Origin of the sequence: Rhizobium sp. 1399 (assembly GCF_031455475.1) — a bacterium.
In the GTDB taxonomy this organism is placed as follows: Bacteria; Pseudomonadota; Alphaproteobacteria; order Rhizobiales; family Rhizobiaceae; genus Rhizobium.
This window is the reverse complement of the sequence record NZ_JAVDSU010000004.1, coordinates 225306-281857: the sequence shown is the minus strand read 5'-3', so window position 1 is coordinate 281857 and position 56552 is coordinate 225306. Positions and strand designations below refer to the sequence as shown.

At 60.2% G+C, this 56552-nt stretch carries 56 protein-coding genes, 1 tRNA gene and 1 pseudogene (2 of these 58 cut by a window edge); 32 read left to right on the top strand and 26 right to left on the bottom strand.

What is annotated here, in order from left to right:
• From lon to clpP, 3 genes are all read right to left on the bottom strand, one after another.
• On the bottom strand, window positions 1-826 hold the beginning of the coding sequence (gene lon, locus J2X71_RS15725; RefSeq protein WP_310382955.1) for an endopeptidase La. It extends 1595 nt beyond the left edge of the window; 826 of the gene's 2421 nt are visible here — the first part of the coding sequence; the start codon lies at window positions 824-826; the stop codon falls past the left edge of the window.
• Window positions 827-1228: 402 nt separating this feature from the next.
• Window positions 1229-2506, bottom strand: a complete 1278-nt coding sequence (gene clpX / locus J2X71_RS15720; protein WP_007819824.1) for an ATP-dependent Clp protease ATP-binding subunit ClpX — start codon at window positions 2504-2506, stop codon at window positions 1229-1231.
• Between the two features lie 305 nt (window positions 2507-2811).
• A complete protein-coding gene (gene clpP / locus J2X71_RS15715; protein ID WP_007819825.1) occupies window positions 2812-3441 on the bottom strand; it encodes an ATP-dependent Clp endopeptidase proteolytic subunit ClpP in 630 nt (209 codons plus the stop codon).
• A gap of 382 nt (window positions 3442-3823) precedes the next feature.
• Between clpP and J2X71_RS15710 the strand changes: the two genes are divergently transcribed.
• Together J2X71_RS15710 and J2X71_RS15705 are read left to right on the top strand one after the other, a co-directional pair.
• Window positions 3824-5077, top strand: coding sequence for a GGDEF domain-containing protein (locus tag J2X71_RS15710; protein ID WP_113324452.1), 1254 nt, complete (start codon window positions 3824-3826; stop codon window positions 5075-5077).
• Window positions 5078-5122: 45 nt separating this feature from the next.
• On the top strand, window positions 5123-6367 hold the full coding sequence (locus J2X71_RS15705) for a cytochrome P450 (protein WP_310382953.1): 1245 nt from the start codon (window positions 5123-5125) through the stop codon (window positions 6365-6367).
• A gap of 85 nt (window positions 6368-6452) precedes the next feature.
• On the opposite strand, the gene pstB is transcribed toward J2X71_RS15705, so the two are convergent.
• From pstB to J2X71_RS15665, 8 genes are all read right to left on the bottom strand, one after another.
• Entirely contained in the window at window positions 6453-7211 is a 759-nt protein-coding gene (gene pstB, locus J2X71_RS15700; protein WP_310382952.1) for a phosphate ABC transporter ATP-binding protein PstB, read from the bottom strand.
• A 50-nt stretch (window positions 7212-7261) separates the two neighbouring features.
• Window positions 7262-8119, bottom strand: coding sequence for a phosphate ABC transporter permease PstA (pstA, locus tag J2X71_RS15695; RefSeq protein ID WP_113324454.1), 858 nt, complete (start codon window positions 8117-8119; stop codon window positions 7262-7264).
• A gap of 2 nt (window positions 8120-8121) precedes the next feature.
• The gene (gene pstC / locus J2X71_RS15690) at window positions 8122-9099 is read right to left on the bottom strand and encodes a phosphate ABC transporter permease subunit PstC (protein ID WP_310382951.1); all 978 of its coding nucleotides are present in this window, start codon (window positions 9097-9099) and stop codon (window positions 8122-8124) included.
• 88 nt (window positions 9100-9187) lie between these two features.
• Window positions 9188-10210 carry a phosphate ABC transporter substrate-binding protein PstS gene (gene pstS / locus J2X71_RS15685; RefSeq protein ID WP_310382950.1) on the bottom strand — a complete coding sequence of 341 codons (1023 nt, stop codon included), beginning with the start codon at window positions 10208-10210 and terminating at the stop codon, window positions 9188-9190.
• Between the two features lie 348 nt (window positions 10211-10558).
• Entirely contained in the window at window positions 10559-12685 is a 2127-nt protein-coding gene (locus tag J2X71_RS15680) for a bifunctional diguanylate cyclase/phosphodiesterase (RefSeq protein WP_310382949.1), read from the bottom strand.
• 149 nt (window positions 12686-12834) lie between these two features.
• Window positions 12835-13179 carry a cupin domain-containing protein gene (locus tag J2X71_RS15675; RefSeq protein ID WP_310382948.1) on the bottom strand — a complete coding sequence of 115 codons (345 nt, stop codon included), beginning with the start codon at window positions 13177-13179 and terminating at the stop codon, window positions 12835-12837.
• A 2-nt stretch (window positions 13180-13181) separates the two neighbouring features.
• Window positions 13182-13799, bottom strand: a complete 618-nt coding sequence (locus J2X71_RS15670) for a LysE family transporter (protein WP_310382947.1) — start codon at window positions 13797-13799, stop codon at window positions 13182-13184.
• A 188-nt stretch (window positions 13800-13987) separates the two neighbouring features.
• Window positions 13988-16837 carry a winged helix-turn-helix domain-containing protein gene (locus J2X71_RS15665; protein ID WP_310382946.1) on the bottom strand — a complete coding sequence of 950 codons (2850 nt, stop codon included), beginning with the start codon at window positions 16835-16837 and terminating at the stop codon, window positions 13988-13990.
• Between the two features lie 251 nt (window positions 16838-17088).
• On the opposite strand from J2X71_RS15665, the gene J2X71_RS15660 reads away from it, so the two are divergent.
• The 4 genes from J2X71_RS15660 to J2X71_RS15645 all read left to right on the top strand — a co-directional run bounded on the left by J2X71_RS15660 (window position 17089) and on the right by J2X71_RS15645 (window position 20280).
• Window positions 17089-18414, top strand: coding sequence for an epoxide hydrolase (locus tag J2X71_RS15660; RefSeq protein ID WP_310382945.1), 1326 nt, complete (start codon window positions 17089-17091; stop codon window positions 18412-18414).
• A gap of 70 nt (window positions 18415-18484) precedes the next feature.
• Window positions 18485-19030 (top strand): hypothetical protein, encoded by a 546-nt coding sequence (locus J2X71_RS15655; RefSeq protein WP_310382944.1) that lies wholly within the window; start codon window positions 18485-18487, stop codon window positions 19028-19030.
• Between the two features lie 18 nt (window positions 19031-19048).
• Window positions 19049-19696 carry an isochorismatase family cysteine hydrolase gene (locus tag J2X71_RS15650; RefSeq protein WP_113324460.1) on the top strand — a complete coding sequence of 216 codons (648 nt, stop codon included), beginning with the start codon at window positions 19049-19051 and terminating at the stop codon, window positions 19694-19696.
• A gap of 155 nt (window positions 19697-19851) precedes the next feature.
• Complete coding sequence (locus J2X71_RS15645) at window positions 19852-20280, top strand: organic hydroperoxide resistance protein (protein ID WP_310382943.1); 429 nt, start codon at window positions 19852-19854, stop codon at window positions 20278-20280.
• A 193-nt stretch (window positions 20281-20473) separates the two neighbouring features.
• On the opposite strand, the pseudogene J2X71_RS15640 reads toward J2X71_RS15645, so the two are convergent.
• Window positions 20474-20628, bottom strand: a pseudogene (locus tag J2X71_RS15640) (type 1 glutamine amidotransferase domain-containing protein); the annotation flags it as partial.
• A gap of 15 nt (window positions 20629-20643) precedes the next feature.
• Window positions 20644-21588 (bottom strand): NADPH:quinone reductase, encoded by a 945-nt coding sequence (locus J2X71_RS15635; protein ID WP_310382942.1) that lies wholly within the window; start codon window positions 21586-21588, stop codon window positions 20644-20646.
• Between the two features lie 152 nt (window positions 21589-21740).
• Here J2X71_RS15635 and J2X71_RS15630 point away from each other — a divergent pair, with 152 nt between their 5' ends.
• Entirely contained in the window at window positions 21741-22070 is a 330-nt protein-coding gene (locus tag J2X71_RS15630) for a helix-turn-helix domain-containing protein (protein WP_310382941.1), read from the top strand.
• 179 nt (window positions 22071-22249) lie between these two features.
• On the opposite strand, the gene J2X71_RS15625 is transcribed toward J2X71_RS15630, so the two are convergent.
• Window positions 22250-23533 (bottom strand): O-acetylhomoserine aminocarboxypropyltransferase, encoded by a 1284-nt coding sequence (locus J2X71_RS15625; RefSeq protein ID WP_310382940.1) that lies wholly within the window; start codon window positions 23531-23533, stop codon window positions 22250-22252.
• A 117-nt stretch (window positions 23534-23650) separates the two neighbouring features.
• Complete coding sequence (locus J2X71_RS15620) at window positions 23651-24079, bottom strand: CoA-binding protein (protein ID WP_310382939.1); 429 nt, start codon at window positions 24077-24079, stop codon at window positions 23651-23653.
• A 119-nt stretch (window positions 24080-24198) separates the two neighbouring features.
• On the opposite strand from J2X71_RS15620, the gene J2X71_RS15615 reads away from it, so the two are divergent.
• Both J2X71_RS15615 and J2X71_RS15610 read left to right on the top strand, forming a co-directional pair.
• Window positions 24199-24522: a hypothetical protein gene (locus J2X71_RS15615; protein WP_113324465.1), complete on the top strand. Its 324-nt coding sequence runs from the start codon at window positions 24199-24201 to the stop codon at window positions 24520-24522.
• A gap of 481 nt (window positions 24523-25003) precedes the next feature.
• Window positions 25004-25840: an EamA family transporter gene (locus J2X71_RS15610; protein ID WP_310382938.1), complete on the top strand. Its 837-nt coding sequence runs from the start codon at window positions 25004-25006 to the stop codon at window positions 25838-25840.
• On the opposite strand, the gene J2X71_RS15605 is transcribed toward J2X71_RS15610, so the two are convergent.
• Complete coding sequence (locus tag J2X71_RS15605) at window positions 25841-26674, bottom strand: enoyl-CoA hydratase (protein WP_310382937.1); 834 nt, start codon at window positions 26672-26674, stop codon at window positions 25841-25843.
• A gap of 350 nt (window positions 26675-27024) precedes the next feature.
• Between J2X71_RS15605 and rplM the strand changes: the two genes are divergently transcribed.
• Window positions 27025-27489, top strand: coding sequence for a 50S ribosomal protein L13 (gene rplM, locus J2X71_RS15600; RefSeq protein ID WP_007819858.1), 465 nt, complete (start codon window positions 27025-27027; stop codon window positions 27487-27489).
• Window positions 27490-27491: 2 nt separating this feature from the next.
• The gene (gene rpsI, locus J2X71_RS15595) at window positions 27492-27965 is read left to right on the top strand and encodes a 30S ribosomal protein S9 (protein WP_007819867.1); all 474 of its coding nucleotides are present in this window, start codon (window positions 27492-27494) and stop codon (window positions 27963-27965) included.
• A 54-nt stretch (window positions 27966-28019) separates the two neighbouring features.
• Here the strand turns inward: rpsI and J2X71_RS15590 are convergent, their stop codons facing one another.
• On the bottom strand, window positions 28020-28397 hold the full coding sequence (locus J2X71_RS15590) for a VOC family protein (RefSeq protein ID WP_037096185.1): 378 nt from the start codon (window positions 28395-28397) through the stop codon (window positions 28020-28022).
• Between the two features lie 280 nt (window positions 28398-28677).
• On the opposite strand from J2X71_RS15590, the gene cml reads away from it, so the two are divergent.
• From cml to ubiA, 9 genes are all read left to right on the top strand, one after another.
• The gene (cml, locus tag J2X71_RS15585) at window positions 28678-29865 is read left to right on the top strand and encodes a CmlA/FloR family chloramphenicol efflux MFS transporter (protein WP_310382936.1); all 1188 of its coding nucleotides are present in this window, start codon (window positions 28678-28680) and stop codon (window positions 29863-29865) included.
• A gap of 91 nt (window positions 29866-29956) precedes the next feature.
• Entirely contained in the window at window positions 29957-30325 is a 369-nt protein-coding gene (locus J2X71_RS15580) for an antibiotic biosynthesis monooxygenase (protein ID WP_310382935.1), read from the top strand.
• A complete protein-coding gene (speB, locus tag J2X71_RS15575; RefSeq protein WP_310382934.1) occupies window positions 30315-31268 on the top strand; it encodes an agmatinase in 954 nt (317 codons plus the stop codon). Before J2X71_RS15580 ends, speB begins: the two co-directional genes overlap by 11 nt.
• Window positions 31269-31348: 80 nt before the next feature.
• Entirely contained in the window at window positions 31349-32272 is a 924-nt protein-coding gene (argC, locus tag J2X71_RS15570) for an N-acetyl-gamma-glutamyl-phosphate reductase (protein WP_310382933.1), read from the top strand.
• A gap of 85 nt (window positions 32273-32357) precedes the next feature.
• Complete coding sequence (locus J2X71_RS15565; RefSeq protein WP_310382932.1) at window positions 32358-33149, top strand: sulfite exporter TauE/SafE family protein; 792 nt, start codon at window positions 32358-32360, stop codon at window positions 33147-33149.
• 62 nt (window positions 33150-33211) lie between these two features.
• Window positions 33212-33976, top strand: coding sequence for a hypothetical protein (locus J2X71_RS15560; protein ID WP_310382931.1), 765 nt, complete (start codon window positions 33212-33214; stop codon window positions 33974-33976).
• Between the two features lie 221 nt (window positions 33977-34197).
• Window positions 34198-36018, top strand: a complete 1821-nt coding sequence (locus J2X71_RS15555) for an ABC transporter ATP-binding protein (protein WP_310382930.1) — start codon at window positions 34198-34200, stop codon at window positions 36016-36018.
• A gap of 204 nt (window positions 36019-36222) precedes the next feature.
• The gene (locus J2X71_RS15550; RefSeq protein WP_310382929.1) at window positions 36223-36576 is read left to right on the top strand and encodes a VOC family protein; all 354 of its coding nucleotides are present in this window, start codon (window positions 36223-36225) and stop codon (window positions 36574-36576) included.
• A 124-nt stretch (window positions 36577-36700) separates the two neighbouring features.
• Window positions 36701-37615, top strand: a complete 915-nt coding sequence (gene ubiA / locus J2X71_RS15545) for a 4-hydroxybenzoate octaprenyltransferase (protein WP_113324476.1) — start codon at window positions 36701-36703, stop codon at window positions 37613-37615.
• Between the two features lie 316 nt (window positions 37616-37931).
• Here the strand turns inward: ubiA and J2X71_RS15540 are convergent, their stop codons facing one another.
• Window positions 37932-39035, bottom strand: a complete 1104-nt coding sequence (locus J2X71_RS15540) for a COX15/CtaA family protein (protein ID WP_310382928.1) — start codon at window positions 39033-39035, stop codon at window positions 37932-37934.
• A 115-nt stretch (window positions 39036-39150) separates the two neighbouring features.
• On the opposite strand from J2X71_RS15540, the gene J2X71_RS15535 reads away from it, so the two are divergent.
• Both J2X71_RS15535 and J2X71_RS15530 read left to right on the top strand, forming a co-directional pair.
• On the top strand, window positions 39151-39360 hold the full coding sequence (locus J2X71_RS15535) for a DUF2842 domain-containing protein (protein ID WP_037071678.1): 210 nt from the start codon (window positions 39151-39153) through the stop codon (window positions 39358-39360).
• 125 nt (window positions 39361-39485) lie between these two features.
• Complete coding sequence (locus tag J2X71_RS15530) at window positions 39486-40721, top strand: GNAT family N-acetyltransferase (protein WP_310382927.1); 1236 nt, start codon at window positions 39486-39488, stop codon at window positions 40719-40721.
• 2 nt (window positions 40722-40723) lie between these two features.
• On the opposite strand, the gene J2X71_RS15525 is transcribed toward J2X71_RS15530, so the two are convergent.
• Window positions 40724-42874 carry a Wzz/FepE/Etk N-terminal domain-containing protein gene (locus J2X71_RS15525; protein ID WP_310382926.1) on the bottom strand — a complete coding sequence of 717 codons (2151 nt, stop codon included), beginning with the start codon at window positions 42872-42874 and terminating at the stop codon, window positions 40724-40726.
• Between the two features lie 187 nt (window positions 42875-43061).
• Between J2X71_RS15525 and J2X71_RS15520 the strand changes: the two genes are divergently transcribed.
• The 6 genes from J2X71_RS15520 (at window position 43062) to J2X71_RS15495 (ending at window position 48201) form a co-directional block, all read left to right on the top strand.
• On the top strand, window positions 43062-43637 hold the full coding sequence (locus tag J2X71_RS15520) for a polysaccharide biosynthesis/export family protein (protein ID WP_007819909.1): 576 nt from the start codon (window positions 43062-43064) through the stop codon (window positions 43635-43637).
• A 3-nt stretch (window positions 43638-43640) separates the two neighbouring features.
• A complete protein-coding gene (locus J2X71_RS15515; RefSeq protein ID WP_007819912.1) occupies window positions 43641-44810 on the top strand; it encodes a glycosyltransferase family 4 protein in 1170 nt (389 codons plus the stop codon).
• A 55-nt stretch (window positions 44811-44865) separates the two neighbouring features.
• A complete protein-coding gene (locus tag J2X71_RS15510; protein ID WP_310382925.1) occupies window positions 44866-46428 on the top strand; it encodes an undecaprenyl-phosphate glucose phosphotransferase in 1563 nt (520 codons plus the stop codon).
• Complete coding sequence (locus J2X71_RS15505; RefSeq protein ID WP_310382924.1) at window positions 46425-47699, top strand: O-antigen ligase family protein; 1275 nt, start codon at window positions 46425-46427, stop codon at window positions 47697-47699. Before J2X71_RS15510 ends, J2X71_RS15505 begins: the two co-directional genes overlap by 4 nt.
• A complete protein-coding gene (locus J2X71_RS15500; protein WP_037096153.1) occupies window positions 47696-47989 on the top strand; it encodes a multiprotein-bridging factor 1 family protein in 294 nt (97 codons plus the stop codon). Before J2X71_RS15505 ends, J2X71_RS15500 begins: the two co-directional genes overlap by 4 nt.
• Window positions 47990-48051: 62 nt before the next feature.
• Window positions 48052-48201, top strand: a complete 150-nt coding sequence (locus J2X71_RS15495; protein WP_310382923.1) for a hypothetical protein — start codon at window positions 48052-48054, stop codon at window positions 48199-48201.
• 48 nt (window positions 48202-48249) lie between these two features.
• Here J2X71_RS15495 and J2X71_RS15490 read toward each other — a convergent pair whose 3' ends face one another.
• Entirely contained in the window at window positions 48250-48462 is a 213-nt protein-coding gene (locus tag J2X71_RS15490) for a hypothetical protein (protein ID WP_310382922.1), read from the bottom strand.
• 187 nt (window positions 48463-48649) lie between these two features.
• Between J2X71_RS15490 and J2X71_RS15485 the strand changes: the two genes are divergently transcribed.
• Window positions 48650-48883: a DUF982 domain-containing protein gene (locus tag J2X71_RS15485; RefSeq protein ID WP_310382921.1), complete on the top strand. Its 234-nt coding sequence runs from the start codon at window positions 48650-48652 to the stop codon at window positions 48881-48883.
• Window positions 48884-48910: 27 nt separating this feature from the next.
• Here J2X71_RS15485 and J2X71_RS15480 read toward each other — a convergent pair whose 3' ends face one another.
• Complete coding sequence (locus J2X71_RS15480; RefSeq protein WP_310382920.1) at window positions 48911-49132, bottom strand: hypothetical protein; 222 nt, start codon at window positions 49130-49132, stop codon at window positions 48911-48913.
• A gap of 519 nt (window positions 49133-49651) precedes the next feature.
• Between J2X71_RS15480 and J2X71_RS15475 the strand changes: the two genes are divergently transcribed.
• A tRNA-Pro gene (locus J2X71_RS15475) sits at window positions 49652-49728 on the top strand.
• 62 nt (window positions 49729-49790) lie between these two features.
• Here J2X71_RS15475 and J2X71_RS15470 read toward each other — a convergent pair.
• Window positions 49791-50033 (bottom strand): hypothetical protein, encoded by a 243-nt coding sequence (locus J2X71_RS15470; RefSeq protein ID WP_310382919.1) that lies wholly within the window; start codon window positions 50031-50033, stop codon window positions 49791-49793.
• 46 nt (window positions 50034-50079) lie between these two features.
• On the opposite strand from J2X71_RS15470, the gene J2X71_RS15465 reads away from it, so the two are divergent.
• Window positions 50080-50391: a hypothetical protein gene (locus J2X71_RS15465; protein ID WP_113325265.1), complete on the top strand. Its 312-nt coding sequence runs from the start codon at window positions 50080-50082 to the stop codon at window positions 50389-50391.
• Window positions 50392-50598: 207 nt separating this feature from the next.
• The gene (locus J2X71_RS15460) at window positions 50599-51231 is read left to right on the top strand and encodes a porin family protein (RefSeq protein ID WP_310382918.1); all 633 of its coding nucleotides are present in this window, start codon (window positions 50599-50601) and stop codon (window positions 51229-51231) included.
• A 137-nt stretch (window positions 51232-51368) separates the two neighbouring features.
• Here J2X71_RS15460 and J2X71_RS15455 read toward each other — a convergent pair whose 3' ends face one another.
• The 4 genes from J2X71_RS15455 to J2X71_RS15440 all read right to left on the bottom strand — a co-directional run.
• A complete protein-coding gene (locus J2X71_RS15455; RefSeq protein ID WP_405049716.1) occupies window positions 51369-52037 on the bottom strand; it encodes an HAD family hydrolase in 669 nt (222 codons plus the stop codon).
• A gap of 174 nt (window positions 52038-52211) precedes the next feature.
• The gene (locus J2X71_RS15450) at window positions 52212-54647 is read right to left on the bottom strand and encodes a cellulose synthase (RefSeq protein WP_310382917.1); all 2436 of its coding nucleotides are present in this window, start codon (window positions 54645-54647) and stop codon (window positions 52212-52214) included.
• Entirely contained in the window at window positions 54644-55690 is a 1047-nt protein-coding gene (locus tag J2X71_RS15445) for a glycosyl hydrolase family 8 (RefSeq protein ID WP_310382916.1), read from the bottom strand. The genes J2X71_RS15450 and J2X71_RS15445 overlap by 4 nt, the downstream gene beginning before the upstream one ends.
• Window positions 55687-56552, bottom strand: the 3' portion of a protein-coding gene (locus J2X71_RS15440; protein ID WP_310382915.1) for a cellulose biosynthesis cyclic di-GMP-binding regulatory protein BcsB. It continues 1609 nt past the right edge of the window; only the last 866 of its 2475 coding nucleotides appear in the window; its start codon lies off the right edge, out of view; the stop codon is at window positions 55687-55689. Before J2X71_RS15440 ends, J2X71_RS15445 begins: the two co-directional genes overlap by 4 nt.

Here is a 56552-nt window from a genome sequence, read left to right as displayed (position 1 = left end):
CATCGGCCTTTTCACGGGCTTCCTTGGACAGTTTGGTCTTGGCGATGCGCTCTTCCAGTTCGCTCATCTCGTCGCGGCCTTCCTCGCCGTCGCCGAGTTCCTTCTGGATCGCCTTCATCTGCTCATTCAGGTAGTATTCGCGCTGGGTCTTCTCCATCTGGCGCTTGACGCGCGAGCGGATGCGCTTTTCGACCTGCAGGACCGAGATCTCGCCTTCCATGAAGCCAAGCGCCTTTTCGAGGCGAGCCTTGACGCTGGTGGTTTCCAGCATCTCCTGCTTCTCGGTGATCTTGATCGACAGGTGCGAAGCAACCGTATCGGCGAGCTTCGAATAGTCGTCGATCTGGCTGGCCGCACCGACAACCTCGGGCGAAATCTTCTTGTTGAGCTTCACGTAGCTCTCGAATTCCGACACAACGGAACGCGACAAGGCTTCCAGTTCGACCGGATCGTCATGCGGCTCTTCGAGCACATGGCCGAGGGCTTCGTAGAAATCCTCGCGGCTCGTATAGGTATCGATCTCGGCGCGGGCACGGCCTTCGACCAGAACCTTTACGGTGCCGTCAGGCAGCTTCAGGAGCTGCAGCACGTTCGCAACTGTACCGACGCGATGGATCGCTGACGGGTCCGGATCATCATCGCTGGCGTTAATCTGGGTGACCAGCATGATCTGCTTGTCGGAACCCATGACCTCTTCGAGCGCGCGGATCGACTTTTCCCGTCCGACGAACAGCGGGACGATCATATGGGGGAATACCACGATGTCGCGCAGGGGGAGAACAGGATAGGCGGTGCTGGTGCTCGCTACAGACGTTTTCTTCGTCATTTTTATTCCTTTCCATCGTCCCGTTACCGGGCTCTTTGGCGCGGCCGCTTGGGACCGGCCGGCACTCTCACTTGCTGTTACAAGTGGAGGTTCTGACTACGCTTTTCAAGCCACGTTAACGCCCGCGTTCCACGGTTGTGACAGCTTTATTACATGGAACGCCAACACAATGAAGCGCCTATCTGGAGCGACGCTTACCATTTCCGAACCGCCTAAAATAACAACGCCAGCAACACGCTACGGAATCACAGCATCATTGCCAAGGGTCATCCTTTGCGCAATATCGGCGAAGGCTGTTTTCAACCTTGCCCGCAACTATTATCAGCGCCGGGCACCTGTTTTCAAATAGAAAGGGGCCTGCGCAAGGCAAGCCCCTTAAAATAACGGTTCTCAGCTCAAGCTTCAGGCCGAAACGTTTGCCTTCTCGTCCTGGCGGTCGGCGTAGATATACAACGGACGGGCCGAGCCGCGTGCGACCTCTTCGGAGATGACGACTTCGCGAACGCCTTCCAGCGCCGGCAGTTCGAACATCGTGTCGAGCAGGATCTTTTCCATGATCGAACGCAGGCCGCGGGCGCCGGTCTTGCGGATGATCGCCTTGCGGGCGATTTCGCGCAGCGCGTCCTCGTGGAAGGACAGTTCCACGTCTTCCATCTCGAACAGGCGCTGATACTGCTTGATCAGCGCGTTTTTCGGCTCGGACAGGATCTGGATCAGTGCATCCTCATCAAGGTCTTCCAGCGTCGCCAGAACCGGCAGACGACCGATGAATTCCGGGATGAGGCCGAATTTGACCAGGTCTTCCGGCTCCAGTTCGCGCAGCACTTCGCCGACGCGGCGGTCGTCCTGTGCCTTAACGGTCGCGCCGAAGCCGATCGAGGTCTTCTCGCCGCGAGCCGAAATGATCTTGTCGAGGCCAGCAAAGGCGCCGCCGCAGATGAACAGGATGTTCGTCGTGTCGACCTGCAGGAATTCCTGCTGCGGATGCTTGCGGCCGCCCTGCGGCGGTACGGAAGCAACCGTGCCTTCCATGATCTTCAGAAGCGCCTGCTGCACGCCCTCGCCCGATACGTCACGGGTGATGGACGGGTTGTCGGACTTGCGGGAGATCTTGTCGACTTCGTCGATGTAGACGATGCCGCGCTGGGCGCGCTCGACATTGTAATCCGCAGCCTGCAGAAGCTTCAGAATGATGTTTTCGACGTCTTCACCGACATAGCCGGCTTCCGTCAACGTGGTCGCATCGGCCATCGTGAAGGGAACGTCGATGATGCGGGCGAGCGTCTGGGCAAGATAGGTCTTGCCGCAGCCGGTCGGGCCAACCAGCATGATGTTCGACTTCGCCAATTCGACGTCGCCGTTCTTGGAGGCGTGCGCGAGACGCTTGTAGTGGTTGTGAACGGCGACCGACAGGATCTTCTTCGCCTGACGCTGGCCGATGACATATTCGTCGAGGACCTTGATGATGTCCTGGGGCGTCGGGACGCCGTCACGGGACTTGACCATCGAGGACTTGTTCTCCTCGCGGATGATGTCCATGCACAACTCGACGCATTCATCGCAGATGAACACGGTCGGTCCGGCAATAAGCTTCCGGACTTCATGCTGGCTCTTTCCGCAGAAAGAACAATAGAGGGTGTTCTTACTGTCGCCGCCGTTGCTGCCGCTGACCTTGCTCATATCACTTTCCTTCCAGCACGCCGCATTTCGAACGCGAAATCACGGTCCACTCAATCAGCTCCCTGGCAGCACTCCCTACCCGGAGTTCCTGCCGACAAGGGCTTCAGGGGGTACGAACCGGGCCCAATCAATCATGTCCGGGTACCGGCGGCAACGAATTCCCCTTCGAATGCCGAATGCTATGTCACAAAAATTCAACATAGCATTAATAGTTACTATTAGCGTCTCCGCCGCCAGATGAAACCCCTTGTTCAATCACAAATGGGATAGAACTGTGGCGGCGAAAACACCATCCCTATTAATTACTAGGCCTGATCGCCTTCCATTTCGATGCGCGAGGTCAGAACCTTGTCGATGACGCCCCAGGTCTGGGCCTCGTCCGCATCCATGAAATGGTCGCGGTCAAGGGTCTTTTCGACTTCCTCATAGGTACGGCCCGTGTGCTTCACATAGACCTCGTTGAGGCGGCGCTTCATCTTCAGGATGTCGCGGGCGTGGCGCTCGATGTCCGATGCCTGACCCTGGAAACCGCCCGAAGGCTGATGGACCATGATGCGTGAATTCGGCGTGGCGAAGCGCATGTCCTTGTGACCGGCGGCCAGAAGCAGCGAGCCCATGGAAGCGGCCTGACCGATGCAAAGCGTCGAAACGGCCGGCTTGATGAACTGCATCGTATCGTAGATCGCCATGCCGGCAGTGACGACACCACCCGGCGAATTGATGTAGAGCGCGATTTCCTTCTTCGGGTTTTCGGCCTCGAGGAAGAGAAGCTGGGCGCAGACGAGTGTCGCCATATGGTCCTCGACAGGGCCCGTCAGGAAGATGATGCGTTCCTTGAGCAGGCGGGAATAGATGTCGTAGGAGCGTTCACCGCGATTGGTCTGTTCCACAACCATCGGCACGAGTGCCATAGCGGTATCGACTGGGTTTCTCATGTGCGTCCTTTTAACGTCTTTCCGGCGAAAGCCGGGAATCAAAGAAAAATGCCTTGTCCCTACATAGAGTGTCCCAGCCCCCCTCTTCAAGACACGCATAAGGATAACGTTAAGAAGCGGGCGCGACATATGGCTTTGACATTTCCCTATCCCGTTTCTCCCAAACGCCTGTTAACGGCGAGGCCAGACCTTTGGCTCTCACAGTTTTTCTCTGCGACAGGATGAAGGAAGGCTTACCGCGCCCGATGGATCTCACGGGTATTTACCGGGCGGAAAGCTTACCGACAGATATCGACGAAATTGCCGAGCGCAGATCTGTGCCATTAATCAAACAGCGAGCTTCTTCGGCAAGGATGCGGCCAATTCTCAAGGGGTTGCTGCCGTGTTCAATGTCACTACAGGTCTGTCCATCTGGTGTTCCGAAGCCCTTACGCTGGCTCTGGTTCTGTTCGTGGCCTGGCGCCACGACCGGAAAAGCGGCGCCTACCTTTATTGGGGGCTCGGCTTCCTGTTCAGCGGCATCGGCTTTGCGCTGGTTGCGGTCCGCGGCGAAATCCCCGACCTGCTTTCCATCGAGATCGGCAATGCCATCGCCCTGCTCGGACAAAGTGCCTGGGTCGCCGGCTTCCTGGCGCTCGACCGCAAGAAGATGGAATGGTGGGCGCTGCTGCCGCCAGTAATCTGGCTTGCAGGCGTCTTCCTGCCGTGGATCAACGAGGATTATTCCAACCGCGTCATTCTCTACAATCTCGCCTCGGCGACCGGCGCCACTGCGCTTGCCATGGCGATAGCCGCCGGCGATATCCATCGCGAACGCACGCGCATCATGCTGATGGCCGTCTTCGTGCTGCAGGCCTTCCTCTGCTTCGGCGTGGCGCTGGCAATGGCGCTTATCCTGCCCTCGGATAAGCAGGCGACGAATTTCAGCGGCGGGGCCGCCATGGCCAGCGCCTTCCTGCTCACCATCGCCTTCGCGCTCACCTGCCGCCTCATCATGGAACGGTCGGAACGTCACCTGCGCTTCCTGACGCTGACGGATTCGCTGACGGGCGTGCTGAACCGCCGCGGCCTGCTCGGCTATTTCGACAAGATCCAGGAAAAGGCACATGACGAGCAGCACCAGGTCGGTGTCATCCTCTTTGACCTCGACCATTTCAAGCGCGTCAACGACCGTTTCGGCCATCAATCGGGCGATGCCGTCCTCACCGCCTTCGCCCGCCTTGCTCGTCAGTATATCCCGAACAATATCTTCGGCCGCATGGGCGGCGAAGAATTCGCGGCCTTCGTGACCGTCCGCGACCAGACGGAAGCCGAAGCGTTGGCGGAATCGATCCGCGCCGAATTCTGCCGCCTGCCGGTCAGCACGGGCGAGGCACTGATCCCCGCCACCGTCAGCGTCGGCATCGCGCTTTCCTCGGCGATCGAAGCCAATATCGACCGGCTGGTGTCGGCCGCCGACCGGGCGCTCTATTCGGCAAAAGCTGCCGGCCGCAACTGCACGGTCGTCTTCGGCGAGGAAGAAGCGGCGGCACCCGCGCCTGGCGAGCCGAACTCTCATGCCGGCGAACTCGTGCCGACCGTCGACGATCAAGTGGAAGCATTGCGCCGCATGGGTGTACTTTCCCGCGCAGGCTGAGTGTCCATCTTTTCGAGGCAAGGCAAATCCGCTAAGCCTCTGCCCATGATGATACCGCCCTTCCTCAAGATCAATCCCGCCACACGCCATGTGTCGCTCGATGGCAGCGACCCGGCCTTCTACGGCAACCCGAACGCGGTCTATGCCGCGCTCCATGCCCATTGTCCCACCTTCTACTGGGAACAGCAGAAGCAATGGTTCGTCACCAACTACGATCATGTGAACGGGCTGCTGCGCGACCGCCGGTTCGGCCGGCAGATCCTGCATATTGCCAGCCGCGAGGAACTCGGCCTTCCCGAGCCCGAGCCGCATATCGCCGCCTTCGATCTCGCCGAGCGCTATTCGCTGCTGGAGCTGGAGCCGCCGGAACACACGCGGCTGCGCACCCTCGTCAACCGCGCCTTCGTCTCGCGCCATGTCGAGAGGATGAAACCGGAGCTGGAAGAGCTCGCGAACAAGCTAATCGACGGCTTTGCCGACAAGGGCGAAGTCGAGCTGCTTTCGGCCTTTGCCGATATCATCCCGGTGACGATGATCGCCGGCATGATCGGTATTCCCGAAGAAATGGGGCCGCAGCTCCTCAAGTGGTCACATGCCTATGTGCGCATGTACATGTTCGGGCGCACCCGCGCGGACGAAGATGCTGCGGAGCAGGCGGCACGGGAATTTTCCGATTATGTGAAGACGGTCATTGCCGAGCGCCGGGCCGAACCGCGTGACGACCTGCTGACGCATATGATTCATACCGAGCACAAGGGCCAGTACCTGACGGAAGACGAGCTGGTTTCGACGACCATCGTGCTGCTCAATGCCGGCCATGAAGCGACGGTCCACCAGATCGGCAATTCGGTGCGCATCATCCTGGATAGCGGCTACGATCCGGCTGAGCTTTTCCGCGACGAAACCGCCACCGAACGCACCGTCGAGGAGTCGCTGCGCATCTGCGCGCCTGTCCACATCTTCCAGCGCTGGGCGCTCGAGCCCGCCGAGATCGACGGCATCGCGTTCAAGCGCGGCGACAAGGTGAGCATGATCCTGGCCGCCGCCAATCTCGATCCAGCGAAATTCAGCGATCCCCTCACCTTCAAGCCCGACCGCAACGAGGCACCCAATCTCTCATTCGGCGCCGGCATCCATTTCTGCATCGGCGCGCCGCTGGCGCGGCTGGAGCTCAACGTCGTGCTGCCGATACTGTTCAAGCGCCTGCCGGGGCTCAAACTTGCCAAGACGCCCGTCGTCAAGGACGTCTACCACTTCCACGGGCTCGATCGCCTGGATCTCGTCTGGTAAGCCTTCATATCCGACACTCGGAAACGAAAGCGGCCGGCAAGCTCATCGCGTGCCGGCCGTTTCTGTTCCGCGAGGAAATATCGCATCAGCCGTAACGGCCGGTGATGTAGTCTTCCGTACGCTTGACCTTCGGAGACTGGAAGATCTGCGCGGTCGGGCCGTATTCGATCAATTCGCCCAGATACATGAAGGCTGTGTTGTCAGAGATGCGGCTTGCCTGCTGCATGTTGTGAGTGACGATGACGATCGTGAACTCGCCCTTCAACTGCGCGACCAGCTCTTCGACCTTGGCAGTCGAGATCGGGTCGAGGGCCGAGGTCGGCTCGTCGAGAAGCAGCACCTCCGGACGCAGCGCCACGCCGCGGGCGATGCAAAGACGCTGCTGCTGGCCGCCCGAAAGGCCGAGGCCGCTGCCCTTCAGCTTGTCCTTCACCTCATCCCAGAGAGCGGCCTGACGCAGCGCCTGCTCGACGCGCACGTCCATATCGGCCTTGTTGAGGCGCTCGTGGTGGCGAATGCCATAGGCGATGTTGTCATAGATCGACATCGGGAACGGCACCGGCTTCTGGAACACCATGCCGACGCGGGCGCGCAGTTCATTCATCGAGAAGCTCGGGTCGAGGATGTTCTTGCCGTCGAGCTTGATCGAGCCGGTAGCCCGCATCTTCGGATACAGCATGTAGATGCGGTTCAGGATGCGCAGCAGGGTGGACTTGCCGCAGCCGGAGGGACCGATCAGGGCCGAGACCTGGCGCTCCGGGAAGCTCAGGCTCACATCCTTGATCGCGTGGGCGTCGCCGTAGTAGAAATTGACTTTCTCGAGGGAGATCTTGTCTCTCGCCATCAGCTTTCCCAGCTTGCTGGTAGTATCGATAGTGTCTGCAGACTGAAGCATCATTTCCCACCTTTTCGGTTCAGGACGGAGCGCGATACGACGCTCAGGATTAGAACGACGGCCGTCATCACGAAGGCACCGGCCCATGCAAGATTCTGCCATTGCTCATAGGGGCTCATGGCGAACTGGAAGATGACGACGGGAATGTTCGCCATCGGCTGCGACATATCCAGGCTCCAGTACTGGTTGTTCAGAGCCGTGAAGAGGAGCGGCGCGGTTTCGCCGGAAATGCGGGCGATTGCGAGAAGGATACCGGTCAGGATACCGGTCGAGGCGGCGCGGTAGAGGACGTTGACCGTGACCTTCCAGCGCGGGATGCCGAGCGAAAGGGCTGCCTCACGCATGACATCGGGAACCAGCCGCAGCATTTCGTCGGTCGTGCGCACCACGACCGGCAGGAAGATGAAGGCGAGAGCGATGCCGCCGGCAAAGCCTGAGAAGCGTGAGGTCGGGCGGACGACCACTTCATAGACGAACAAACCGATGATGATCGACGGCGCAGAGAGCAGGATATCATTGACGAAGCGGATGGCCTCGCCGAGCTTCTTGCCGCGGGCGAACTCCGACAGGTAGGTGCCGGCGAGCACGCCGATCGGTGTACCGATGATAACGGCGAGAACGACCATCAGCAGGCTGCCCATGAACGCGTTGGCGAGACCGCCGCCGTCTTCGCCGGGCGGCGGCGTCATTTCCGTGAGAAGGCTGGGGCTCAGCGCAGACAGACCGTGGACCAGCGTCGTCCAGAGTATCCACACCAGAAAGACCAGGCCGAGCACGGTGGCGATGCCACAAAGTGTCAGCGCGATTGCGCTGCCGATCTGGCGGCGGCGGTAAAGGGAACCCGAATAGGTAGCCATGATTATTCCCCCCTCTGCTTTGCCATACGCACCAGCATGAGCTTGGCGGCCGCCAGAACGATGAAGGTGACAACGAAGAGGATGAGGCCAAGGGCTGCCAGCGACGACCGGTAGAGGTCGTCCGAAGCCTCGGCAAACTCATTGGCGAGCGTCGCGGCAATCGAGGTGCCGGGCTCCATCAGCGACACCGCTATGTTATGGGTGTTGCCGAGAACGAAGGTAACCGCCATGGTCTCGCCGAGCGCGCGGCCGAGACCAAGGAAGATGCCACCGACAACGGCCGTGCGGGTGTGCGGGATGACGATGTCGCGCACCACTTCCCACTTTGTCGAACCAAGCGCATAGGCCGATTCCTTCAGCTGCGCGGGGACGACCAGGAAGACGTCACGCATGACCGACGAGATGAAGGGGATGATCATGATCGCCAGCACGATGCCTGATGTCAGCATGCCGATGCCGAGCGGGGCACCCGAAAACAGCGCACCGATCAGCGGGATCGGACCCAGCCAGTCGATGAGCACCGGCTGGATGTAATCCGACATGAACGGAGCAAAGGTGAAAAGACCCCACATGCCGTAAATGATCGAGGGGATGCCGGCGAGAAGCTCGACGGCGTCGCCGATCGGCCCGCGGATGGAGCGCGGCGCAACCTCGGTGATGAAAACCGCGATGCCGAGGCTAACGGGAACGCCGATGATCATGGCGAGTGCCGAGGTGACCAGCGTGCCGTAGATCGGCACGAGACCGGCGAATTGCTGAGCAACCGGATCCCATTCGGTGCCGGTCAGGAAGCCGAAGCCGAAGGTGCGGAAGGCAAGAAGCCCGCCCATGGCCATGGAGATCGCCGCTGCCAGCAGAGCGGCGAGAACAAACAGGCCGCAGCCCAAAACTATCCAATAAAAAATCCGATCGCCTGCGGCGCCGTCGCGGCGCTTCACGCCCGCGGTGTCGGCGGGCAGCGACGCCAGTGCTTCGCTCATATCCGTACGCTCTGCTGCTTTGAGGGGGTGTCAAAGGCATTCGGGGCGGAAAGCTTGGCTTTCCGCCCCGACCGCAGTTTCGTCAGGATCAGCTCTTGAAAGAGGCCGTCCAGTAATCTTCGATCTGCTTCACGAGCGTGTCCGGAAGCGGAACGTAATCGAGCGAGGAAGCCTCCTTCTGACCCTTTTCGAGAGCCCACTTGAAGAAGGAGAAAGCAGCCTTGGAGCGTTCAGCGTCCTTCGGTTCCTTGTACATGATGGCCCAGGTGGTTGCCGTGATCGGCCAAGCCTTTTCACCCGGTGCGTTGGTCATGATCAGGTAGAAGTCCTGAGCCTTGCCCCACTCTGCACTTGCAGCTGCAGCCGAGAAGCTTTCAGCGTTCGGCTTCGGATACAGGCCGGCAGCGTTCTGGATGAGAACGTAGGGCAGCTTGTTCTGCAGGGCGTAGGCGTATTCGACGTAACCGATCGAGTCCTTGACGCGGGTAACGTAAGCAGCAACGCCTTCGTTACCCTTGCCGCCGATGCCGACCGGCCAGTTGACGGCAGTGCCTTCACCAACCTTCGACTTCCAGTCCGGGTTTACCTTGGAGAAGAAGTTGGTCCAGTTGAAGGACGTGCCCGAGCCGTCCGAACGGTGAACAACGGCAATCTGGCTGTCGGGCAACTTCAGGCCCGGGTTCAGATCGGCGATGGCCTTGTCGTTCCACTTGGTGACGTTGCCGAGGTAAATATCAGCGAGGACCTTGCCGGAGAGCTTCAGTTCGCCTGATTTGATGCCCTTGACGTTGATGACGGGAACGATGCCGCCGACAACGAGCGGGAACTGGCCAAAGCCGCCAGCCGTCAGATCTTCCGGCTTGAGCGGGGCGTCGGAAGCGCCGAAGTCAACCGTTGCAGCCTTGATCTGGGCGATACCGCCGCCCGAACCGATCGACTGGTAGTTCAGCTTGTCGCCGGTTTCCTTGTTGTAGTCTGCCGACCACTTCGAAAGAACCGGATAGACGAAGGTCGAACCAGCGCCGGTAATATCGGCAGCGGAGGCCGAGACTGCCAGAGCGGCAACCAGGCCGGCGCCGAGGCAGGCCGAAAGAAGTTTCTTGGTGAGCATTTGCGACTCTTCCCTGATGGAACGAAAGGACGACGAGGCTCGGCGCCATGGAGGGGGTGTCCACTGTCAGGGGCGCTGAATTTCCTCGTCACGGGAAGGCGGCTAGGCGTCTATTATTACAGTTTGATGACAGTTTGTGACGGGTGACATGAAATGCAACGCTGTGCATAAGTCGCTGAAGTCACTGACTTTCCTAGTGAATCGCGCGCTGACAAAGCCTTCGTAAATGAGGTGCAGCCCTATTGCCGCAGGGCTGCGGTCGATTGCCGCAGCAATGCGTGAAAATGTCGTTTTCAGACGCCAAAATGCTCCGAGGACCGGACGACCACCCGAGTGTGCTGCCGCAATCTATGCGGCAAGCTCTTGAAGCTTGCTGGATATCTCGAGTGCCGACATAGGTTTTCCGATCAGATAGCCCTGCAGCTGGTCGCAGCCGGCCTCACGCAGGATCGCCGCCTGGCGCGTATTCTCGATACCTTCAGCTGTCACGGGAATCTGCAGAGCGGTCGCCAGGGAGATGGTGGCTCTCAGAACATCGGCGCCATTCGAGGCTTGGTCGAGAGCGGATACGAGCGAACGGTCGATCTTCATGCGATCAAACCCGAACTGCCGCAATGCGCCGATGCTTGCATAGCCGCAGCCAAAGTCATCAAGCGCGAATTTTATACCGACCTGTTTGAGGTGATCTATCGACCTGCGGGCCTGTTCCGGATTTGTCATCAGGACGCCTTCCGTGATCTCCAATGTCAAACGCTTCGGATCGAAATCGAGCTCCTGCAGAAGCGAGATCACTTCGGCGGCGAATTCCGGATTGCAGAGTTGGACCGGCGAAACGTTCACCGACAATGACAGGCCAGGCCAGTTCTTGGCATGCCCGATCGATGTTTTCAGCATATGAGCGCCGAGCGCATCGATGAGGCCGCACCTTTCGGCGAGCGGGATGAAAATCTCAGGGCTTATGTTCCCTGTTGGAACTCGCCAACGCGCTAGCGCTTCAAGACCAGTAACAGCACCTGTCGCAGCAGAGACGAGAGGCTGGAAAAAGGCTTCGATCGCACCATTGCTAATGGCGCTCTTCAACAAAGCTTCCATTTCGGCGACCCTCTGGCGTTCCAGATCCAGCTCCGGGTCGTATTCGATCGCCCGGCCTCTGCCGTTTGCCTTGGCACGATAGAGCGCCATATCCGCCCTGCGGAGAAGCTCCAAAGGCGGTACGTCTCCGTCACGTGCGGCAGCTCCGATGCTTGCGCCAACTTCGATTGTTCGCCCTTCGATTTTGAAGGGCTCGGTGAACAGCGCCAGAATAGTCTCTTCTATCTCCCCACGCGCGGCGGTTCCAATCTGCACCAGCGCAAACTCGTCGCCTCCCAGCCGGGCGGCCGCAACGACTTCAGGGTGACAGGCGATCAGGGCGTTCGAGACGATCCGGATCAGGTCATCCCCTACCGCATGCCCCCAGGCGTCGTTGACAGCCTTGAATCCATCGAGATCGACCAGATAGAGCCGGGGTGGCGCAACATCGGTATCTTCCAGCTCTTCCAGCAGTGCGAGAAGCCCGTGCCTGTTCAACAGGCCGCTCAGGCTATCGTGGTTCGCTTCGAAAATCGCCGCTTGCGCCAATTGGCGTAGGCGGCGCGCCTCTGCTGCACCCACCAGCAGAACACCACCCAGGAACATCGCAAGGATGATGACAGCGGCCGCGACGTAAGGATAGACTTCGTGAAACACGGCGGTTCCGGGCGCTTTGCTGGGCCAGACAAGATGGCCGATGACGCCACCTCCTATGTCCGTGATCGGCGTGTTCAGCAGGCCCGACTCGGGCGCGGCGGCAAGGCGCAACCCTTCGAGTTCATGCTCGTCCGAAAAAGTGTCGAGAACCTCCGACGTGAGATCCTTGTAGAGGCTCAGGACACTCAGCTTCGGAAGCTCGCCTTCTGCGGTGAAAGGCTGGATTGCCTGTGACACGATCAGCGCGATGCCCGTTTCGGTCCGGATGAAATTGACCACCGGCGCCTGTCCGGATTCAGCAGCTTTGTCGATCTGCTGGTAAAAAGCTTCGCCGAAAGAAGCACTAGGCTGGAAGGGCTTGCCTTTGGCGTATGCGGAGATGACCGAAGAGCGGTCGGGGCCGATCACGACCGCGCCGTCATAGAGCGGATAATCCGCTGTGGTCTTGCCCCAGTTCTCATAGGCCCAATCCGTGGCGTCAGGAGATGAGATCGCTTTATAGGCATCATCCCATACGGCGTTGTCCGTGGTTGTCGCGCTCAAACGATTGGCAAAGGCCGAGATCGCTGCACGGGCAGCGCGCGTGGCCCTGGCATCATCGATCTTGTTTGCAGACCGGTTCATCGTGGCGACGACATGGGCCATGAGGCCCGTCAGCACGAGAGCGACGACGAGGAAGAAGATGGTTGTCGCAATGATGGAAGACGTTTGGGTTCGAACGTGCCTACCTGCAAGATTCGACGACATGCCAATCCCGAAAAGATGAATTGCAAGGCCATGTCTATGGTGACGGCAGGAGACATCATGTCCGCAATGCGCTGCAGATAAGATCTATCATTTGATGATGTAGACACTATTAATGAGAATGATCAAAAGCCATCCATCCGGGCAGCTTTTTAGACCTTGATCACATAATCCTTGCGAGTCGTTTCAACGACTTCCCAGGTTCCTTTAAAGCCTGGCCTGAGGATCATCCGGTCGCCCGCCTTCAGATGAACCGGCTCACCGCCATCCTCGGTCACGATCGAATGGCCGGAGAGCAGGCTGAAATATTCCCACTCCTCATAGACGATCCGCCACTTGCCAGGCGTTGCCTCCCAGATGCCGGAATAGAGGCCGCCCTCGGCCTCCTCCAGGTTCCAGGTGCGGAATTGCGGATTGCCGGAAATGATGCGCTCGGCGGCGGGAGCGCCGACTTCCGGTTCGACGCTGTCGATATCGAAGGAGATCATGTTTGCCATGGTTATCGCGCTGAGGTCAGAAGTTTCAGGCCGAAGCCCATGAAGATGACGCCGGCCGCGGCGTCAAGTGTTCTACGGCCGCGCGCATAGACGCCTGCAACGGCAGGGTTGCGCAATACTGTCAGCACGAACGAGTACCAGAGCGAGGAGACCAGAACCATCGTGGCGACGGCAGCAGCACCCTGCATCCAGCTATGCTCGGCCGGCAGCGTCGCCGCAAAGAGCGAGGCGACGAAGAAGGCCGATTTCGGATTGGCGAGATTGGTTGCGAGCCCCGAATAGAAAGCCTGCTTCGGGCCGATCCCTGCCCGCACGGCTTGCGGCTCTCCACTGCCCGCCTTGCGCCAGGTGCTCCAGACGAGCTTTGCACCGAGGAAGCAGAGATAGAGCCCGCCGGCGACCTTCAGGAACAGATAGGCGAAAGGTGCGGCCGCAAAGAGTGCGCTGATGCCGAGCCAGCCGGCGAGCCCCCAGCAGAAGGTGCCTAGGATGACGCCAGCGATGACGGCCACTGCCGCGCTTCGCGAACCCTCCAGCGCCGTCCGGACGACGATGAGGAAGTTCGGACCTGGCGTGATGGCGGCCACCGCCCAGATGGCGGCGACGGAAAGCAAAAACATGAAGGCTTTTCCTCAGGTGTAGTCCGTCACATAGCTTTGACAGACTTCTCATTGAAATCAAACGATTTTAGGGATGATAACAGCCACCATGTCCGGCAATATCCGCGCATGAACAGCTTGGCCGCCTTCACGCCAAATCCGTCACCACCAATAAAAGATCGCTGCAATTACAGCGCGCTCCGCGCCTCTCAACCGACTTGCGCGAGCGCCTGCGCGGCCGCACGAAGAGCGGGCGTGTCCCTCCCCTCCGTCAGCCGCTCATAAACGGGTCGAAGCAGCCCATCGGCTTCCTCGGTCCGCCCATGCTCCGTCCAGAGCCTCGCCAGATCAGTTGCCGCCCGGATTTCCCAGGCGCCAGCGCCTTGCCTGCGGCTCACGTCCAATGACAACGTAAAACAGGTCTCTGCATCCATGTGGCTCAGTCCTGGTGCAGCCAAAAGAATGCAGCCCCTCAGCCGCAGAAGCTCCGGAAGGTAGGAATAGTAGCCCTTTTCCTCGATCAGCTGCTCGGTTTCCTCTGCGAGTTCCCATGCTTCGGCAGATCGCCCGCCGGCCAGAAGGCCCATGATGAGAACGAAGTGGAACCGCACCGTGAAGAGTTCGAAGCGTGTGGCGTGAAGATCCTCCAGCTGTTTACGCAGCGCCATAACGCCGGCTTCGAAGTCACCCCGCCGTATCGCGATCTCGGCCTTGTAAGCATGCCCCATGGAGAGATAAGGGCCGAAAGCCTGGGTCTCCGCGCGGGCGATGAAGGAAACCAAGTGTTCCTCCGCCACGTCGAAATCGCCGATCCACAGAAGCGTCGCGATCGAACTCAGCGAGATCGCGAAGGATACGGGATGGCGCATCGTCTCCGCATCCTTGAAGCATTGGCGGATCACCGCGCGAGCCCGGTCGGTATGGCCTTCCAGCCAGAGATTTGTCGACCAGCCTATCCTGGCCCAGGTGTAGTGATCGAAGCCGTAATGCATCTGCTTGCTGGCTGGCGAAAGAGCGGGCTCGACAACGGGTTTCAGCGTCGCATGTGCTTCAGCGAGGCGCCCGACCAGACAGTAAGAGAGGCCGAGAAGAGCCCTGGATAGCGTGGTCGCCGCAGGATCGCCTATTCGATCGGCGATCTCGGTGCAGCGCTCGGCGTATTCCACGCATAGCCTGAACTCGCCGCTGCGCAGATGGAAGAAGTGGATCGGTCCCAGCAGTCTTGCGGCATTGAGGTCGTCGCCGCGCGCTTCGGCTATCTCCAGACTCCTGTTCAGCGCGGCAGCCGACATCTCGTTGTGGCCTCGCATGAACATCATCGATACTCCGAATGCCGCCTGGAGCTGCATCTCCTCGCTCGTGCCACGGGTGGCATCGTCCAGCGACTGGAGTGCGCGCTCCGTCCATCGTTGGCACTCCGGCAGCAAGCCCATTGCACGGAAGACAGGAGCAACGGAGGCGACAAGGCCGACCCCGAGCGATGTGTCGCCGTTCTCTCCAAAACACCATTCAAGTGCGCTGCGAACGTTATCAACTGCATTGAAGTGCGGCGCTCGCTCCAAGGGGGTCGAGAGCGATGTCCACTCGCTGCCGTTCTGTTCGAACCAAAGGCGGCAATAGGCTGCGTGCCGCCTCGCCAGTTCCTGCCACTCGTCGTTCCTGCCGAGTTCGATCACGTAGGCGCGCGTGGTGTCGAGAAGCCGGTAACGCATCATGGCACCGATCGGGCGGGCGGCCACCATCGACTTTTCCACTAGATTGTCGATAGCCGCAAAAACCGAAGCACGATCGAGCGTGTCGTTCGTCACTACCTCCAAAGCAGCATCGAGTGGAAAATTTCCCACGAACACCGCGAGCCTGCGCAGCACCGCACGTTCGGTTTCGGACAGAAGCCCATAGCTCCAGTCGAGGGTGGCCTGCAGCGTTTGCTGGCGCGGCGGGGCTGTCCGCAAACCCTGCCACAGGTGTGTCAGCCTTTGATCGAGCAATGCTGCGGTCTGCTCCAAACCATAGGCCTCGACGCGTCTGGCGGCGAGTTCGATGGCCAGGGCGACCCCGTCGAGCTTTCGGCATATGTCGCAGACAATTGCAGCTTCGGCCTCGTTTCCGTCGAGTTGGGCACCGCTGGCTATCGCACGTTCGACGAAAAGCTGCGCTGCCGGATATTGCTGAACGGCTGCGGACGGCGCTTCATTGACTTCCGGTGGATATCCCAAAGCATCCAACCTGTAGATGCGCTCGCTGTCGATGCGCAGCGCCTCACGGCTCGTCGCAATGATATGCACCTGTGGTGCGGCGTCCAGAATGGACGAAGCAATGGTGGCGACCGTTTCCACCAGGTGCTCACAGGTATCGAGGATCAGGAGAAGGCGTTTGTCCCTGAGAAACCGCATCACATCGGGTGTCGCGTCTTCGGCCTGGACCGGAAGTCCGAGCAGGGCAGCGATCGTCGTCGCAGCAAGTTTCGGATCGGCGACCACGCCGAGATCAACGAACAGCACGTGTCCGGCAAAAACCTCGGCGGCCTGATGGGCTGCAGCAATCGCGACGGTCGTCTTTCCCACTCCGCCCGGGCCGACGATCGTGACGAGCCGGGAATCCGTCAGTTGTGCGCCCAGCTTCATGACATCGACGTCACGGCCGACCATTCGGGCGAGCCGTGGAGGAAGGTTCGCATGCGGAAACACGTCCTCGACGAGCGGGCTATCGCGATGATCGGGCAACACGGCGACAGTGGGTGCGACGAAGCAGTAGCCCCTCCCCGCAATCGTGGTGATGTAGCGCGCGCCGTCCTGGCCATCGCCGAGGGCCTTGCGTAGCCCGGCCATATGGAAGCGAAGGCTGCCTTCCTCGACGAGGGCGTCGGGCCAGACCCTGTCCATCAGCTCCTTCTTGCTGACGATTTCATTTGGGGATGTCACGAGCGCTACAAGAATGTCGAGGGCACGTCCGCCCAGTTCCACAGGGACACCCTCCCTGCTTAGAAGCCTTTCGCCTACCGCCAGCTTGAACGGTCCGAAGCGAATTCCCTTGATATCCCCGACTGCTACGATCGCCATGGCTCATCCCTCTGGCCGACGTCTGTGCGCTGGCGGACATTAGTCCAGCAGTTCGATCCGTGCCACTACCCGAAGGTATTGAAACGGGAGAAAAACAGTCGATGCGCGAATGTCGGCTGTTGTTAACATGCTCCGCTTTCGTCTCCTGACAACAGCTAACAACGCATAACGGGCGCTTCTCGGCATACGGCAGTAGGTTTCGGTCAGCACAAACGTGCAACTGCAACATCCTGATCCCCGAGGAGAAAGCCATGATCAAGACCGAAGTCGCTGATGCAATCGACCAGGACCGCCGCCGTTTTCTCGCCGCCGCCTCCCTGGGCGTGGCGGTTGCAAGTTCAGGCGCGCTTCTGCCTTCCCATCTGCTTGCTGCCACGGCCGATGAGGCGATCAAGCCATTCCACGTTCATTTTCCGAACGAAACCCTCAAAGACCTCCATCGCCGCGTCGCCGCCACACGCTGGCCGGATCGCGAGACGGTGAGCGACCACTCGCAGGGCGTTCAGCTCTCCACCATCAAGAAGCTCGCCGACCACTGGGCCAAGAACTACGATTGGCGCAAGGTCGAAGCGAAGCTCAACTCCTACCCGCAGTTCATCACGAAGATCGATGGGCTGGACATCCACTTCATCCATGTGAAGTCCAAGCACGAGAATGCGCTGCCGATCATCATCACCCATGGCTGGCCGGGATCGATCATCGAGCAGCTGAAGATCATCGGGCCACTGACCGATCCGACAGCGCATGGCGGCAGCGCCGAAGACGCCTTCCATGTCGTCATTCCCTCGCTGCCGGGTTACGGCTTCTCGGGCAAGCCGACTGAGCCGGGCTGGAACCCGCCGCGCATCGCCAAGGCCTGGGCGGTGCTCATGCAGCGTCTCGGTTACACGAAGTATGTCGCCCAAGGCGGTGACTGGGGCAATGCTGTCACCGAGCTGATGGCGGTGCAGCAACCGGCCGGCCTTCTCGGCATCCACACCAACATGGCGGCCACCGTGCCTGCCGATATTGCCAAGCTGCTGTCGTCAGGCGCCTCGGCACCCGACAGCCTCTCGGCCGATGAAAAGCGCGCCTATGAGCAGCTCGACGGTTTTTACAAGAACGGCCTCGGTTATGCGATCGAGATGAACAACCGGCCGCAGACGCTCTATGGCATCGTCGACTCCCCGATCGGCCTTGCCGCCTGGATGCTCGATCATGACATCCGCAGCTATGACATGATCGCCCGCGTCTTCGACGGAAAACAGGAAGGGCTTTCGAAGGACGATATCCTCGACAACGTCACGCTCTACTGGCTGACGAACACCGCAATCTCTTCCGGCCGGCTTTATTGGGACAACGCCCACTTCCCCTCCGGCGGTTTCTTCGATCCGCGCGGCATCGAGATACCGGTCGCGGTCAGCGCCTTCCCCGACGAGATTTACCAGGCTCCGAAGAGCTGGGCCGAGAAGGCCTATCCGCAGCTCATCTTCTACAACCGCCCATCCAAGGGTGGCCACTTCGCAGCCTGGGAGCAGCCCATGTTCCTGACCGAAGATCTGCGCGCCGCGTTCAAGCCGCTTCGCAAATCGATCTGACAACAGGGCGGCGCGGTGTGCGCCGCCCGACACAGCGATCTCAACCCCTTATCGAAGAAGGAGACAGACAATGCGCGACAATCAGATCGTCGATTCCAGCTTCACCGCCATCATCAATGCGCCGATCGAGAAGATCGACATTCCCAACTGGTGCTTCACACTGCCGGAGAAGGAATATCAGTCCTGCTCGCCAGCCCATATCGCCGCCGGCTTTACGACCACGCCTGACGGCACGCGCATGTCGATCAACGTCGAGACGATCGGCGGCAGCCTGATGGTCCAGCACTATGTCGAGACGCTCGGAGAGAAGGATCATCTGATCCTCGATTCAGACTCCGACGTCTTCACGCCAACCGGCCGCGTGACCATCCATGTGACCTGGGAATTGAGCGTCAAGGCAATCGACAAGGACCGCTGCGAGTTCACCAACCGCGTCCAGTCCTTCGCCACCGACGAAATGTTGGCGAACCTGGATCGGCAGGGCATCCCCTTCGAGGTGTTCCGCACGCAGCGCCAGCCGATGTCGATCGCCCATAACAAGGGTGAGACGCCGCTCTTTGCAGCGAGCATCGAGCGCTTTGCGCTTCGTAACCAGTCATCGTCGAGAGCCGCCTGAGCGCCAAAGGAGGATGCGATGACCGAACTGTCCTACGAACACGGCATTACCGGGCTTCTGGTGGTCGACCCGTATAACGACTTCATTTCCGAAGGAGGCAAGATCTGGCCGCGCATACAAGCGGTCGCCGAGGCCAACAATTGCGTCCCGCACATGGAGCAGATCCTCAAGGCGGCACGGCAGGTCAAACTCCCCGTCTTCTTCGCGATGCACCACCGCTTTCGCGAAGGCGACTACGAGAACTGGAAGTATATCGCCCCTATTCAGAAGCTGGCCTGGAAGCGTAAGACCTTCGAGTTCGGCACCTGGGGCGGCGAATTCAAGGCGGAGTTCGTTCCTGCTGCGGGCGAGGTCGTGGCATCGGAGCATTGGTGCTCCAGCGGTTTTGCCAACACCGACCTAGACAACCAGCTCAAAAGGCGGGGCATCCACAGGCTGATCGTCATCGGCCTGATCGCGCATACCTGCATCGAGGCAACGGTCCGCTTCGCAGCCGAGCTTGGATACGACGTGACGGTCGTGAAGGACGCGGTCGCCGACTATTCCGACGAGATGATGCATGCGGCGCTGGAAATCAACATGCCGAACTACGCCAGCGCCATCGTGACGACCGAGCAAATCCTCGGAGCACTGGCGGCCATGCAGAACATGGCACCGGCGGCGTAACCGGCCGTATCGAGAGCTGAAGGAGGTCGGCCGAATGGCCGTCCTTGGCGCCCACGGCATTCGCCAGCGGTCATAGACGTCGCCGACGCCTGACCGAAGAAGCATACACCCGCCCAACAGGGGCATCCGCAACGAAAGCAAAAAAGGAGTGCGTCATGGACCAGAAAATGAACCCCAAAGTCCTCTACACCGCAAAAACACACGTTACCGGCGGTCGCGAACACGGTGTCGCCCGCAGTTCCGACGGGCGTCTCGATGTAAGGCTCGGCGTACCGGGCACGGCGCGCATCGGCACCAATCCCGAACAGCTCTTCGCAGCAGGCTGGTCGGCCTGCTTCGAGAGTGCCATCGGGCTCATCGTGAAGAAGAAGCACATCACGCTCGGCGGTGACGTCACGATCGATGCCGAAGTCGATCTCAACCTGTCCGACACTGACGGCTACTCGCTGACCGCTCGCCTTAACGTCGGCATTCCAGGCGTAGAGCGCGACGTCGCCCAATCGCTGATCGACGAGGCGCATCAGATTTGCCCGTACTCGAAGGCAACGCGCGGAAATATCGACGTCACGATCAAGCTGGTCTGACGAGGCCGACTGGCCGCGACCGGTGCCAAGAAGGAGCGCCTGCAGTAACATCAGGCCTTCGTGATCGCGTTAACGCAGTCGCTCAACAAGGACAGTCTGGAAGCGGTCCACGCTTCCAGACTGTCCTCCGAACAACTCGATTGCCCGCCTGCCACAACGTGATCGACGTACTGGCGCCGTCTACTTCATCGGCTTACGCCAGCTTTTTCAAGGCGGCGACCGGTTCCTTTGCCAGCGGTCTCGCCGAGGCAGGGTTCTGGCCGGTGATGAGGCGGCCATCAACGACGACATGGGGCTCCCAGTTGGCACGGACGAGTACCGGGCACCCTCCGCCGTTAAGGCGTCCTTGGCCCAGCCGGCAGATCAAAAGCAGATCAGAATCTTTCCGACAGTCTTGCCGCTTTCCTGCAGTTCATGCGCCTCGGCGATCTGATCCAGCACGAGCGTCACCGCGATCTTCGGAACGTAGGCTCCCGAAGCCGCGCAGGCAGAGACTTCCTCGGCCGCGTCCCGCATCGCTGGTTCCGGCATGGTGTAGACGTAGACGAAACGGAAAGCGAAGCCACCGAGCAGCGCGGGGAAGAAGGGGATCGAGAGCGTGGCTTGCGGCGACTCCGTGGAATAGGCCGAGACAACGCCGTCACGCGCGAGACAAGCGACTGCGGTGTCAATATTGGCGGTGATGTCCACGTCGACAATACGGTTGACGCCCCGGCCGTCGGTTGCCGATCTCACCGCCTGCGCGACATCCTCCCTATGCCTGTTGATGACGAGATCGGCCCCTGCCGCACGCGCGACGTCCGCCTGTTCGTCTCGACTGACAGTCGCCGCCACCCATGCCCCGGCCCACTTGGCGAGAAGAATGGCGGCGTTGCCAACCGAACCCGCGCCTCCCTGGACGAGAACCCGCTTGCCGCGCAGGTCCCCATCGGCGAACAGGCATCGATGCGCAGTCATCGCAGGGACTCCGAGCGATGCTCCGGTCTCGAACGACACGTTGGCAGCAAGTCCGAAAGCCTGCCCGGACGGTACCAAAACGAACTCCGCCGCGGTACCAAACGCCCTGCCCGTCTGCGCCATATAGACCCACACCCGCTCGCCGATACGGGTGTCGGGCACGCCGGGACCGACGCGGTCGATGATGCCCGCTCCATCCTGGTGCGGGACGATCCTCCGGAACGGCATCGCCTTTCCGCCAAATCCGGTTCTCGTCTTGATGTCGGAAGGATTGATGCCCGACGCGAGAACCCTGACCCGGACTTCCCCGGCCCCGGGTTGCGGATCGGGAAGTTCGCCGATGGTCAGCACTTCTCTCGCAGTCCCTTGTCTTTCGTAGAACGCAGCCCGCATAACGCACCTCTCACAAAAAGCTCGCTTCCACCTAGGTGCGACACACGCAAACTTGCAAGTAGGCAATAGTTTTGCTTATAGGGATACAAAGTACACTATTGGAGCGCAGGATGGACGTCGATTATAAATGTCCGGTCGAGATCACCGTGGATGTCACAGGCGGCAAGTGGAAGCCGATGATCATCTACCGTCTCCTCGACGGCCCGCGTCGGTTCGGCGAGCTACGCCGCCTGGTGGGAGACCCGAGCCAGCGTTCGCTCACGATGCAGCTGCGCGAACTCGAGGCCGACGGGATCGTCACCCGCAAGGTCTTCGCGGAGGTCCCTCCCCGTGTGGAATATTCCTTGACCGAGTTCGGGCAGACCCTCGCGCCCGTGCTGATGGCGATGCGGGATTGGGGTATGTCTTTCCGGGACCAGCGCCGTTCGACATCAAGGTGACCTACCCCGTCCGCGACTACAGCTGTGGCCTGCAATGATCTGTTTCGCCCGTCCTGTCTTCTTTCCATGTTGAAATCTCTCATCTCTACGATACGCAAACCAATAGAGGCGATGTCGATGATGTTCGATGGAAGTCAGGCAATTGACTGGATGATGAGCGAATATGAAGCGATCCGCAGTCAGATCTTCGATAGCGACTGTTCGAGATCGGCGATGATATCCTTAACGTCTTCGATGCCGACGGAGAGGCGCACGACATCAGGCCCAGCGCCGGCCGCAATCCTCTGCTCATCCGTCAACTGCCGGTGCGTAGTGGACGCCGGGTGGATCACCAGGGAGCGCGTGTCGCCGATATTGGCAAGATGCGAGAAAAGCTCCAGCCCTTCGACCAGCGCCTTGCCGGCCTCGTAGCCGCCCCTGACGCCGAAGGTGAAGACCGAGCCTGCCCCCTTCGGTGAGTAGCGCTGCTGCAGGGCGTTGTTCGGGTCATCTTCCAAGCCGGCATAATTCACCCAGGCGATCTTGGAATGGGCCTTCAGCCATTTGGCGACATCAATCGCATTGTCGCTATGGCGCTGCATGCGCAGCGGCAGCGTTTCGATCCCGGTCAGGATCAGGAAGGCGTTGAAGGGCGAGATGGCCGGGCCGAGGTCGCGCAGGCCGAGCACGCGGCAGGCGATCGCGAAGGCGAAATTACCGAAGGTCTGGTGCAGGACGACGCCATTATATTCCGGCCGTGGGCTGGAGAGCATCGGATAGTTGCCGGTCTTCGACCAGTCGAAAGTGCCGCCATCGACGATGATGCCGCCCATGGAATTGCCATGCCCGCCGAGGAACTTGGTCAGCGAATGCACGACGATATCGGCGCCATGTTCGATCGGCCGGATGAGATAGGGTGTCGCCATGGTGTTGTCGACGATCAGCGGCAGATCGTGGCGATGGGCGATTTCGGCGATCGCGGCGATATCGACGAAGGTGCCGCCGGGATTGGCAAGGCTCTCGATGAAGATCGCCCGCGTCTTGTCATCGATCTTGCTCTGGAAATCATCCGGGTCGTCGGAATCGGCCCAGCGCACCTGCCAGCCGAAATTCTCGAAGGCATGGCCGAACTGGTTGATCGAGCCGCCATAGAGGCGGCGGGCGGCGACAAAATTCTCGCCGGGACGCATCAGCGTATGGAAGACGATCATCTGCGCGGCATGGCCGGAGGCGACGGCGAGCGCCGCCGTGCCGCCTTCAAGGGCCGCGACGCGTTCCTCCAGAACCGCCTGGGTGGGGTTCATGATGCGGCTATAGATATTGCCGAACTGCTGCAGGCCGAAAAGGGCTGCGGCATGGTCGGAATCGTTGAAGACGAAGGCCGTCGTCTGGTAGATCGGTGTAATCCGCGCGCCGGTCGCCGGATCGGGCTGCGCGCCCGCATGGATTGCCAGCGTGTTGAATCCCGGATCGTTTTTGGCCATGTCGTCCTCCCGTACAATTGTTGACGGGCGCGATCATAGCCGCTCGAATGTGAAAGTTAACCGCGATCTTTTTCAACCGCGGCGCGTTCCGAGGAAAATCCGTTCTGCCCGACCGCGTCAACCAAAAAGACGCGGATACTCGATCGCCGGGCAACGGTTCATGACGACCTTGATGCCGCCGGCTTCGGCCTTGGCGGCGGCCGCGTCGTCGCTTACGCCGAGCTGCGCCCACACAACCTGCGGGCGGGGCTCGAGTGCCAGCGCTTCGTCCACCACCCCATCAAGATATTCGGATGCGCGGAAGACATCGACCATGTCGACCGGTTCGGGAATGTCGGCGAGACGTGCGTAAACGGTCTGGCCCTGAATCTGCTTGCCCGCCTGCCCCGGATTGACGGGAATGACCTTGTATCCGCGCGACAGGAGATAGCCCATGACGCCATTACTCGGCCGGGCCGGATTGGGCGAAGCCCCCGTCAGCGCGATGGTTTTGACCGATTTCAGAATGCCGGAAAGATAGTCGTCGGCGTAGGCATCATGATCCATATCTGGTGTCTCCGGTCTGGTGCCGCAGGAGGCGGATTTGACAGTCGCGATTCATTGAAACCGGGCGGCTCGTTTCGACGTATATATAGGTGCCGGAAATATCAGGGAGAAATTATGCCATGAAAAAAATAATCCTTGCGCTCGCGCTCGTGCTAGCTGCCTCGCCGACGCTTGCGATCTCACGCTACAATCCGCTTGCCATGAGCTGCCAGAGCGTGCGGGCGGCGATCCACAACGAAGGCGCCGTCATCTTTCGCTATACCTCGCCGCGCGGCCTTCCTCTCTACGACCGCTATGTCCGCAACAGCTACTATTGCGACGCGACCGATTATGCGGAATGGACGAGCATTCCTTCCAAGGACAACCCCAAGTGCCGGGTGCTGAACTGCCAGAATATCGACAACCTGGACGGGATGCTGTTCATTCCACACTACAGTCTCTAACTCTGCATTTATTCGGAATTGTGAATATTATCGATCCTTTCGCACCTGCGAAAGGATCGGACGATCAATCTGGGGATACAAAATATCGTCGACACCTCCCCCGGTTGTTAATTTATAATCATTTCAAAGTTATAGAATAATGTCTATATTTCAGCATCATAGGATTGTCGACACTCCCTTTCTACAGATGAATTTCACCTTTCATACATAATTTGATCACGATATGTTCATGCGTCCATTAGCGACATCTCATAGTTGTGTGAGCTGAGCGTAATTGAACGTATTTCGAGCGCACGCAGAAATTGCTACAACGATGGGCAATTGTTCACCTGATCAATCCATGCTATTGAAAATTCGACCGTGCGGAGTACACCTTCCGGGGCAAATCACGCAAACCCAGGTTGTTATTTCAAGGCAGGTTCAAACGGGAAAGCTGTGATGTTTTCCCCAATTTTGTTGCACTGCTCCTGGACCATCCACCTTGCCCCTCGATGTTCTTCTTCTCGTCCTTTTCGGTGCTCTTCTACATGCGACATGGAATGCCATCATCAAAGCCGGCAAGGACAAATCGCTTGATGCGGCGCTGATCTCTGCAGGCGGCGCGGTCGCCTCGCTACCTTTCCTACCGTTGCTCCCCCTGCCGCAGCCACAGGCCTGGCCCTTCATCGGCGCTTCCGCCATCCTGCAATTTGCCTATTTCCAGCTGGTCGCCGCCGCCTACAGGGCCGGCGATATCGGCCTAGTCTATCCGCTGATGCGTGGCGGCGCGCCCCTGCTCATCGTCGCCACCAGCGGCTTCATCCTGGGAGAGCATCTGACGGGTGGAGCGCTTGCCGGAACCATGACGATCTGCGTTGGCATCCTGACGCTCGCCTTCGAAGCCCGCCACGGCAGCCGTCACGCGATCATACTGGCGCTCATCAACGCCTGCGTCATCGCCACCTATACCTATGTGGACGGCATCGGCGCACGGCTTTCGGGCAATGCGATTTCCTACACGCTGTGGATGTCGCTTCTGCCGCCGGTTCTGCTCTTTGCCTGGGCGCTTTCACAGCGCGGTCTGTTGACTGTCGCCACTCACGTCAGGCGCAACTGGTGGCGCGGGCTGATCGGCGGGGCGGGCTCGATTGCCTCCTACGGGTTGGCGCTCTGGGCGATGACGAAGGCTCCGGTTGCGACGGTGGCAGCGCTGCGGGAAACCGCCATCCTGTTTGCGCTTGTCATCTCGGTTCTGGTGCTGAAGGAAAAAGCCAGCATCTGGCGTTACCTCGCCGGCATCATCATCGCGCTCGGCGGGCTGATCCTGAAACTTGCCTGATCACTCGCCCTTCCATTCGGGCGTGCGCTTGCCAAGGAAGGCGCCGATGCCCTCTTGCGCATCATCGGTCAGCATGCTGTCGACCATCACGCTTGCGGCATAATCATAGGCTTCCGCGACGGGCATTTCGAGCTGCTTGTAAAAGGCTTCCTTGCCGATCCTCAGCGCCTGCGGCGACTTCGAGGCGATGACGGAAGCGTATTTGTTGACCACCTGCGTGAGATACTGCTTGGGCACGATACGGTTGACCAGGCCGAAATCCTTTGCAGTCGAGGCGTCGATCGTCTCGCCCGTCAGCAACATCTCCATCGCCTGCTTGCGGTGGGCGGCGCGCGAAACGGCGACAGCCGGCGTCGAGCAGAAAAGCCCGATATTAACGCCTGGCGTGCAGAAGGTGGACGTATCCGTGCAGATCGCAAGATCGCAGCTCGCGACGAGTTGGCAGCCCGCTGCGGTCGCGAGTCCGTCGATCTCGGCGATGACCGGCTTTGGCAAGCGATTGATCTCCAGCATCAGATCGGCGGCCAGCGCAAAGGCCTCTTCGAAGAAGGCGACACCTTCGTCCTCGTCGGCGCGATGAGCGGTCAGCTCCTTGAGGTCATGACCGGCGGAAAAGACATTGCCGGTCGAAGCGATGACGACGATGCGGACGTCCTCGTCCTCGGCTGCACCCTGCAGCTCGCCCATCAGCGTTTCCATTGTCGATATCGACAGAACATTGGCCGGCGGATTGTTGAGCGTCAGGCGCAATATGCCGCCGGAAAGCTGACGGAGCACGAGGGCGCCCTCGCCTGAATTGTTGTTGTCCTTGCGGAAGGATACGATCTCGGCCATTGCATGTTCCTGTGTGCTGTCTAAATCCCGCTTTTGTGCCACAAGGGTGGGGCGATTTCGAGCCGAATACCGCAATGCGACGGCCTCGAAGGGCGAAACTTCCTGTTTTCAGGCACCCTAAAATGAGGTATGCACATACCTCACTGTTAAACTATTGTTTTTACTTACTTATTTTTATGATCATCAAAATGGCTTGTATTGACCGGCTAATCGATTGTCGCTATAAGCCGCGCCGGAAATGCAGCCTTTGCGGGCTGCTTTCTTTTTTGGTCTGTCTTACGGCGGACCAACCAAGCAACAAGAAACGCCCCTCGCCTTCGGGCATGGGGATCCAAGAGAGAGTAACAATTATGGCAACCTTCTCCCAGAAGCCTGCAGAGGTGGAGAAGAAGTGGGTCGTCATCGACGCCGAAGGGCTCGTCGTTGGCCGTCTCGCTTCCGTTATCGCTATGCGTCTGCGCGGCAAGCACAAGGCAACTTTCACGCCTCACGTTGACGACGGCGACAACGTTATCGTCATCAACGCCGACAAGGTCGTTTTCACCGGCAAGAAGTATTCCGACAAGGTTTACTACTGGCACACCGGTTATGCCGGCGGCATCAAGGAGCGTACGGCTCGTCAGATCATCGAAGGCCGCTTCCCGGAGCGCGTCCTCGAGAAGGCTGTTGAGCGCATGGTTCCCCGCGGCCCGCTCGGCCGTCGCCAGATGAAGAACCTCCGCGTCTACTCCGGCCCGAACCATCCCCACGAAGCCCAGCAGCCGTCCGTCCTCGACGTCGCCTCGCTGAACAAGAAGAACGTAAGGAGCGCCTGATAGTGGCTGACCTCTCTTCCCTGAAGGATCTCGGCACGTCGTCTGAAGTAGCTGCTGCTGCTCCGGCTCACGTCCGCAAGGTCGACTCGCTTGGCCGTTCCTACGCGACTGGCAAGCGCAAGAACGCTGTTGCCCGCGTCTGGGTCAAGCCGGGCTCCGGCAAGATCATCGTCAACGGCAAGGAATTTGCGGAATACTTCGCTCGTCCGGTTCTGCAGATGATCCTGCGCCAGCCGATCGTTGCTGCTGCCCGCGACGGCCAGTTCGACATCGTTGCAACCGTTGCCGGCGGCGGTCTTTCCGGCCAGGCCGGTGCCGTTCGCCACGGTCTTTCGAAGGCCCTCACCTACTTCGAACCGGGCCTGCGCTCGGTGCTGAAGAAGGGTGGCTTCCTGACCCGCGACAGCCGCGTCGTCGAACGTAAGAAGTACGGTAAGGCCAAGGCCCGCCGTTCGTTCCAGTTCTCGAAGCGTTAATCGCTTTCGGACATGCTTTCATGGAAAGGCCGGGTTTTCGCCCGGCCTTTTCGTTTATTCGGGCTTGTTGAAGAAAGCCTCAAGCCGATATCCATCAGGATCGATGATGAAGGCGGCATAATAGAACTGGCTGTAGTCCGGACGGATGCCCGGCGCACCATTGTCCTCGCCGCCATTGGCAAGTGCTGCGGCATAAAAGGCATTGACGGCCTCCTCACTCGTGGCGACGAAGCAGAAATGCAGCCCAGAGCCGCGATCGGCCGGCACCGGGCGCTCCACTTCACTCACCCAAAAGGCAGGCCTCTCGGCGCCGTATCCCATCGTTCCGTCGAAATTCGACAGACGCTCATAGCCGAGCGGCGCCAGTGCCGCATCGTAAAACTGGCGCGATCTATCGAGGCTTTTTACCCCGATTGAAATGTGGTCGAACATTGCCCGTGGCTCCTTCCTGGTTCCGTCGCCGCAGCTTCTTGGAAGCGGTTTGCGAAGTCAACGCGCCACACTCACCTATTGTCGCCGGTACTGCCGGCTGCTAAAGCCGCATCAGGTTTCAAATCGGACAAGACAGGACCTGACATGGGAGCCACCCCGTCCGCAGACAGATAGGCCGCAGCAACCTTTTGAAGTTGTTGCGGCATCTGTCCGATCAATCCAGACTGCGATGAGAAGGCAGATCGCCGACGGATGAACTCATTCGAGCGGATGAATACCTATGCCTTCCCAAAACAGGAACTGGACTTGCTCCCTGCCGGCAGCGCTGCTGCTTCTGGCGCCCTTCGATATCCTGGCCTCGCTTGCCATGGACATCTATCTCCCCGTCGTCCCGACGATGCCTGAAGCACTCGGCACATCGGCGACAGTCGTTCAACTGACGCTCAGCCTCTACATGCTGATCCTCGGCGCCGGACAGATGCTCTTCGGCCCTCTGTCGGACCGGATCGGCCGCCGCCCGGTGCTGCTTGGCGGCGCGCTGCTGTTTGCGGCTTCTTCGCTGCTGCTCGCAGCCACGTCGTCGGCCGCACTGTTCGTCGCGCTGCGTCTGCTGCAGGCGGCCGGCGCGTCGGCAGCACTTGTGGCGACCTTTGCAACGGTTCGCGATGTCTATGCCGTAAGGCCGGAAGGCGCCGTCATCTACGGCCTGCTTGGCGCGATCCTCTCCTTCGTGCCGGCGCTCGGACCGATCGCCGGTGCATTGATTGCCGATCATGCCGGGTGGCGTGCCATCTTCCTGCTGCTCGGCGGACTGATGCTTGCGGCAACCCTCAATGCATTTAGAGGCTGGCACGAAACGAGACCTGCGGCGTCGGCCAATGTCACGATCAGCATGCGCGCGATCCTGACGAATGCGCATTTCTGGACCTACACGATGGGCTTCAGCGCGGCGATGGGAGCCTTCTTCGTGTTCTTTTCCACTGCACCTCGTGTGCTGATCGATCATGCCGGCTTTTCCGGTCTCGCCTTCAGCCTTTCCTTCGCAACGGCCGCAGCGGTGATGATCTTATCCGCACGCTTCGCCGGCCGCTTCGTCGCGCGATGGGGAATGGCCGGCAGCCTTGCCCGCGGCATGGGCCTGCTTCTTGTGGGCGCATTGCTCCTCGGTCTCGGTGACGTGTTGCTTGCTCCCTCATTCGCCAGCTTCGTCCTGCCGATGTGGGTGATTGCCGTCGGCATCGTGCTGACGACCGCAGTCACAGCGAACGGTGCGCTGGCGGCCTTTGGCCAAACAGCCGGAACGGCGGTTGCGCTCTATTTCTGCATCGAAAGCCTGATCGTCGGCTGCGTCGGTACGCTCTTCGTGCTGCTATTGGATGGCAATACGGCATGGCCGCTCGCCGGCTATTGCGCGTTGATGGGTATCGTCACTCTACTTGCGTTGCGCCATATCCGCGCGCACGGCTGAGATCAAAGGGCGGCGCAGAAGATCCGCCGCCTTAGCTTGAAATCTGTCGGAAGCTCGCCTACCCCTTCCTATAGAGACAAGGAATCCGAGCATGTCCTCCACCCAGCCCTCGCCCTTCGCCACCACGCCCGAACCGCCCTATTACGTCGTGACCTTCTCCTCTGTTCGTACCGAGGGCGACAATGGTTACGGCGCGATGGCCGACCGGATGGCGGAACTGGCGCTGCAGCAGCCGGGCTGTCTCGGGGCCGAAAGCGCGCGGGATGCCGATGGCTTCGGCATCACCAATTCCTACTGGGCCGACGAGGAAAGCCTGAAGGCGTGGAAACAGGTGGCAAACCATCTTGCCGCCCAGCAGCTCGGCCGCAAGCGCTGGTACAAGCAATATAAGGTTCGCATTGCGCGGGTAGAACGCGCTTACGAATTTACCGCAGAGGAAGGAGCCTCCCATGGCGAATAAGACCATCGACCATGCCTTCACAGCACAGAGCCTGACATCGTCTGCCTCCGACCCGACCTTTGCCGGCGCGCTTTCCTTCATGCGCCGCCGCTTCACCAAGGATCTGACAGGAACCGATGCCGTCGTCTGGGGCATTCCTTTCGATGCCGCGACGTCCAACCGGCCGGGCACGCGTTTCGGGCCGCAGGCGATCCGCCGGGCTTCCGCAATCTTCGACAATGATCCGCAATATCCGTTCCAGCGCGATCTCTTCGCCGAGATGGCCGTCATCGACTACGGCGACTGCCTGCTCGACTACGGCAACCATCAGGACACGCCCGCAGCCATCGAGCGGCAGGCGAGCGCCATTCTCGACAGCGGCGCCTTCCTGCTGACCCTCGGCGGCGACCACTATGTCACCTGGCCGCTCTTGAAGGCGCATGTCGATCGCCACGGCCCGCTGGCGCTCGTGCAGTTCGACGCGCATCAGGACACCTGGCTGGACGACGAGCGCCGCATCGACCACGGCTCCTTCGTGGCCCGTGCGGTCCGCGCCGGTCTCATCGATCCTGACCGCTCGATCCAGATCGGCATCCGCACTCATGCGCCAGAGGATTTCGGTATCCATCTTCTCTACGGCCATCAGGTCGAGGAAATGAGTGCGACGGACATCGCATCGATGATCATCGCGCATACGAAGGGTTCGCCTGCCTACCTGACCTTCGATATCGACTGCCTGGACCCGGCCTTTGCGCCCGGCACCGGCACCCCGGTCGCCGGCGGTCCTTCCAGTGCGAAGATCCTCTCCGTGCTGCAGCGACTGAAGCAACTCGACATCCGCGGCGCCGACGTCGTCGAAGTCTCTCCGCCCTATGACCATGCCGACATCACCGCCATTGCGGGGGCGACGGTCGCAATGTATATGCTGGGCCTCCACGCCGAACGGCGCGCGACGGCAGGATGACTGCTGTTATCAAATTGATTCAACTTCATGGCAAACTGATTCCGGAAACAACCCGAACTCACTGAAAGTGCAGGATAATCATGGCAGCAAAGATCTTCATCGATGGCGAGGCTGGAACGACGGGTCTGCAGATCCGCGAGCGTCTGGCGGAGCGCCGCGATCTTGAGCTGCTGTCTATCCCGACCGAAAGCCGGAAGGACAAGGCGGTGCGTGCTGCACTGCTCAACGAGGCCGATATTGCCATACTCTGCCTGCCTGACGATGCGGCCAAGGAAAGCGTCAGCCTGATCGAGAACGACGGTACGAAGGTTATCGACGCTTCCACGGCGCATCGCGTCGCCGAAGGCTGGGCCTATGGCTTTCCGGAAATGAGCAAGGAGCAGGCCGGCGCCATCGCCTCGGCCAAGCGCGTCGCCAATCCCGGCTGCTGGCCGCAAGGCCCGATCGCCACGCTGCGCCCGCTGATCGAAGCCGGCCTCGTACCGGCCGATTTCCCGGTCACGGTCAACGGCATTTCCGGTTACACCGGCGGCGGCCGCACGATGATCGAGGATTATGTCGCCAAGGGCGAGGATGCGCCTGAATACATGCCCTATGGGCTGAGCTTCAAGCACAAGCACCTGCCAGAGCTGCAGCGCTACGCCAAGCTTGGACGCGTGCCCTTCTTCCAACCAGTCGTCGGCAATTTCGCGCAGGGCATGGTCGTGACCGTGCCGCTGCAGCTCTCGCATCTGCCCAAGGTGCCGAAGGGTGCTGACCTGCATGCCGCGATCGCCGACTATTATGCCGGCATCAAGGGTTTCGTCGAGGTCGCTCCCTTGGAGGTATCGGAGCGCACGCCGGAACTCAACCCGGAAATCTACAACAACACCAACCGCATGCGCCTGCACGTCTTTGCCAATGACGATATCGCGCAGGCGCTGCTCGTCGCCGTCTACGACAATCTCGGCAAGGGCGCTTCCGGCGCCGCCGTGCAGAACATGGACCTGATGCTTGGCGTATAGTGCCCAGCAATTGCCTGTTATCAGACGTCTGCTTTAGGACAGGGCCTTCCGCCCTGTCTCTTCCCGAAATACGGAGCCCCGATCGATGACGCTGGAAGCGCTGATGGCCGGCCTGCGCGCCTGGTTTGATGCCGCGCTGCCCGATCACGGCATCTCCTCACTGATCATATTTGCTTTCGTCGCCGGCCTCGCTCGCGGCTTTTCCGGTTTCGGTGCAGCACTCATTTTCATTCCGCTTGCCGGTGCCGTCATCGGGCCGAAGCTCACCTCCCCTGTACTGCTCGTCATCGACGGGCTTGCGACGCTCGGCATGATCCCGGCCGCATGGCGCGGGGCGGACCGGCGCGAGGTCTTCACGATGGCAGCAGGTGCGGCGCTCGGCGTTCCGGCCGGGACAGCGGTTTTGGCGCTCATGGACCCGCTTTTGTTGCGCTGGATCATCTCGGCGATCGCCATCTGCCTGCTGGCGCTGCTTGTCTCCGGCTGGCGCTATCATGGCACGCCGGTCGCTCCGCTCAGCGCGGCGATCGGCCTCATCGCCGGTCTCTTCAGCGGCGCGGCACAGCTCGGTGGGCCGCCTGTTGTAGCCTACTGGCTCGGCGGCAAGAGCAATTTCACGCGTGTGCGCTCGAACGTCATTCTGTATTTTTCGATCTCCACGGTCTTGAGCTTCGTCAGCTATTATTTCGGCGGACTGTTCGTCTCCACGGTCTTTGCGCTCACCATCGTCACGCTGCCCGCCTATGCCGTCGGCCTCTGGGGCGGCTCAAAGCTCTTCGGGTTCGCCAAGGAGAGCACCTTCCGCATGACCTGCTACATCCTGATCGCGGCCTCGGCGGTCGGTGGCATGCCTGTCTTCGACAGTCTGCTTCGTTAGTCCCCGATACGATTGCCCGCCTGCTATGAAAGCCTTACACTCCCCCATGTGAGGGGAGCTAAATGGCGTCGGTTCTGATCGGCATCGCCATCATTGGAGGCACGACCGCAACGGTGCTTGCGGCCTATTATTTCATGCATCTGGTCATGGGCGGTGACCCGGGCGGGCGCGACAGGGAGCTGGCAAGTTCAGTCATCACCCGCATCGCCAGCCTGCATGCCCTCATCCTCGCCCTCGTTTTTGCGCAGGAAATGATCGAATACCAGGCGCTGCGAACGGAAAGCGCGGTGGAAAGCAATGCGGTCGGCGATGTCTTCTATGATGCCGAGCGCTATGGCCCGGAGGCGCAGGCGCCAATCCAGAAAGCCCTGAAAGATTATGTGCGCATCGTCATCGAGCAGGAATGGAACGAACTCGGGCGAACCGGCGAACTCTCTTCGGCGGCCTGGGATCAATGGAACAACGCCTATCTGAAAATTCTCGAACTGGCTCCCGTCAGTGCCAAACAGCAGAGCCTGCGCGGCCACATGCTCGATGAAATCCATACGATCTCGGAATCCCGAGACCGGCGGGAAAACAGCGGTACCGATTCCATCAGCCTGATCTTCTGGTTTGCGGCGGTTTCGGGGGTGATCTTTACCGCCATCGGTTACTACCCTTATCCGCCTGATGGCCGCAACCTGCTGCTATTATCGATCTTCGGTGTTTTTACCGGCATCATCCTCTTCTTCATCTACGCCTTCTCCAATCCCTACAGTCCGCCCGCCACGCTATTTCCAACAGCTTTCGAGCGCTTGCAGGAGGAAATCAGCGGGCCGGATCCGTAAGTGGAAATGGCCCGAAGACCTCGCCCAAGCCTATTGCCGTCATGCGCCAAAGCAAAAGACTGTCGCTTTTCGCTGCGTTTTGCGGTAAAAGCGGCACGCTGTCAGCAAGGCCGTGCTGCTTGAACGGCGCGCAGCCCCTGTTTCACGCCGATGGGAGGCACTCATGAAAACGATCCTGAGCAACCAGAAGAACAAGATCAACACTCAGGATATCCGTCTTCATGTCCAGTTTGCTTTCACGCGCGAGGAAAAACCCGCCGCGTCTTAACCGCAGCTTCTCAACAGCATCGCAATCCCACGACAGGCGCCGGCTGCGCCTGCGCAAGTTCCTGTCCTACTTCCGGCCGCATCTTCCGCTGCTCATGGCTGATATTGCCTGTGCCGTCGTCGTTGCTGCTGCCGCAGTAGCGTTGCCGCTCTGCGCCAACATCGTCATGAGCCATCTCATCGGGCTCGCCGATTCGGCTTCGGCCTATTGGCAGATCCTCGGCATGGGCGGCGTCATGCTGGCCATCGTGGCAGCCGAGACAGTTGCGATCTTCTTCGTCGATTATCGCGGCCATATGATGGGTGCGCATATCGAGGCGCATATCCGGCAGGAACTGTTCGACCACTGCCAGAAGCTCTCCTTCGGCTTCTACGACCGGCACCGCACCGGCCAATTGATGAGCCGCATCGTTGGCGATTCGTTCTGGCTGGGAGAACTTTTCCATCACGGGCCGGAAGACCTTCTGATCGCTATTCTCAAATATAGCGGGGCGATGGCAGTCCTGTTCTTCATCGACCCGCAACTTGCATTTCTGATCCTCCTGCTGACGCCTTTTGCCGTGGCTTATGCGCTGCACTTCAACAGGCGCATGAACCGTGCCCTCGAGGCGAGCAAGCAGGAAATCGCCGCCGTCAACGAAAAGGTCGAGGATGCGCTGGCCGGCATCCGCGTCGTCCAATCCTTCGCCAACGAGGATCTGGAGCGGAAACGCTTTGCTGTCCTCAACAGGCGCTTCCTCGAAAGTCGCGCCGATGGCTACCGCAGCGAAGCCTGGTTTTCCGCTGGTGCCGAGACCTTCGCCCAGATCATTACGCTTCTGGTCGTCATCCTCGGCGGATTGCGCATCCTTGCGGCGGAACTCACCATTGCCGATCTCCTGACCTTCCTGCTCTGCGTCGGCGTCCTCGTCGATCCGGTCAAGCGGATGGCGAACCTCGCCCGGCTCTGGCAGGAGGGCTATACGGGCTTCGTGCGGGCCATGGAGATACTGGAGATCGACCCAGACGTCGTGGATCGACCTTCGGCTCATGCGTTGCATACCCCGAAGGGAGAGATCCGGCTCTCGAATGTCGATTTCAGCTATGAGGACGGAGCGGACGTGCTCAGCAACCTGTCGCTGACCATCCGCCCCGGCGAATTCGTGGCACTCGTCGGCCCCTCCGGCGTGGGGAAAAGCACGCTCTGCGCGCTGCTGCCCCGCTTCTATGATGTCACCGGCGGCTCGATCGAAATCGATGGCACCGATATCCGTGATGTGACGCTCGCCTCGCTGCGCCGGCACCTCGGCGTGGTGCAGCAGGATGTCTATCTCTTCGCCGGAACTGTGGCGGAAAACCTGCGTTACGGCCGACCGGATGCGACAGACGAAGAGGTGGAGGCCGCAGCCCGTGCTGCCCATGCGCATGAGTTCATCATGGCGTTGCCGCAGGGCTATCAGACCGATATCGGCCAGCGCGGCGTGAAGCTGTCTGGCGGGCAGCGCCAGCGGCTGACAATCGCTCGCGCCTTCCTCAAGAACCCTGCCATCCTCATTTTCGATGAGGCGACGAGCGCGCTCGACAATGAAAGCGAGCGGGCCGTGCAGAAGGCCTTCCTGACGCTCGCCAAGGGACGCACGACGTTGGTGATCGCCCATCGCCTTTCGACGATCCGCCACGCCGACCGCATTCTGGTGCTCACCGGCGACGGTATCGTCGAAGAAGGCAATCATGACAGGCTGATGGAGAGCGGCGGCATTTATGCCAATCTCTATGGGCTGCAGGCGAGCATCTGAGGTCCTGGGATTATGAGATGCGGAACAGTTCGGCAGACAGGGCCTGAACTGTTCCGCAGATCGACCAAGTGCTATTTCTCTTCACGCCTACAGCATCGGCCCGAAAATCGGAACGATTTTCGGAAAGCCTGATGCGTAGATTCCAAGAGTTAGAGCGTCCTTAGTGCGTCCGAATGGACGCACGGCGCTCTAGGGAGGAACACCATGACAGTGCTGCGCATCGTTCCGAATATCGCCGCCGCTTCCATCGAAGACGTGCGCAATTTCTATTCCGGGCTGTTCGATCTCGACATCGTCATGGATCATGGCTGGATCGTCACCCTTGCATCCGACAGGCGCGCAATCACCCAGATCGGTATCGCAACGGAGGGTGGATCGGGAACCGCAGTGCCCGACATTTCGATCGAGGTCGATGATGTGGACGAGGTCCATCAGCGCGCTGTGACGGGTGGGCATCGGATCGTCTACGGGCCAGCCGACGAGCCCTGGGGCGTACGGCGTTTCTATATTCGCGACCCCACCGGCAAGCTGCTGAATATCCTCTCTCACGCAGGCTAAATGGGTTTGCCTGAGACGGGACGATCATTGCAATGCCACCGAAAGCCTCTATTCTGCGACAGCCAATCCAAGGCACGAAATAACTGCTTTCATTGAGAATTTTCGAAAATATCCGGATCACGCCATGAACACATTAAACCGCCCGGACTTGAGCGATATTCATCAGGGTGACTGGGTGGACCGGCTGTTGCCGGGCGCATGGCGACCTTACACAAGGCTCGCGCGGCTCGATCGTCCAGTCGGAATATGGCTGACGCTGTTTCCATGCTGGGCGGCGCTGTTTCAGGCCGCTCATGGCCTGCCCGATATCCGGCAGCTAGCCGTCTTCACGCTCGGCGCCCTGCTGATGCGAAGCGCCGGCTCCACGATCAACGATATCGCGGACCGGAAATTTGACGGCCATGTCGAGCGAACCCGTTTTCGGCCTCTGGCAAGCGGGCAGATCGGCGTCAGTCAGGCGTTGACCTTTCTGGCCGTCGAGCTCGCCTTGGCGGCGTCTCTCCTGTTGTTTCTGACGCCCTATACGCGACTGGTCGCCCTCTGCGTTCTGCCGCTTGTGTTCGTCTATCCGCTCTGCAAACGCTTCACCCATTGGCCGCAGGCGGTGCTCGGCGCAGCGTTCAACTGGGGCATGCTCATGGCCTGGGCAGAAATTGCCGGCCAGATTCCGGCCGGAGCCGTTCTTATGTGGGCTGGAGCCATCGCGTGGCAGATCGGCTACGATACCGTCTATGCCTATGTCGATGTGAAAGACGACAGAAGCCTCGGCCTGAAATCAACTGCGATCCTGTTCGGCCGGCATGGCAAGCTCATGATTGGCCTGTTCTACGCTTTGACGGTCGCCGCATGGTCGCTCGGAGGCTGGCTGTCGGGCATGTCCCTGCCCTATGCGTTTGGAATGCTCGTCATCGCCGCGCACCTTATCTGGCAGACCTGGCGGATCGACCTTGCACGGCCGGAAGTGAATTACCGTCTGTTCCTGGCAAATATCCTGACCGGGCTATTGCTGGCAGCCTCGGCCTTTATGGGAACCTGGTAAGCCCGTCGGCTCAATAAGAGCAGGGCCGATTATCGCTGGGACGGAAACCGCCGGCGCAGGCCGGGTTCAGGGATGTATCCTCGCCATAGTCGTATCCCCCCGTCGATGTACAGCCCGAGGCAATCGCGGAAAGCGTGATCAGAGCGCCTGCCATTACGAATGTGCGAAATCTGTTCATGTGAACATCCCCCTTCATAGGATCGCCCATGCGCCAAGCCGACAATCTAGCATGTCACGGCAAATCCATGCGAGGAGCATCGCATTGATCCCATTCACTCTTCCGCGAGCCAGGGGATAAGGACGTCTCTATCCCTGCTCAGTCACGCTCGGCGATAACTGTTGCGCGGGGATATTCGCCGTAATAGCCGCGCCAGTTGGCGACGGCGAAACCGAATACCACCAACGCACCTGCCTGATGCAGCAGGCCCCAGTGCAGCGGCACCTCGAGCAGCAGCGTGGTGATGCCAATTGCCGCCTGGATCGTGACGAGTACGAAGAGCACCACGGCGCGGCGTGCATGCGTGGTCCAGGATGCGGCGCGCAGCGCGGTTGCCATGTTGATCAGCGTCAGTGCGAACAACGTGTAGGCGCCAAAGCGGTGGATGAACTGCACCGTCTTCGGGTTCTCGAAGAGGTTGATCCAGAAGGGCTGCTGGATGAAGAGATCGCCGGGGACGACGGCACCATCCATCAGCGGCCAGGTATTGTAGGTAAAGCCGGCATCGAGGCCGGCGACCAGTGCGCCGAGATAGATCTGGAAGAGCGAGAAGATGGCGATCGCCGCCGCCCAGCGGTGGGAATTCTTCGTCGGGGCAGCATCATCGGAATGCGGCGAAAGCCCGCGCATGATCCACATGCAGGAGGCGAAGATCAGGCAGGCCATGACGAGATGGGTGGCAAGCCGGTACTGGCTGACATCCGTGCGCACAGACAGGCCGGAGGAGACCATCCACCAGCCGATAAAACCCTGCAGGCCACCCAGCGTCAGGATGCCGGCAAGCGGCCAGCGCAGGCGCTTCTCGATCCTGCCCGTCACCCAGAAAAAGACCAGCGGCAGCGCGAAGATCACGCCGATGCCGCGTGCGATCAGCCGGTGCGCCCACTCCCACCAGAAGATGCTCTTGAACTGATCGACCGTCATGTCACTGTTCAGTTGCTGGAACTCGGGAATGCGCTGGTAGAGCTTGAATTCCTCTTCCCACTCGGCGGCATTCAGCGGCGGGATGACGCCGTGAATCGGCTTCCATTCGGTGATGGAAAGACCGGAATTGGTGAGCCGCGTGGCACCCCCTACGAGCACGAGACAGAAGAGCGCCAAAAGCACGAAACCCAGCCAGATGCGCACGGCGCGGCGGTTGTTGTCCTGCCTGCGCACTTCAGTGCGGATCGCCTGCTCCGGGCTCAGGTTCGCGACGGCCATGATGTCTCCTTCTATCCGGCAGTTGATTTGCCCCAGCGGCTGATGCAAAACAAGCCCCGAACCTTTGCGGCATGCCGTCGCGCCGGCTCAGTCCCATCCGTTCGAAAGTTATACGATGCCCGTCCGCCTTCGCAAATTCATCGGCACGATCCTGATCATCATCCTCGTGCTTTTCTATGCGATCGTGGCGAATACGATCGCGGTCGCGACCCTTGGCAATGCGCCCTGGTGGGGGCATTTGCTTTACTTCGCGCTCACCGGCCTGCTCTGGGTGCTGCCGGCGATGGTCATCATCAAGTGGATGGCCGGTCCGAGACAGCGGTAGGGGCCGATTAACGACGGAATAACCCTGATTTGTGGAAATCCTCACTGAGGGGCGGCGGTTAAACCAAATATACGTCTGGCCGCCTTACCTTCCTCTGCAGCAATCTCTCGATCGGAGAAAGACCCGTGCAGACGCAGAGGCTCGATGCTCCTGAACAAAAGTTCGACGCTGTGGCGCAAGCCGAGGCCGGCATTTCCCGGCTGCGGCAACTCAGCGTGAAACTTGCCATGGCCGAACTCGATATCCAGCTTTTCGACAGGATGGAGCCCCTGGAAGAGGAATGGCGCGCGCTGGAGCGCGACAACCTTTCCTCGCTGCACCAGAGCTATGATTGGTGTGCCGCCTGGGTGGCGGCTTTCCGCCGTCCGCTCGCCATGCTGCGTGGCAGCAGCGGCAACCGCACCGCCTTCATCCTGCCGGTGGAAATCGTCGCCTCGCGCGGCATGCGGATCGCAAAATTCATCGGCGCCGACCACAGCAACATCAATACCGGCCTGTTCTCACAGGACTTTGCTGCAAACAGCGATACGGTGGACAGGCATCATCTTGCTGCCCGCCTTCGTGCAGCACTCGCCGGCAAGGCCGATCTGCTTCTCCTGCAAAATATTCCACTGGAATGGCGCAGCCGTCGCAACATGCTCTCGGGCCTGCCCATGGTGCAGAACCAGAACCACGCCTATCAGCTTCCGCTCTACGATACGTTCGAGAAGACGCTGCAGCAGTTGAACGCCAAGAGCAGGCGCAAGAAATTCCGTGCCCAGAACCGGCGGCTGGAGGCGATTGGCGGCTTCGACTATATCGCGCCGGAAGCATTCTCGGAGCAACACGAACTGCTCGACATGTTCTTCCGTCTGAAAAGCTCCCGCTTCGCCTCGCTCGGCCTGCCCGATGTCTTTGCGGATGCGGAAACCAAGGCCTTCCTGCACGGCCTGATCGACAAGCGGAATGGCGACAATTTCGGCCTGCAGATGCGCGCCCTGCGCCTGAAGGGCGACTATGAGGGACGCATCGCCGCGCTGTCGGGGATTTCCCGCAAGGGCGACCACGTCATCTGCCAGTTCGGCGCGATCGACGAGGATCTGGTTGCGGATGCAAGCCCTGGTGAATTTCTCTTCTGGCAGATGATATCAGGTCTGCACGGCCAGGGAGTTGCGCTCTTCGATTTCGGTCTCGGCGACCAGACCTACAAGCGCTCTTGGGCACCGGTCGAAACTGACCATTACGATGTGGTCCTGCCAATCTCCGGCATCGGCATCGCAGCCGGCACGGCGCACCGGGCAATCACTCGTGGCAAGGCCTTCATCAAGGCCCGCCCGGGTCTATATAAACTCGCCCAAAACATCAGGGCCAAGGTCGGCTGATATCAGGCCGCGTGACGCGCGGGGCTGCGCATGGCAGCCTCTTCGCCGCCCGACATCAGGACGACGCGCTCGTAGCCGGCGCTCTGGAAATCCTGCATCATGCCGACGAAAGTAGCCTCATCGATCTCGGGCAGCGACAGGATGATCTCGATTTCCTTGCTCCGCGTCAGCCGCGAAACACCGGCGACATCGGCCGCGCCGCATTCGACAATGACGATATCATAGGCCGAAGTCAGAGCATCGAGCAGCAGCGAAAGCCTGTCGACGCCCCGCATGGCGCGGCGCACATCGCTTACACCCTGCGGGATCAGATGTGCATCGGACATCCGGTCGCCATGGATCGTCTCGCCGAAGGCGGCCTCACCGCAGAGAAGATCGGTAACGCCCAGTGCCTCTGGGTTCTCGGCCATCAGTTCGCTCGGATAACCGGAGCCGGTCATGTCGATCACGATCACGCGGCGTCCGGTATCGGCGAGCACGCGTGCCAGGGCAACGGTGGCGGCCGAACCGTTGTCACCGGTCGGAGATATGGAGACGGCAAGCGGAGCGCGGCAGTCGTTCAGATAGCGCGCAACGGACGAAACGGAGAATTCGTTATCGTCGACAGGCGCTTCCCCTACCGGCTCGGCTTCCGGTTCCTCATCGTCATCAATGGCGGCCGTCAACATGCTCGGTTTGGCGATCTTCGAGGCGGGAACGGGTGCTGCGTCGCCCTGCCCTTCCTCCTCGACCCTGTCCTCGAGATCGGGGGCTTCCACCGGGCGCAGCGCACGGCCGCTGAAGAGTTCGGAGAGCATGATGACGATCGCGCTCATGATGAGTGTTGCGACTGCGGCAACGACGACGATCGGCACGACTTTCGGGAAATAGGGATCGACCTGCTCGATCGCCTTCGAAACAATGCGCGCGTCCGCAGGGCTTGAATTCCGGTCAGCGCGGGAAGCAGCCTCGCGGTAGCGGACGAGGTAGGTTTCGAGAAGCTGGCGCTGGGCATTCGCCTCCCGCTCCAGTGCGTTGAGACCCACTCCGTCCTCGCCCGCCTTGGCGCTGTTGGCCTGCAGCGTATCGGACTGCTGTTCCAATTCCTGTTCGCGCAGATCGGCAACCTTCGTCTCGTTCTCGATGCTGGCGAGAATCTTCTGCGTTTCCTGGCGGATTTGCACGCGGATATCGGCAAGCTGAGCGCGCAGGCTCTTCAGCCGTGGGTGGCTGTTCAGCAGGCTCGTCTGCAGGTCGGAGATCTGCGATTGGAGGCCGGATTCCGTCGCCTTCAACCGCTGGATCGCCTGCGACGACATAATATCACTCAGCGTGTCGGAGGCTTCGCCCGAAGAGAGCGCGTTGCGCACGGCCTGCGCCCTCGCCTCGGCATTCGCCTTGTCGGTGCGCACGCGGGTCAGCTCGACGGAAATATCGTTGAGCTGCTGCGCGGTAAATGTCGTGGTGCCGTTGGTCTGCAGCAGGCCATGGGTGGTGCGGTAATCGGCGACCTTCTTCTCGGCCTCGCTCACCTTCTGGCGCATGCTGTCGATCTCCGGCTCGAGCCAGCGCGTGGCTTCGGTGTTGGAGTCGAGCTTGGCGCCACTCTGGATAGCCAGGTAGACCTGCGCCATGGCATTCGGAATGCTGGCGGCGAGTTTTGGATCCTTGGAGGTGAAGGTGATGCCGATGACGCGCGAGCCCGGCACCTGATAGACTTGCAGGCGCTGAGTGAAGGCGTCGATAACGCGCTCTTCCGGCGGATTTTCCAGCGGGTTTTTCTTCAGGTGCAGCGCCACGAGGATATCGGTGAGCGCAGAGCCGTTCGCAGCCGCATCGAATTCCGGCAGATTATAGAGCTTCAGATTGTTGATGACCTGCTTGATAAGGTCCGCCGACTGCAGAATCTGCACCTGGCTCGCGATATTCAACTCGTCGAGCAGTGGCCCGGCACTGGCGTCATTCGTCTGGGTATTGGCGAATGCCGGAGCGCGCGGCTCGATAAGGAGACGCGTCTCGCTGCGATATTGCGGTGAAACTATCTTGGCGCCGGCAAAGGCGACAGCCGCACCCAATGCGGTGATCGTCAATATTCTCAGACGACGGGCCCAGACCGCGCGCGCAAGCTGGCCGAGGTCGATGTCCACATCCTGATCACTCGCTACGCGGGACATACTCACTACTCCAATACGAACTGCCGCAAGTGTAAACGACCATGGTAACTCAACGGTTAATGGCAATTCCCTCGCAAACAGGACGCTCCTGATAAAGGAATTGCGGAAATCGGCGGATTTTTTACCGGGCATTAACCCTAATAGATCGATAACGGCTCGACCGATTTATCTTCCTGTGAGCAAGCGGATGCCCTTCGTCCAGCCCAAGACCTTGATGGCTATGAGCCTTGTCGCCATGATGGCTGCACTGGCGGGCTGCACGACCTATCGACCGGCGCCGAAGGCCTTCAACCAGGCGACGATCCAACCCTATTCGCTCGACAGCGGCGACCGCCTGCGCATCACCGTCTTCGATCAAGCGACGCTGACCAATACCTATACGGTGGATCAGGCCGGTTATATCGCATTTCCCCTTATCGGCCAGGTCCCTGCCCGCGGCCGCACCCTGCAGCAGCTTTCCGGCCAGATCGCGCAGAAGCTGCAGCAGGGATATCTTCGCGATCCTGATGTCACGATCGATGTCGACCGCTATCGCTCCGTCTACATCATGGGCGAAGTCGGCCAGCCCGGCCAATATGCCTATGTTCCCGGCATGACCGTGCAGAACGCCATCGCAGTTGCCGGCGGCTTCACCAGCCGCGCCAACCAGAGCATGGTCGACGTCACGCGCAAGATCAACGGACAGGTGCTGACGGGCCGCGTCAATATTTCCGGCCCGATCATCGCTGGTGACACGATCTATGTTCGTGAACGGCTCTTCTAGCTGATGGAAGAACAGAGGCCCCTCCGCATTCTTCACTGCTTCCGATCGCCGGTCGGCGGAATTTTCCGCCATGTCCGCGATCTGGTGGAGGAGCACAGCCGGGCGGGCCACGAAATCGGCATCATCTGCGACAGCTCGACCGGCGGCGAATATGAGGACCGTCTCTTCGACGATATCCGTCCTTATCTTTCGCTCGGCCTGACGCGTATTCCGATACGGCGCTCCATCAGCCCGGCTGATGCCATGGTACTCTGGAACACATTCAAGGAAATCAGGAGTTTGCGGCCGGATGTGCTGCATGGGCACGGCGCCAAGGGCGGCGTGCTTGCGCGGCTTGCCGGCTCAGCCCTGCGGGTCAACAGGTATCGCGTAGCCCGCCTCTATACCGCGCATGGCGGAAGCCTGCATTATTCCCGCGCCTCCATGCTCGGCCAGTTCGTGCTGCGCATGGAGCGACTGCAGGAATATTTCACCGATGCGCTCGTCTTCATCTGCGAATATGAACGCCAGACCTATGCGACCAAGGTGGGGCGGCCGCGGGTCACCAACCGTCTGATCTATAACGGCATCGGCGCGCGGGACTTTTCAGACATCCCGACCCGCTCCGATGCCGTGCACTTCATTTATGTCGGCATGCTGCGCGACCTCAAAGGCCCGGATCTCTTCATCGATGCCTTCGCCAAGACCGAGCGCCTGCTCGGCCGACCGCTTTCGGCGCTGATGATCGGCGACGGGCCGGAACGCGACCGTTATCGGGAGATGATGGTGGAGCGCGGCCTCGGCAAGCGCATCGGTATGCTGCCGGCCATGCGCGTGAAGGATGCCTTCTCCATGGCGCAGAACCTCGTCGTTCCCTCCCGCGCCGAAGCCATGCCCTATATCGTTCTGGAGGGCCTCGGCGCCGGCAAGACCGTCATCGCGTCGCGCGTTGGCGGCATTCCCGAGGTGCTCGGTGCCGATAGTCCCGCACTGGTGGCACCGGGAGATTCCGACGATCTGGCGCGGGTGATGGCGGAAGCCCTGACGGTACCCGGCTGGCACGACAAGGTCATGCCCTCTCCCGACACGGTCAAATCGGTCTTTTCCGCGTCGGTCATGGCGCGCGAAGTGCTGAAACTCTACGGCGAACTCGTCAATCCCGCTGCGGCACAGGCGATCCCGGCCGCCTCGTAAATGTTTCTTAGGGGCTTTCTGTTATCCCGCTCACATCAACGAGCGATGAAGCCCCATGAACAAGCTGGAAAAGAGCGGACAGTTCGACGTCGAAGCCCTGCGCAAGCAGGTCTCCGATACGGAGACGCGCAACGACGCCTCCAAGCATGCTGCCGGCGAGACGCCTGGTATCAATCCCTATGCACGTCGGATCGCCGAACAGTTCCGAGACGGAACCTATTCGCCGACGATCATCATCGGCCAGTTGCGGCTGCTGGAATTCCTGACACAGTTCGTCATCGGCCTTGCCGCCTTCTATTTCGCGCCTGGCGACGGCAGCGACAGCATGCTGATGCGGGTCGTCATGGCGGCAATCGTTTCGGCATTGACCGTCGTAGCGCTTCAGCTTGCCGATACCTATTCCATTCCGGCTCTCAGAGCCCGCGTCCGGTATCTGCCGCATGCCTTCGCAGCATTCGCCATCGTCTTCGTGCTGACAACAGGCGCTTTCTCGCTTCTGCGCGGTCTCAGCGCTGCAACCGCGGAATCCTATGCCGTCTGGTTTATTGCAGGCGCGCTCTTTCTGGTCATCGAGCGCTTCCTCGTGGCACAAGGCGTGCGCAACTGGGCGCGCAACGGTATCATGGAACGCCGCGCCGTCATCGTCGGCGGCGGCGAGCCGGCCAAGGAACTGATCCGTATGCTGGAGCAGCAGGCGGATAACGACATCCGCATCTGCGGCATCTTCGACGACCGCGGTGAGAAGCGATCGCCGATCATGGTCGCCGGCTATCCGAAGCTCGGCACGGTGAGCGAACTCGTGGAATTTGTGCGGATGACGCGCATCGACATGCTGATCATCGCACTGCCGCTCTCTGCCGAAGCGCGCATCTTCGAACTTTTGAAAAAGCTCTGGGTGCTGCCGGTCGACATCCGCCTTGCCGCACATGCCAATCGCCTGCGTTTCCGCCCGCGTGCCTATTCGCATGTCGGCGCGGTGCCGATGCTTGACATCTTCAAGAAGCCGATCCGCGACTGGGATTCCGTTGCCAAGCGCGCTTTCGATATCTTCTTCACCATTATCGCGCTCTGCCTGCTCTGGCCCGTCATGGTGGCGACTGCGATTGCCGTGAAGGCGACGTCGGAAGGACCTGTTTTCTTCAAGCAGAAGCGCCATGGCTTCAACAATGAAGTCATCAATGTTTTCAAGTTCCGCTCCATGTACACCAACATGAGCGATCCGACGGCGAAGGCCGCCGTCACCAAGGGCGATCCGCGCGTCACCCGTGTCGGCCGCTTCATCCGCAAGACCTCGATCGACGAGCTACCACAGCTCTTCAACGTGCTGAAAGGCGAGCTTTCGCTGGTAGGCCCGCGTCCGCACGCCGTGCTTGCCCAGGCGCACGACCGCGCTTTCGCCGATATCGTCGACGGCTATTTTGCCCGCCACCGCGTCAAGCCCGGCGTTACCGGCTGGGCGCAGATCAATGGCTGGCGCGGCGAAGTCGACAATGACGAGAAGATCAAGTTCCGCACGGCTTACGACCTTTACTACATCGAGAACTGGTCGCTCTGGTTCGACCTCAAGATCCTGTTCCTGACGCCGATCCGGCTGCTCAACACGGAAAACGCCTATTGAGCGCGATCGACGCCTCCCCTGTACGCGTGGCCCAGCCGCAACGGCTGACGCTCCGCCTCATCGGTTCGGCGACGGTCGCTTTCGGGGTTTTTCTTTCCGGCTTCGTCATCGACGAGCCCGCGCCTTATGAACTGTGGATGGCAGGGCTGATCGGCCTGTGGTTCATACTCGGCCTAAGGATATCCCGCACCACCGCGCCGTTGCTGACGCTGCTGCTGACCTTCAACATCGGCGGCATGCTGTCGCTCACCCAGATGCGGGATCTGGCGACCGGCCCGATGTATATCGCCGTCTCGACATTCCTGGCGCTGACCTCCATCTTCTATGCCGCGATCATCGAGGACAGCCACAAGCGGCTGCCGCTGATCTTCAATGCCTGGGGCTTTGCGGCTGTTATCACCTCCCTGCTCGGTATCCTTGGCTATTTCCACGCCTTTCCCGGCTCGGAAGTCTTCACGCTTTACGACCGCGCCAAGGGTGCCTTCCAGGATCCGAACGTTTTCGGCCCCTTCCTCGTGCCGCCGGCGCTTTACCTCGTGCACGGCATTCTGGCCGGAAATCTCAGGACGTCACCGATCAAGGGGGGAGCACTGCTCATCCTGGCGCTCGGCATCTTCCTCTCTTTCTCACGCGCGGCCTGGGGTCTCTTCGCCTTTGCCGTGGTGGTGCTGATCTTCATCATGCTCTTGAAGGAGCGCAGCGGCGCCTTCCGGCTCAGGGTGCTGGTCCTGTCGCTAGGCGCCATCATCCTGATGGTGGCCTCGCTGCTGGTTGCGCTGCAGGTTCCCAAGGTCAGCGAGCTCTTCTCTGCCCGCGCCCAACTCGTGCAGCAATATGACGGTGAGCATCTCGGCCGCTTCGACCGCCATCGCATCGGCTTCCAGATGATGATGGAACGGCCGCTCGGCATCGGGCCGCTGGTCTTCGGCACCATGTTTCCAGAAGACGAGCACAATATCTGGCTGAAGTCGCTGACCACCTACGGCTGGCTGGGTTTCATCAGCTATGTCGGCATGCTGTGCTGGACGCTCTATCTCGGCTTCCGCAACATGCTGCTCGACCGGCCATGGCAGCCTTTCCTCATGGTCGCGTGGATCTCCGTTCTCGGCCATGCGGCGATCGGCAACGTCATCGATATCGACCACTGGCGCCACGTTTACCTGCTGTTCGGCATCGTCTGGGGCTGCGCGGCGCTGGAAGTTCGCCACAAGCGCTCGACCCGCTCACAAACACTTGAGAAGTTCCGCAAAGGCGCTAGATTTCCGGCATGATTACAGGGACACAGATACGCGGCGCACGCGCCATGATCGGCATGAGCATCGAGGAACTCGCAGCTCATGCCGGACTTTCGGTCGAAACAGTCCAGGCGCTGGAAAACGGCGAATGGGCCGGCGAGACGCGCGCCACGATCGACGTGCGCAACACGCTTGAAGCCCACGGCATCATCTTCATCGCCAGCGGCAATCAGGATGAGGGCGGCCCCGGTATACGCCTGCGCGCCCGCAGCTCCAACGATGACGGCATCCGGCCGGAAAATCTCAACGCTGCGAACGACGATTGACGGAACCAAGCGCCGTCTCACGCGTTTCGGCTGTCCTGTCAATGTGTTGGGGGTAGCCTATCTTGAATCGCAATAGCGGTCTTTATCTTGTCATCGGCGCGCTCGTCGTCGTGGTCGTCGGCCTCGGCGCCTACATCTTCCATGAGGAGAGCAAGCCTGAGGGCATCGAGATGAGTATCGGCAAGAACGGTGTCTCGATCGAGCAGAACTGAGCTTAGAGCCCTTTCTGCTCAGCGCAAAGCATTCTGGATCGGGGAGCTTTAGAGATAGGTCTTGGCGAGAATTGTCAGCTTGCCGCTGTCCTTCACGCCTTGCTTGTAAAGATGAATGATGGCCGCGCCGATCCTGTCGGCCTCCGGCGTGCGGGGGGCGATGCCGCTGTCATCGCAAATCTGACTCAGAACCTGCGACAGCAGGTCGATATCTTCCGAAAAGAGCGGTAGATCCTGGGGATGAACTGACGATTTCAACATCGCGCCGCATTTCCCTCAGAGGGCAATAACACATCATTCTGCGCAGCCGACGCCCTCCCTGCCAGCCATGTTCTTATTATGCGCGTGGCCCAAAACTTTAGCAACTGCGCAAATCAAAATCGTCGGGAACAATCTCTTGTCTCGCGCGTTACAGGGCCGTTTGGAATTCATATGAAATGAGAGAGCCGTGAGCGAAAAACGCTTCCCCTCGCCCGTGAGGGTCAAATCTCCAAGCAGCAGCTTCATCGTTTCAACTGCCTGGGAAGCTGTCGAATATCTCAAGCGCTGGCCGGCCAAGCGCGGCCGCGAATATCGCATAGCACTCCAGCACTGCCTCGATGCAATGGATGGGCTGAGAAGCCCGCGCGCGGCACAGGTGTCTTTCGCGATGGCTGCCAGGACAGCTGGGCTGCTGCTATGAGGATTGATAGGCCGGTCAGAATTCAGCTCAGAATTTCAGCCGGCCGCTCGCCGCATAAAGCTGCGATTGATGGAAGCCTTCGACAATCACCTTGGCGCCAACCTCGGCGACATGCTCTTCGGCAAGCTCCGCGAGCGCAAGGGCAACATCCCCTTCCGGCCAGCCGGCTTTCACGGCTTCGTCAGCGAGAGCCTTGAATGCAGCGGCAAGGCTCTGCCGGCAATCCTGTGTCTTGTTGTCGATCGTCATAAGCCCGAAACTACGCTTTTCTACGATTTCTCTTCATTACACCCTCAGCAACAAAGTTGCGAATAAATTTCAATTTCAAATAATCCAAAATTGGGACGATCGCGCATATCAGCTTCAATCATAGGTAGATTTCGTCCGAATATGAAATAAATCCCTCCTCTACGCGGGGATACTTGACAGAAATATTTAAGAATTAGTTTACCGAAAATTTAGTATATCAAAAACTACAACCTAAACCTCATATTATTCCGGCAAAAGTCGACGCAGCTTGGCGCCGCATTGCTTATGGGCGGGAGGATTTCCATGCTGCGCCGTCGTATGCAGGATTCTTGCCGCTTTACACGGACTTTTTTAACAGTCAGCGCGAGTTGTGAGGCCTCTGGATGGCGCCAGCGAGGCGGGACACAAGCTCCTCAGAAGACATTCCCCAGGACAAGTTCCATTTTATGATCACGGCGGCATTTTTCCCTTGCGTCCAAAAACCGAAAAGTCTAACAGAAGCAAGCCGTTTCGGCAGGTCGGGGCGTAGCGCAGCCCGGTAGCGCACTTGACTGGGGGTCAAGGGGTCGCTGGTTCGAGTCCAGTCGCCCCGACCATTTAATCCCTTGAAATCTCAGTCTTTCCGCATCTCGCAAGAGTGAGGGCGCGCGGCGCGGCCTCAGCGCGATTCATCCGTCCATATGCGGCGCTCGCCGCGGTAGATGTACCGGCCCGAGCCCTGGCGGGTGTTGTCGCGGTAATAATCGCGACGATTGCGGTTGCGGTCGTCACCGGCGCAACGCTCGGGAAAGCGGCGGCAATCCTGGTAGGTTTGCCGGTCAACACGCGGATTTCTCGGATCGACAGCCATTGCATTACCGGCAACCATTGCTAAAGCTAAGGCAAGAACGATCCTGATCATTTCACTCTCTTCAATTTCCCGCAGACCATTGCCTGGAGTTTACCACATGCTGCCAAGCCGCTCACTTCTCATCGGCGTGATCGTGACGCTGGCCTCCTCGCATATCGCATTGGCAGAAAACGTCCGGTTCCGGAACGCCAAGGAAAACGAAATCCGTCAGATGCTGAAAGGCGCCAGCGACTTGCGGAAGGCCTCGAACGGCTATGAATACCGTCCAGGCAATAAGAACGGCTATAAAATTTCAGACGGTCAGATCTGCGTTCTTTTCCCCAACAAGCAGACTGATTGCATTTCAATCAAGACGGACGGCAACGTACTGCAGATGCTCGACAACAAGGGCAATCGCATCAAGCTCTAAGCCTTGCCGGCTTCTGCTCTGCCAATTGACCATCCAGTCGGGCCGTAACCCCTTCCCCGGAACCTTTACCCAAAAACCGCGTTGGAAACCATGATTTTGCGGGTCGCTTGCCCGTAGCCGCGATGTGCCATGCGCCGATGCGGTTTCTGTCCGAGGCAGTCGGATCTCAACGAGTTTTCGGCCGGCTCTTGCCGGCAGGGGGAAATCATGAAACGTCATCTCGTATCGGCCGCAGTCGCCAGCTTCCTCGTCACCGGCCTCGTTGCCGGCCCGGCCATGGCGGCTGATGCCATCGAAGAGGTGCCGGCCGCACCGGCAGCCGAGATCGCGCCAGTCTTCACATGGACGGGCTTCTACGTCGGTGTCGGTGGCGGGCCAACCTGGGCCAATGGCGATTTCGACGTCTTTTCCGAAGACATGAATGGTGGCCTGATCACTGGCTTCGTCGGCTATAACTGGCAGCTCGACAACAATTTTGTCTTCGGTATCGAAGGTGACGTTTCCTATAACTGGGACAAGGCCGATGTCGGCCCGTTTGAAGTCGGCCTCGAAACTGCCGGCTCCGTCCGAGCCCGGCTCGGCTATGCGATCGATCGCGCTCTGATCTATGGCGCGGCAGGCTGGACGGGTGCGCAGGCCCATATCGACGGCCCCGCCGGCAACGACAGGGATACGCTATCAGGCTGGACGATTGGCGCGGGCGTCGACTACGCCTTCACCAATAACTTCTTCGGCCGGCTGGAATATCGCTACAATGATTACGGCAGCGCCGATCTTCTCGGGCTCGACGGGGACATCGACCAGCATGTCGTGATGATCGGCGTGGGCTATAAATTCTGAAGCCCTCTCCGTTCAAGACTATTCAGGGTACCAGACTAAAGCACGTCGCTATCTTTCAGATTCGCTTGTCGCGCTTTAGGTTCTTGTTTTCGCATGTCGTTATCGCAAAACCGCTGCACACTTTTGCGCGACACGCTTTAAGCGGCTGAGAGCGCGAGCTTACCATCCGCCGCCACATGCGGTTGCCATGCGGCATAGTTGGCGATGGTGAAATGCGGTGTCTCGAAGGGCGTCGCATGGGTTTCGGTGATGACAGTGACATCGGCTCCGGCACCCTCGCCGGCGAGAATGCCTGCAACCGCATCCTCGAATACCAGGCAGCGGGTGGGATCGACGCCAAGGCGGCTCGCGCCGAGCAGATAGCATTCCGGGCTCGGCTTGCCTGACGAGACTTCCTCGCCGCTGACGATCATTTTCGGCATGGGAATGCCTGCCGCCGCCATGCGGCGGACGGCGAGTTCGATCGGCGCCGAAGTGACGATCCCCCAGCGATCCGCGGGCAGTGCATTCAGGAAGCGGATGGAGCCCGGAATCTCGACGATGCCCTCGAAATCCTCCATCTCCTCTTTCAGAAGCAACTTTGCCTCAGCAATCGGATCGACACCGGGAAGGCCGAGCTGGCGAATGGAGTCAGATGCACGAACACCATGGATGGTCTTCAGAAGAACCTCAGGCTCGAAACCATGGCGGAGCCCCCACTCGCTCCAGACGCGCTCGACGACGGCGATGGAGTTCAGCACGGTGCCGTCCATATCGAACAGGAAGGCATCGTAGGTCTTGTCGAGAACGCGATGGGAAGTGGACAAAGGAGGGTTCCTTGCGAAGCGGAAAGCCGTCAGGCCTTCCGCGACTAGCCGAGCACAGGAGCGGCGTCAACCTAAAGCATGTCGCGCAAAAGTGTGCAGCGGTTCTGAGATAACGACATTGGCCCAACAGAGACCTAAAGCCTGGCGAGTAAATCTAAGGGGTCGCGACGCGCCTTAGTCGTTGACCTCGGGATGGGTGATGCTCCTCACATCCGCAAGGCCACGTGTGGCATCGCGATTGCCGGTGGCAGCCGCAGCCTCGAAAACGCGCGTGGCGTCACCATACATCTTCAGATTCATGTAGCTGTAGCCACGCAGTACCATGAGATCGACGCGCTCCTGCTGCAACTGGGCGCGCTGGTCGAGAAAAATGAGCGCTTCGCGATAGCGTCCGCCTTCGAAGGCGGCAAGCGCGCGATCGGCAAGGATCGCCACCTGCAGTTCGGAGGCGCGGTCGCGGTTCTGCGGTGCCTTGGTGGCCGCGACCGCAGCACTGTTGGAAAGGCCGGCGCGCAGATAGGCAAGACTCTGGCCGTAGGCGGCATCCTCGCGCTCCTTGCGCACAGGACTTGCAAGCGCCGCCTCGAAAGCCTTCACCGCCTCCATAGGCCTGTTGATGTCCATCAGGCACCAGCCGCGTGTCAGCGCATCGCCGGGATTGAGGCGGGTGGGATCGATGGTTGTGGAGCATCCGCGAAGCTGGCGCGGACCACGTTCGACCGCAACCGTCTGCATGACCCTGGCGGGCCTTGCCGGCGCAACGGGCTGGGCCTGCACTTGCGACTGCTGGGATTGGAATTGCGCGGGGGGCCGAGGCTCTGGCTGGAAGGCCGCACTGCGTTCGGTCGGCGCAGACTGGACTTGCGGTGCCGCGGGCTGAATTGCAGGTTGCGGCTCTACCGCAGAACCGGGGGCCGGCAATGGAGCGTTGGCTCGAGCGCCGGCAGACGTATCGTTCAACGTAGCAATGCGGGGCGAACGACCGGCCCAGAGACGCTGGATCTCGGCAACTCCGGCACGATCGTTCAACTGCTGCCGGGTAACGGCAAGGCCATAGGCTGAGGGTTCGTCATCCGGCTTCCAGCGCAGTCCCGTCTCGAACCAGCGAGCGGCCGTCTGAAACTGGTTCAACGAACGGGCATACCAGCCGAACTGTTGGGCCGTCGGCACGTATTTTTGCTCGATGATCGTAGCGGCGATGCGACCGAGCACGTCCTCGCTCAGATCGGCCGGCGGCTGCAGGGCCATCAGATTGGCGGTCGCGGCAAGATAGGTGGCGGTCGCATCCTTGGAATCGTCACGCCATCTATACATGACGTCTTCCGCTTCCTGCGGCGACTTGCGGGCAATCAGCGCCAGCGCCAGGCCCTGCGAGGCAACAGCGGAATCCTGCTTCTCATGGGCGATGCGGAACCACTTTTCGGCATCCGCCTCGTTGTTGCGGCGAAGCTGATACCAGCCAAGCAGCAGCGCGTCCGAGGGTAGCCCCTGCTCTTTGGCCAGCCTCTCGACGCGAGAGATATAATCGGAAGCGACTTCGAGCTTTGCATCATCGTTGCCATCGGCAACAAAACGGCGGGCAAGATCATCGCGCAGACTGTCGAATTCTCTTACACCATTGGCATCTGCCGGTTTTTCGAGAGAAAGCAGCGCCTGCATCGAACCATATGGCAGAAGAGCGGCAGCCTTCTGAACCGTCGCCACGCGTTCGGCCGGCTCGGTGCAATTCTTCAGGATGTAGGTGTAGGCATCCTGCCCGCGCTGCCGCCTGTTCGTCTCAACGAATGCTTCGGCAACGCGCCAGAGCACGTCTATCTCGGCGCAGGTCAGCAGGCTCGGCGTTTCGGCTGCGATATCGATGACCGTCGCATATTGCTTGAGATCGGAGGCATTGATGAGCCGGGTTCGGGATTCGGCGACATCCAGGCGGTCGAGCAAGTCGGCCGGCGGCTGCCAGCTTTCGGCGGCCTGACGATCGGCGATCGCCTTGCGCAGCTCGGCATAACGGCCCTCGGAATAAAGCTGCCACATGTTTTCGAGTTGCCGGTCGCCGTTCTGCGGAATGGCGAGCGGATCGGCGGGCGGCACCCAATTCGGATAGAGCGCCTGAAGGCGGGAGATTTCTGCCTGCAGGCGAAGCTTATCGCCACGGCTTGCGAAATAGCGAAGGGCGCTTACGTCAACGACCGGCTGCTGGCCTGCTGCCGTGCCTGCCGGCGGCGGATTGGCCGGCGTGGTGGCGGCACCGGCAGGAGCCGCTGATGGTGTGGTCTGCGGAACGACCGGAACCGGAGCCGGCTGCTGGGCCTGATTTGTCTGAGCTTGGCTTGTCTGGGCTTGGCCTGTTTGGGCCAGATTCGTCTGGGCCGGGCTCTGGGGCTGATCGCCGGAATTATCCTGTGTCGCGGCCTGGATTCGTTCCGCCACGGTCTGCACGTCGATCGGCTGATTGGAAGGAGTATCCGGCCCCTTTATGCGCCCCATCATCATGAGTTCGGGGGTCCTGCCACCAAAGCCGAAACGTTCCTGCAATGCTTCACGGTCCTTCAGCCCGGCGATGAGAGCCGCCACCAGGACTGCTGCCGTTATCGCCACAACAGAAGATTTCACAGACACTCTGGATGCTTCTCCCCGACATAGGCCAGCCCCAGAAGCTGAAGCGTTGATGGATAATAATAGGCGGGCGCAAATTGCAGCGCTTCGGCAGGTAGTTTGGTTCCGTCTAATACACAGGCCACAACGTGGTTAACAATTTCATAACCAGGGTCGGAAAGCTCGGTCTTCGGCTGCCCGGTAGTAAGATCGATGGTGGCGGGCACACCGTTTGCGGTCATGCCTTCCTTGAGACGCGTCAGCAACGCCCTGTCGGTCACGCCGCCTCGCGCCAGATAGAGCGGGATACGGATCGCATTGTAGCCGAATTCAATGTCAAAACCTTCTGCCGGCTGCGGCTGGCGCTTCAGGCTCACCCATTCGGCGGGCAGCTTGCGCGGACCGAACTGCATGGCCTTGAGCAGTGAGAGACCATCATCCGCGAGTCTCTGCCACTGATTGGACGGTGCAAGTGCTGCCATGACGGGAAGCGCTTCATAGACCCAGTAGGATGGGTTGATGACGGGGCCATCGTCGCGATCCGCGCCGGAGAAGCCTTCCGCACCGGGCATCAGCAGGGTGCGGCCGGCAAAATCGGCTACGGTTTCAGACAGCGTCGACTGCGCTATGCGGGTGGCCGCGGTGATATAGTCGGCTCGGTTCCAGGCGGAGCCCGCCAGCGCAAGGGCATAGGCGATCAATATGTCGCCGTCGGAAGCATTGTTGGTGTCGGTCACATGCGGCGTGGCGGACGGATCCCATTTCCAGACGGCAAGGCCGTCATTGCGCAGCAGCAGTTCGGTGCGGGTGAAATACCAGATCTGCTCGAAATCGGCCGGGCTTGCGGCGAGATAAGCGAGCAGCAGGCCATAGCCCTGCCCTTCGCTATGGCTGATATTGCCGTTGCCGTTATCGACGATGCGGCCGCTCGGATCGAGGAACTTCGCCTTATAGGCAGCCCATGCCTCGCTGCTGATCCGCGGCTGCTGGGCAGAGGCCGGCTCACCGGCGAGCGCCAGCATCATCGTGCCTGCGAGCAATGTGGCGATCCAGGTCTTCATTTCGACCTGCCGAGCCTTGAGAGCATTCTGGAAGTGGCCAGACCGATCAGCAGCGACAACACGACCAAAAGGAAAGAATAGGAGAGAATATTCGTCGACAGCCAGTTGGCGGCGATCAGGCGATAGTTGGCGATCGACAAGCCGTCAGTGGGCACGAAATCGAAGCGCGTGACCGGAATGCTCTCGATCTTGCCAGTGCGGCTGGAATAAGTGGTGATATGGCCCGATATCTGCGGCCAGTTCATCTGAGTAGTGAGCGCATTCAGCCCCTCGCGCAGGTCCTTGGCCGAGGGCGATGTGACGACGGTCCAGGCACCGCCGCCATCCGGGCTCTTGCCCTGCGCGATCATCAAGGTCGCCGCATTCGACGGCGTGAATACCTGTTCGGCATTTGGGACGAACTGCAGCGAGCTAGCAGTGATGTCGAAGTTGCGGCGCAGCCATTCGCGGAACGCCTCTATGCGGCCCTGTAGTGCGCCGCCGGTGATGCGCGAGCGCCATTGCTCCAGCGCCTCGCGATTATCGATTTCCGTCGGCTGTGAATCCGTCACCGGACGCCAGGAAGCCTGGCTGGCGGTTGCGACATTGACCTGGGTGAGCGCCGTTGCCGGCATCTGCGAAATCGAGCCGATGAAAATGGCGTTTCGGTCACCGATCACGCCCGGCGAGGCGACGGGTTCGATTGCGATCGGGTGGCCGGCCATGATGGCGAGCTGACCAAGCAGGGTCGCTGTGGCGGAAAGTGTATCGGCATCGGTGCGGTCGATGAACAGCGGCGTCGGATTGGGATTGCGCCCATAAGGGTAGGATGTGCCGGCCATGGCCGCGAGATTCGGACGCTGCCCGACGCGGGCGAAATCCG

Excerpts from the sequence above, each read along its gene's own strand:
- clpX (WP_007819824.1), bottom strand. The coding sequence starts at position 2,506 with ATGAGCAAGGTCAGCGGCAGCAACGGCGGCGACAGTAAGAACACCCTC.
- clpP (WP_007819825.1), bottom strand. The coding sequence starts at position 3,441 with ATGAGAAACCCAGTCGATACCGCTATGGCACTCGTGCCGATGGTTGTG.
- J2X71_RS15705 (WP_310382953.1), top strand. The coding sequence starts at position 5,123 with ATGATGATACCGCCCTTCCTCAAGATCAATCCCGCCACACGCCATGTG.
- pstB (WP_310382952.1), bottom strand. The coding sequence starts at position 7,211 with ATGGCGAGAGACAAGATCTCCCTCGAGAAAGTCAATTTCTACTACGGC.
- pstA (WP_113324454.1), bottom strand. The coding sequence starts at position 8,119 with ATGGCTACCTATTCGGGTTCCCTTTACCGCCGCCGCCAGATCGGCAGC.
- pstC (WP_310382951.1), bottom strand. The coding sequence starts at position 9,099 with ATGAGCGAAGCACTGGCGTCGCTGCCCGCCGACACCGCGGGCGTGAAG.
- pstS (WP_310382950.1), bottom strand. The coding sequence starts at position 10,210 with ATGCTCACCAAGAAACTTCTTTCGGCCTGCCTCGGCGCCGGCCTGGTT.
- J2X71_RS15680 (WP_310382949.1), bottom strand. The coding sequence starts at position 12,685 with ATGTCGTCGAATCTTGCAGGTAGGCACGTTCGAACCCAAACGTCTTCC.
- J2X71_RS15675 (WP_310382948.1), bottom strand. The coding sequence starts at position 13,179 with ATGGCAAACATGATCTCCTTCGATATCGACAGCGTCGAACCGGAAGTC.
- J2X71_RS15670 (WP_310382947.1), bottom strand. The coding sequence starts at position 13,799 with ATGTTTTTGCTTTCCGTCGCCGCCATCTGGGCGGTGGCCGCCATCACG.
- J2X71_RS15665 (WP_310382946.1), bottom strand. The coding sequence starts at position 16,837 with ATGGCGATCGTAGCAGTCGGGGATATCAAGGGAATTCGCTTCGGACCG.
- J2X71_RS15660 (WP_310382945.1), top strand. The coding sequence starts at position 17,089 with ATGATCAAGACCGAAGTCGCTGATGCAATCGACCAGGACCGCCGCCGT.
- J2X71_RS15655 (WP_310382944.1), top strand. The coding sequence starts at position 18,485 with ATGCGCGACAATCAGATCGTCGATTCCAGCTTCACCGCCATCATCAAT.
- J2X71_RS15650 (WP_113324460.1), top strand. The coding sequence starts at position 19,049 with ATGACCGAACTGTCCTACGAACACGGCATTACCGGGCTTCTGGTGGTC.
- J2X71_RS15645 (WP_310382943.1), top strand. The coding sequence starts at position 19,852 with ATGGACCAGAAAATGAACCCCAAAGTCCTCTACACCGCAAAAACACAC.
- J2X71_RS15630 (WP_310382941.1), top strand. The coding sequence starts at position 21,741 with ATGGACGTCGATTATAAATGTCCGGTCGAGATCACCGTGGATGTCACA.
- J2X71_RS15625 (WP_310382940.1), bottom strand. The coding sequence starts at position 23,533 with ATGGCCAAAAACGATCCGGGATTCAACACGCTGGCAATCCATGCGGGC.
- J2X71_RS15620 (WP_310382939.1), bottom strand. The coding sequence starts at position 24,079 with ATGGATCATGATGCCTACGCCGACGACTATCTTTCCGGCATTCTGAAA.
- J2X71_RS15615 (WP_113324465.1), top strand. The coding sequence starts at position 24,199 with ATGAAAAAAATAATCCTTGCGCTCGCGCTCGTGCTAGCTGCCTCGCCG.
- J2X71_RS15605 (WP_310382937.1), bottom strand. The coding sequence starts at position 26,674 with ATGGCCGAGATCGTATCCTTCCGCAAGGACAACAACAATTCAGGCGAG.
- rplM (WP_007819858.1), top strand. The coding sequence starts at position 27,025 with ATGGCAACCTTCTCCCAGAAGCCTGCAGAGGTGGAGAAGAAGTGGGTC.
- J2X71_RS15590 (WP_037096185.1), bottom strand. The coding sequence starts at position 28,397 with ATGTTCGACCACATTTCAATCGGGGTAAAAAGCCTCGATAGATCGCGC.
- cml (WP_310382936.1), top strand. The coding sequence starts at position 28,678 with ATGCCTTCCCAAAACAGGAACTGGACTTGCTCCCTGCCGGCAGCGCTG.
- J2X71_RS15580 (WP_310382935.1), top strand. The coding sequence starts at position 29,957 with ATGTCCTCCACCCAGCCCTCGCCCTTCGCCACCACGCCCGAACCGCCC.
- speB (WP_310382934.1), top strand. The coding sequence starts at position 30,315 with ATGGCGAATAAGACCATCGACCATGCCTTCACAGCACAGAGCCTGACA.
- argC (WP_310382933.1), top strand. The coding sequence starts at position 31,349 with ATGGCAGCAAAGATCTTCATCGATGGCGAGGCTGGAACGACGGGTCTG.
- J2X71_RS15565 (WP_310382932.1), top strand. The coding sequence starts at position 32,358 with ATGACGCTGGAAGCGCTGATGGCCGGCCTGCGCGCCTGGTTTGATGCC.
- J2X71_RS15560 (WP_310382931.1), top strand. The coding sequence starts at position 33,212 with ATGGCGTCGGTTCTGATCGGCATCGCCATCATTGGAGGCACGACCGCA.
- J2X71_RS15555 (WP_310382930.1), top strand. The coding sequence starts at position 34,198 with ATGTCCAGTTTGCTTTCACGCGCGAGGAAAAACCCGCCGCGTCTTAAC.
- J2X71_RS15550 (WP_310382929.1), top strand. The coding sequence starts at position 36,223 with ATGACAGTGCTGCGCATCGTTCCGAATATCGCCGCCGCTTCCATCGAA.
- ubiA (WP_113324476.1), top strand. The coding sequence starts at position 36,701 with ATGAACACATTAAACCGCCCGGACTTGAGCGATATTCATCAGGGTGAC.
- J2X71_RS15540 (WP_310382928.1), bottom strand. The coding sequence starts at position 39,035 with ATGGCCGTCGCGAACCTGAGCCCGGAGCAGGCGATCCGCACTGAAGTG.
- J2X71_RS15535 (WP_037071678.1), top strand. The coding sequence starts at position 39,151 with ATGCCCGTCCGCCTTCGCAAATTCATCGGCACGATCCTGATCATCATC.
- J2X71_RS15525 (WP_310382926.1), bottom strand. The coding sequence starts at position 42,874 with ATGTCCCGCGTAGCGAGTGATCAGGATGTGGACATCGACCTCGGCCAG.
- J2X71_RS15520 (WP_007819909.1), top strand. The coding sequence starts at position 43,062 with ATGCCCTTCGTCCAGCCCAAGACCTTGATGGCTATGAGCCTTGTCGCC.
- J2X71_RS15515 (WP_007819912.1), top strand. The coding sequence starts at position 43,641 with ATGGAAGAACAGAGGCCCCTCCGCATTCTTCACTGCTTCCGATCGCCG.
- J2X71_RS15510 (WP_310382925.1), top strand. The coding sequence starts at position 44,866 with ATGAACAAGCTGGAAAAGAGCGGACAGTTCGACGTCGAAGCCCTGCGC.
- J2X71_RS15500 (WP_037096153.1), top strand. The coding sequence starts at position 47,696 with ATGATTACAGGGACACAGATACGCGGCGCACGCGCCATGATCGGCATG.
- J2X71_RS15490 (WP_310382922.1), bottom strand. The coding sequence starts at position 48,462 with ATGTTGAAATCGTCAGTTCATCCCCAGGATCTACCGCTCTTTTCGGAA.
- J2X71_RS15480 (WP_310382920.1), bottom strand. The coding sequence starts at position 49,132 with ATGACGATCGACAACAAGACACAGGATTGCCGGCAGAGCCTTGCCGCT.
- J2X71_RS15470 (WP_310382919.1), bottom strand. The coding sequence starts at position 50,033 with ATGATCAGGATCGTTCTTGCCTTAGCTTTAGCAATGGTTGCCGGTAAT.
- J2X71_RS15465 (WP_113325265.1), top strand. The coding sequence starts at position 50,080 with ATGCTGCCAAGCCGCTCACTTCTCATCGGCGTGATCGTGACGCTGGCC.
- J2X71_RS15460 (WP_310382918.1), top strand. The coding sequence starts at position 50,599 with ATGAAACGTCATCTCGTATCGGCCGCAGTCGCCAGCTTCCTCGTCACC.
- J2X71_RS15445 (WP_310382916.1), bottom strand. The coding sequence starts at position 55,690 with ATGAAGACCTGGATCGCCACATTGCTCGCAGGCACGATGATGCTGGCG.